The organism is Pseudomonas sp. 21LCFQ010 (assembly GCF_024129905.1).
Taxonomy (GTDB): Bacteria; Pseudomonadota; Gammaproteobacteria; order Pseudomonadales; family Pseudomonadaceae; genus Aquipseudomonas.
In genome coordinates, this window is the sequence record NZ_JAMYDZ010000009.1 from 1 (window position 1) to 57,671 (window position 57,671).

49 protein-coding genes and 2 pseudogenes (1 of these 51 running past the window's edge) are annotated in these 57,671 nt (G+C 59.8%); 30 read left to right on the forward strand and 21 right to left on the reverse strand.

Annotated features, from left to right (window positions below; translation table 11 throughout):
- Positions 1–1,338: 1,338 nt before the first annotated feature.
- The 7 genes and pseudogenes from NJC38_RS12405 to NJC38_RS29025 all read right to left on the reverse strand — a co-directional run.
- Positions 1,339–1,695, reverse strand: coding sequence for a hypothetical protein (locus NJC38_RS12405; protein ID WP_253115019.1), 357 nt, complete (start codon positions 1,693–1,695; stop codon positions 1,339–1,341).
- Positions 1,688–2,410, reverse strand: a complete 723-nt coding sequence (locus tag NJC38_RS12410; protein WP_253115020.1) for a DUF4225 domain-containing protein — start codon at positions 2,408–2,410, stop codon at positions 1,688–1,690. The genes NJC38_RS12405 and NJC38_RS12410 overlap by 8 nt, the downstream gene beginning before the upstream one ends.
- Positions 2,407–2,592, reverse strand: coding sequence for a hypothetical protein (locus tag NJC38_RS12415; RefSeq protein ID WP_253115021.1), 186 nt, complete (start codon positions 2,590–2,592; stop codon positions 2,407–2,409). The genes NJC38_RS12410 and NJC38_RS12415 overlap by 4 nt, the downstream gene beginning before the upstream one ends.
- Positions 2,593–2,836: 244 nt before the next feature.
- On the reverse strand, positions 2,837–3,352 hold the full coding sequence (locus NJC38_RS12420) for a Bro-N domain-containing protein (protein ID WP_253115022.1): 516 nt from the start codon (positions 3,350–3,352) through the stop codon (positions 2,837–2,839).
- A 252-nt stretch (positions 3,353–3,604) separates the two neighbouring features.
- Positions 3,605–4,501 (reverse strand): HNH endonuclease signature motif containing protein, encoded by an 897-nt coding sequence (locus NJC38_RS12425; protein WP_253115023.1) that lies wholly within the window; start codon positions 4,499–4,501, stop codon positions 3,605–3,607.
- 314 nt (positions 4,502–4,815) lie between these two features.
- Complete coding sequence (locus tag NJC38_RS12430; protein WP_253115024.1) at positions 4,816–6,282, reverse strand: DNA sulfur modification protein DndB; 1,467 nt, start codon at positions 6,280–6,282, stop codon at positions 4,816–4,818.
- A gap of 343 nt (positions 6,283–6,625) precedes the next feature.
- Positions 6,626–6,827 (reverse strand): annotated as a pseudogene (locus NJC38_RS29025) (ATP-binding protein); the annotation flags it as partial.
- On the opposite strand from NJC38_RS29025, the pseudogene NJC38_RS12440 reads away from it, so the two are divergent.
- The 3 genes and pseudogenes from NJC38_RS12440 to NJC38_RS12450 form a co-directional block, all read left to right on the forward strand.
- Positions 6,828–6,981, forward strand: a pseudogene (locus NJC38_RS12440) (IS5/IS1182 family transposase); the annotation flags it as partial. It abuts the pseudogene before it with no gap.
- Between the two features lie 227 nt (positions 6,982–7,208).
- Complete coding sequence (locus tag NJC38_RS12445; protein ID WP_253115025.1) at positions 7,209–7,694, forward strand: hypothetical protein; 486 nt, start codon at positions 7,209–7,211, stop codon at positions 7,692–7,694.
- Positions 7,694–7,930, forward strand: coding sequence for a hypothetical protein (locus NJC38_RS12450; protein ID WP_253115026.1), 237 nt, complete (start codon positions 7,694–7,696; stop codon positions 7,928–7,930). Before NJC38_RS12445 ends, NJC38_RS12450 begins: the two co-directional genes overlap by 1 nt.
- A 48-nt stretch (positions 7,931–7,978) precedes the next feature.
- Here the strand turns inward: NJC38_RS12450 and NJC38_RS12455 are convergent, their stop codons facing one another.
- The gene (locus NJC38_RS12455) at positions 7,979–8,869 is read right to left on the reverse strand and encodes a LysR family transcriptional regulator (protein WP_253115027.1); all 891 of its coding nucleotides are present in this window, start codon (positions 8,867–8,869) and stop codon (positions 7,979–7,981) included.
- A gap of 413 nt (positions 8,870–9,282) precedes the next feature.
- Between NJC38_RS12455 and speB the strand changes: the two genes are divergently transcribed.
- The 6 genes from speB (at position 9,283) to NJC38_RS12485 (ending at position 17,008) form a co-directional block, all read left to right on the forward strand.
- Positions 9,283–10,242, forward strand: a complete 960-nt coding sequence (gene speB, locus NJC38_RS12460) for an agmatinase (RefSeq protein ID WP_253115028.1) — start codon at positions 9,283–9,285, stop codon at positions 10,240–10,242.
- Positions 10,239–10,628 carry a nuclear transport factor 2 family protein gene (locus NJC38_RS12465; protein WP_253115029.1) on the forward strand — a complete coding sequence of 130 codons (390 nt, stop codon included), beginning with the start codon at positions 10,239–10,241 and terminating at the stop codon, positions 10,626–10,628. The genes speB and NJC38_RS12465 overlap by 4 nt, the downstream gene beginning before the upstream one ends.
- A 246-nt stretch (positions 10,629–10,874) precedes the next feature.
- Complete coding sequence (locus tag NJC38_RS12470) at positions 10,875–12,374, forward strand: cytosine permease (protein ID WP_253115030.1); 1,500 nt, start codon at positions 10,875–10,877, stop codon at positions 12,372–12,374.
- Positions 12,375–12,438: 64 nt separating this feature from the next.
- Positions 12,439–13,827 carry a sodium:solute symporter gene (locus NJC38_RS12475; protein ID WP_253115031.1) on the forward strand — a complete coding sequence of 463 codons (1,389 nt, stop codon included), beginning with the start codon at positions 12,439–12,441 and terminating at the stop codon, positions 13,825–13,827.
- A 38-nt stretch (positions 13,828–13,865) separates the two neighbouring features.
- Positions 13,866–15,467: a 5-guanidino-2-oxopentanoate decarboxylase gene (locus tag NJC38_RS12480; RefSeq protein ID WP_253115032.1), complete on the forward strand. Its 1,602-nt coding sequence runs from the start codon at positions 13,866–13,868 to the stop codon at positions 15,465–15,467.
- Between the two features lie 116 nt (positions 15,468–15,583).
- Positions 15,584–17,008: an aldehyde dehydrogenase family protein gene (locus tag NJC38_RS12485; protein WP_253115033.1), complete on the forward strand. Its 1,425-nt coding sequence runs from the start codon at positions 15,584–15,586 to the stop codon at positions 17,006–17,008.
- Positions 17,009–17,187: 179 nt separating this feature from the next.
- Here NJC38_RS12485 and NJC38_RS12490 read toward each other — a convergent pair whose 3' ends face one another.
- A complete protein-coding gene (locus tag NJC38_RS12490; RefSeq protein ID WP_253115034.1) occupies positions 17,188–18,174 on the reverse strand; it encodes an asparaginase in 987 nt (328 codons plus the stop codon).
- Between the two features lie 182 nt (positions 18,175–18,356).
- Complete coding sequence (locus NJC38_RS12495) at positions 18,357–19,805, reverse strand: alanine/glycine:cation symporter family protein (protein WP_253115035.1); 1,449 nt, start codon at positions 19,803–19,805, stop codon at positions 18,357–18,359.
- Between the two features lie 168 nt (positions 19,806–19,973).
- Between NJC38_RS12495 and NJC38_RS12500 the strand changes: the two genes are divergently transcribed.
- A complete protein-coding gene (locus NJC38_RS12500; protein ID WP_253115036.1) occupies positions 19,974–20,786 on the forward strand; it encodes a helix-turn-helix transcriptional regulator in 813 nt (270 codons plus the stop codon).
- A gap of 363 nt (positions 20,787–21,149) precedes the next feature.
- The gene (locus NJC38_RS12505) at positions 21,150–21,917 is read left to right on the forward strand and encodes a zeta toxin family protein (protein ID WP_253115037.1); all 768 of its coding nucleotides are present in this window, start codon (positions 21,150–21,152) and stop codon (positions 21,915–21,917) included.
- Positions 21,918–21,945: 28 nt separating this feature from the next.
- On the opposite strand, the gene NJC38_RS12510 is transcribed toward NJC38_RS12505, so the two are convergent.
- A complete protein-coding gene (locus NJC38_RS12510) occupies positions 21,946–24,324 on the reverse strand; it encodes a DEAD/DEAH box helicase (protein ID WP_253115038.1) in 2,379 nt (792 codons plus the stop codon).
- A 340-nt stretch (positions 24,325–24,664) separates the two neighbouring features.
- Between NJC38_RS12510 and NJC38_RS12515 the strand changes: the two genes are divergently transcribed.
- Positions 24,665–25,123, forward strand: coding sequence for a transposase (locus NJC38_RS12515; protein ID WP_045482277.1), 459 nt, complete (start codon positions 24,665–24,667; stop codon positions 25,121–25,123).
- 176 nt (positions 25,124–25,299) lie between these two features.
- Here NJC38_RS12515 and NJC38_RS12520 read toward each other — a convergent pair whose 3' ends face one another.
- A complete protein-coding gene (locus NJC38_RS12520) occupies positions 25,300–25,749 on the reverse strand; it encodes an Lrp/AsnC family transcriptional regulator (protein WP_045482269.1) in 450 nt (149 codons plus the stop codon).
- 196 nt (positions 25,750–25,945) lie between these two features.
- Between NJC38_RS12520 and NJC38_RS12525 the strand changes: the two genes are divergently transcribed.
- Complete coding sequence (locus NJC38_RS12525) at positions 25,946–27,076, forward strand: aminotransferase class V-fold PLP-dependent enzyme (protein WP_045482266.1); 1,131 nt, start codon at positions 25,946–25,948, stop codon at positions 27,074–27,076.
- An 11-nt stretch (positions 27,077–27,087) separates the two neighbouring features.
- On the opposite strand, the gene NJC38_RS12530 is transcribed toward NJC38_RS12525, so the two are convergent.
- A complete protein-coding gene (locus NJC38_RS12530) occupies positions 27,088–27,996 on the reverse strand; it encodes a MurR/RpiR family transcriptional regulator (protein ID WP_253115039.1) in 909 nt (302 codons plus the stop codon).
- Positions 27,997–28,241: 245 nt separating this feature from the next.
- On the opposite strand from NJC38_RS12530, the gene iolC reads away from it, so the two are divergent.
- The 7 genes from iolC to NJC38_RS12565 are packed head-to-tail and all read left to right on the forward strand — an operon-like array spanning position 28,242 to position 36,748.
- Positions 28,242–30,179, forward strand: a complete 1,938-nt coding sequence (gene iolC / locus NJC38_RS12535; RefSeq protein WP_253115040.1) for a 5-dehydro-2-deoxygluconokinase — start codon at positions 28,242–28,244, stop codon at positions 30,177–30,179.
- Between the two features lie 50 nt (positions 30,180–30,229).
- Entirely contained in the window at positions 30,230–31,126 is an 897-nt protein-coding gene (gene iolE / locus NJC38_RS12540) for a myo-inosose-2 dehydratase (protein WP_253115041.1), read from the forward strand.
- 11 nt (positions 31,127–31,137) lie between these two features.
- A complete protein-coding gene (gene iolB / locus NJC38_RS12545) occupies positions 31,138–31,947 on the forward strand; it encodes a 5-deoxy-glucuronate isomerase (RefSeq protein WP_253115042.1) in 810 nt (269 codons plus the stop codon).
- Positions 31,948–31,995: 48 nt separating this feature from the next.
- On the forward strand, positions 31,996–32,832 hold the full coding sequence (locus NJC38_RS12550; protein ID WP_253115043.1) for a TIM barrel protein: 837 nt from the start codon (positions 31,996–31,998) through the stop codon (positions 32,830–32,832).
- A 34-nt stretch (positions 32,833–32,866) separates the two neighbouring features.
- On the forward strand, positions 32,867–34,804 hold the full coding sequence (gene iolD / locus NJC38_RS12555) for a 3D-(3,5/4)-trihydroxycyclohexane-1,2-dione acylhydrolase (decyclizing) (RefSeq protein ID WP_253115044.1): 1,938 nt from the start codon (positions 32,867–32,869) through the stop codon (positions 34,802–34,804).
- A gap of 60 nt (positions 34,805–34,864) precedes the next feature.
- Positions 34,865–35,875, forward strand: a complete 1,011-nt coding sequence (locus NJC38_RS12560; protein WP_045482246.1) for a Gfo/Idh/MocA family oxidoreductase — start codon at positions 34,865–34,867, stop codon at positions 35,873–35,875.
- Positions 35,876–35,887: 12 nt separating this feature from the next.
- A complete protein-coding gene (locus tag NJC38_RS12565) occupies positions 35,888–36,748 on the forward strand; it encodes a sugar phosphate isomerase/epimerase family protein (protein WP_045482243.1) in 861 nt (286 codons plus the stop codon).
- Positions 36,749–36,969: 221 nt separating this feature from the next.
- On the opposite strand, the gene NJC38_RS12570 is transcribed toward NJC38_RS12565, so the two are convergent.
- Positions 36,970–38,139 carry a Gfo/Idh/MocA family oxidoreductase gene (locus NJC38_RS12570; RefSeq protein ID WP_253115045.1) on the reverse strand — a complete coding sequence of 390 codons (1,170 nt, stop codon included), beginning with the start codon at positions 38,137–38,139 and terminating at the stop codon, positions 36,970–36,972.
- A complete protein-coding gene (locus NJC38_RS12575) occupies positions 38,136–39,074 on the reverse strand; it encodes a TIM barrel protein (protein WP_253115046.1) in 939 nt (312 codons plus the stop codon). The genes NJC38_RS12570 and NJC38_RS12575 overlap by 4 nt, the downstream gene beginning before the upstream one ends.
- Before the next feature lie 138 nt (positions 39,075–39,212).
- Between NJC38_RS12575 and NJC38_RS12580 the strand changes: the two genes are divergently transcribed.
- Entirely contained in the window at positions 39,213–40,250 is a 1,038-nt protein-coding gene (locus tag NJC38_RS12580; protein ID WP_253115047.1) for a LacI family DNA-binding transcriptional regulator, read from the forward strand.
- A gap of 76 nt (positions 40,251–40,326) precedes the next feature.
- Here NJC38_RS12580 and NJC38_RS12585 read toward each other — a convergent pair whose 3' ends face one another.
- Positions 40,327–40,524, reverse strand: a complete 198-nt coding sequence (locus NJC38_RS12585) for a hypothetical protein (RefSeq protein WP_045482230.1) — start codon at positions 40,522–40,524, stop codon at positions 40,327–40,329.
- 118 nt (positions 40,525–40,642) lie between these two features.
- Here NJC38_RS12585 and NJC38_RS12590 point away from each other — a divergent pair, with 118 nt between their 5' ends.
- The 6 genes from NJC38_RS12590 to NJC38_RS12615 all read left to right on the forward strand — a co-directional run bounded on the left by NJC38_RS12590 (position 40,643) and on the right by NJC38_RS12615 (position 48,040).
- Positions 40,643–41,572 (forward strand): sugar ABC transporter substrate-binding protein, encoded by a 930-nt coding sequence (locus NJC38_RS12590; RefSeq protein ID WP_045482227.1) that lies wholly within the window; start codon positions 40,643–40,645, stop codon positions 41,570–41,572.
- Between the two features lie 204 nt (positions 41,573–41,776).
- On the forward strand, positions 41,777–43,006 hold the full coding sequence (locus tag NJC38_RS12595; protein ID WP_045482224.1) for a carbohydrate porin: 1,230 nt from the start codon (positions 41,777–41,779) through the stop codon (positions 43,004–43,006).
- A gap of 194 nt (positions 43,007–43,200) precedes the next feature.
- Complete coding sequence (locus tag NJC38_RS12600; RefSeq protein ID WP_253115048.1) at positions 43,201–44,148, forward strand: sugar ABC transporter substrate-binding protein; 948 nt, start codon at positions 43,201–43,203, stop codon at positions 44,146–44,148.
- A gap of 97 nt (positions 44,149–44,245) precedes the next feature.
- A complete protein-coding gene (locus NJC38_RS12605) occupies positions 44,246–45,757 on the forward strand; it encodes a sugar ABC transporter ATP-binding protein (protein WP_253115133.1) in 1,512 nt (503 codons plus the stop codon).
- Positions 45,758–45,828: 71 nt separating this feature from the next.
- A complete protein-coding gene (locus NJC38_RS12610; protein WP_045482216.1) occupies positions 45,829–46,854 on the forward strand; it encodes an ABC transporter permease in 1,026 nt (341 codons plus the stop codon).
- Positions 46,855–46,918: 64 nt separating this feature from the next.
- Entirely contained in the window at positions 46,919–48,040 is a 1,122-nt protein-coding gene (locus NJC38_RS12615) for a Gfo/Idh/MocA family oxidoreductase (protein WP_253115049.1), read from the forward strand.
- 159 nt (positions 48,041–48,199) lie between these two features.
- On the opposite strand, the gene NJC38_RS12620 is transcribed toward NJC38_RS12615, so the two are convergent.
- The 4 genes from NJC38_RS12620 to NJC38_RS12635 form a co-directional block, all read right to left on the reverse strand.
- Entirely contained in the window at positions 48,200–49,453 is a 1,254-nt protein-coding gene (locus tag NJC38_RS12620; protein WP_045482210.1) for a ribonucleotide-diphosphate reductase subunit beta, read from the reverse strand.
- Between the two features lie 629 nt (positions 49,454–50,082).
- Positions 50,083–50,679, reverse strand: a complete 597-nt coding sequence (locus NJC38_RS12625; protein WP_253115050.1) for a putative adenosine monophosphate-protein transferase Fic — start codon at positions 50,677–50,679, stop codon at positions 50,083–50,085.
- Positions 50,679–50,849 carry a YhfG family protein gene (locus NJC38_RS12630; RefSeq protein WP_253115134.1) on the reverse strand — a complete coding sequence of 57 codons (171 nt, stop codon included), beginning with the start codon at positions 50,847–50,849 and terminating at the stop codon, positions 50,679–50,681. The genes NJC38_RS12625 and NJC38_RS12630 overlap by 1 nt, the downstream gene beginning before the upstream one ends.
- A 187-nt stretch (positions 50,850–51,036) precedes the next feature.
- A complete protein-coding gene (locus tag NJC38_RS12635; RefSeq protein WP_253115051.1) occupies positions 51,037–53,952 on the reverse strand; it encodes a ribonucleoside-diphosphate reductase subunit alpha in 2,916 nt (971 codons plus the stop codon).
- A gap of 648 nt (positions 53,953–54,600) precedes the next feature.
- Between NJC38_RS12635 and NJC38_RS12640 the strand changes: the two genes are divergently transcribed.
- From NJC38_RS12640 to fhuF, 3 genes are read left to right on the forward strand one after another with little or no spacing between them, the layout of a single operon-like run.
- Positions 54,601–55,329, forward strand: coding sequence for a response regulator transcription factor (locus tag NJC38_RS12640; RefSeq protein ID WP_045482199.1), 729 nt, complete (start codon positions 54,601–54,603; stop codon positions 55,327–55,329).
- Positions 55,326–56,948 carry an ATP-binding protein gene (locus NJC38_RS12645; RefSeq protein ID WP_045482196.1) on the forward strand — a complete coding sequence of 541 codons (1,623 nt, stop codon included), beginning with the start codon at positions 55,326–55,328 and terminating at the stop codon, positions 56,946–56,948. Before NJC38_RS12640 ends, NJC38_RS12645 begins: the two co-directional genes overlap by 4 nt.
- Entirely contained in the window at positions 56,948–57,634 is a 687-nt protein-coding gene (gene fhuF, locus NJC38_RS12650; RefSeq protein WP_045482193.1) for a siderophore-iron reductase FhuF, read from the forward strand. Before NJC38_RS12645 ends, fhuF begins: the two co-directional genes overlap by 1 nt.
- An 11-nt stretch (positions 57,635–57,645) precedes the next feature.
- On the opposite strand, the gene NJC38_RS12655 is transcribed toward fhuF, so the two are convergent.
- On the reverse strand, positions 57,646–57,671 hold the 3' end of the coding sequence (locus NJC38_RS12655) for a 4'-phosphopantetheinyl transferase (RefSeq protein WP_253115052.1). 700 nt of this gene lie beyond the right edge of the window; 26 of the gene's 726 nt are visible here — the last part of the coding sequence; its start codon lies off the right edge, out of view; the stop codon is at positions 57,646–57,648.

Consider the following 57,671-nt stretch of genomic DNA (forward strand, 5'->3'; position numbering starts at 1 on the left):
TTACCGGCGTACTCGAAATCGGAAAAGCTCATCTGACTCATGGGATGGCGGGCTTGTAGAGGGCAGTTGGACGGAGGGCTATTTCAGCACAGGTCAGATGGCCTGTGGTGACTTGATCGGAGAATCCTTAGTGGTGTTCACTCCATCGCCACTTCAAAGCCGTGGATCAAAGTGGTTAAGGATCGACCACGACCTGCTGCGTATCTGCCTGAGGATTAACCGGCCATGAAGTATCGATAGAAGAAAGGCGAGCCAGCCTGCGACGGAGCTATCTGTTTCCAAAGAGAAAAATAGATAGCCGGTGATAAAGAACGTCAGATGGTGAATGAAGAGGAATGTGTTGTAGCCCAGTACCGACCAGAAGCGGAGGCGGCTATGTTTTTTCTCTTGGAAATTGCATTCCAGCCTCAGACCAATGAAGTACGCCATCATTGAGACGTAGGAGTACGTTAATAGTAAGTCTAAGTAGCTTTCTGTTGTCATTTTTCTAAAAGCGAGAGTCAAATTTTCTAGGTTTTGATCCAGGTCTTTTTACAGAGGAAGGTACTGTGAAAGCATGCAGTATTGACATCCCCATGGAGACCCAGCCCATCACAAAGTTTTCCATTGTGCCCAAGAAAAATATCTCTCCGTTTTTTACAAAATTTAGGTGTGAAATACACATGGCCATATTGTAGCTGAACGCGATGAGATATTTGATCTGGCTATAGTTTTCTTGCGACCAAGCGATCCTCATCCAAATAGATGGCAGATAAAGTAACGCTGTGATCACGATAAAAGTGACGTAGAAGTAGGCGCTATTCATCATCTTTTACAGCTTCATTGTAGATGTTGTTTATGTTCAAGCCGGTGCTTCCTGCCTCAAGCGTCCTCATCGTTCGGCCCCCCCAAACCGTACAGTCGCACAGTCTGGCCGTCACCTTGGAGCAGGTGAGGTCCTGGGTCTGGTTTTCATGGCCGGCCCGGTACGGGTTGCCGAGTGACGGCAGAGTCGAGCAGCCTGCGGACATCAGGCATTGGCGCTCGTCTCTGAGCGTGATGTAAGCGTAAGCAGCCATCCTGGGATCCTCCGTGAAATGGAGACGCAGTGTATTTTTTGACTTGCTCAGGATATGTAACAAACGTCCGAAACCTCTGTCGGTCGAGACAGCAAATGATGCCGGTTATATGCCGTGCTCGTGAGCGGGTGTGTTTTTTTCTCCTCGAATTTTTACTTCATCCTCAAGCCAGCGACGTAAGGTATTAGTGAAGCTTCTGCGTACATGAATAGCAGCTTGTGATGATATTCTGCTGTCATGTTTTCTTATTCATGATGGTGGAGATTCCCGGTTTGGTGTGTCATCTTCTCCAAAACAGGAATCTATTTTTCTTTCTCGTTTTTTTAAGCTGAGTGATGCTTCTTGATCTCAAGGTTTCTTTGGTCACTTCATAAGGTAAAGCGCCCGCGTGGAGAATGATCATGGCTAATGATATCCACCCAGGAAAGGCCTTGTTCATGTGCCCGTACAACGGAAGGGTCCCGTTTTGAAGAAAATCCATGTGTATGACTATGATGGAAAGATTATAAAATATTGCTAGAGTCAGCTTAAGTGACGTATAGTTTTCTTCAGAAAATTTAAGTTGCATCCTGCGTGCGAGCCAATAGGCTGCGAGTGAAATGAAACCAAAGCAAGAGAACTCTAAAAAATCACTCATCACCTTTCTTCCACTCGTTATACAGGCTGTCTAAGGTAATAACGTCTGCGGCACCCTCAAGCAAAAGCGCACTTTTGGAGAGGTTTTTGTAATTCATGAAGAAATCAGATTTAAAGTTGTACCAGAGTTTTATTGCTTCCGGGTTCGGTACCTTTCGTATCAGGCCATACCCGGAAAGCGCTAAGTCAACATGATAGTAAGTCATGTTGCCGTGCCGCGCTGTACTCCCAGCCCATACAAACAGGTCTTGGTAGGCTTTTTTCAACGGTCCCTCTACGTCAGAGCGGTTTTCGATCAGGTTTCGCGTATTTTCATAAATATTGTTAGATCCGTGGGCAATGAGTGGTACACCGAAGAATAGACATAGAGTCCCTACTGAGCTATAGCATATCTGCGCGCCTGTGGTGACTTGGGAAGTGCCGCCTGCTATGCCTACAACCTTCCGGCCGATATCCTCAGATGCGTCTAAAAGTTGAGACAGCTGGTCTTTTAGCTTTTCTAAACCACTCTTGGCCGAGCTCCTTCCGTTCTCGACTTCTTTGATGACACCTTGCGTAAAATAAGCCACCTTCCGATTGAACAGCAGCCGCGACATCCCATCGCTGATATTTCGGGCCGCGAAAGAACATGCCTGCCCCTTGAGAAGCGCCGCCGCTTGCCTCACGTCCTCAAGATTCTGCCCGCTCATTTGTGGAGCAGCCTCAAGCGTTCTCATCGTTCGGCCCCCCAAGACGCACAGTCGCACAGTCTGGCCGTTACCTTGGAGCAGGTGAGGTCCTGGGTCTGGTTTTCATGGCCGGCCCGGTACGGGTTGCCGAGTGACGGCAGAGTCGAGCAGCCTGCGGACATCAGGCATTGGCGCTCGTCTCTGAGCGTGATGTAAGCGTAAGCAGCCATCCTGGGATCCTCCATGAAGTGGAGGCGCAGTGTATTTTTTGACTTGCCCAAGATATGTAAGAAACGTCCGAAACCTCTGTCGGGCGAGACAGCAAATCATGCCGGTGACATGCCCTGCTCGTGAGCGACTGGACTCAGTCAACCAGCGGTCATAGCGGGTGCGTTCAGCACTGCGGTGCGATCTCTGTTGATCTGAATTGCAGCCACAGCCGGGGCGGTCTGCACCGTCCCGGCATCCAAGCGGTTACCGCCCGATACAAGCCCGCCACCACGACTCACCCGCCTTCAACGCCTCGGCCTCCGGCACCGGCAACACCTGCGGCACATCGCGCAAACGAATCCACGGCTCGTTCTGCCAATGCAGCATACTCATCGACAACCCAGGCCACTGCAACAGACTCAGCATCGGCGCCTGATCGCTCGCCGACGGCTGCGCATCCCGCACTGCCGCAACCACCTCATTGGTGATCCACTGCCGCAAGCTGCGCTGCTCGGGGTGATGGTGATGCACCAGCAGCACATAAACCCCGGACTCGCTGATCATCAGTTCTTCCTCACAACGGCCATGGCTTTCAAGCCAGAGGGTACGGCGCTGGTCCGGATCGAGTTTGCAGGTGCTGCGGGCATTAAGCGGCCAGGCAATCAAGCGACCAAGATCGCGGGCGCAGAACCAGACCTGGTTTTCCAGGAGGGTGACGCGGAGCTGGCGGCCGTAGCGGTGGAAGATGGTGGGGGTGAGCGGAGATAGATCGTTTTGCATAGGAAGCCTCTACGTTTTGGGTTCAAGGTGCTGGTGACCAACGTAGAGGGGCAGAAGAATCCCAACGACACTAACCAAAGCTCACATTCTTAAGGCAGAGGAATGGAGCCTTGGTAGCGATTTCTACGTTGGGTGTTCTTAAGCACCGAATGTGGAGGATACCGAATAGCTGAGCAGATACAAATGTCTGCTGGGCTGCTATTTATGTAGGAATCTTCATTAGTGTCTAGGAGCCGAATCAGCGAAAGCTAGTCAGCTCATCCTACGTCCGGTCCAATGAGCCGTTAGCGCTTTGTTGCTTGGGTGATTTTTTTTTGCCTCAGGTAGCAATGCCGGCTTGTTGTTCAATGACCAGTACTCGCTGTCTTTTAGTTCTTCAGTCATGCCAACTTTCAGCGTTGCAGGGTCTATCCACAAGAGGCTGAGATCAAAAAGCGTGTGAATGTCTGCTCGTAGTATCAGTCCGTTGCTGACCACATTTGTGTCGGCGCCGAGATAAGGGAAGATATGTGCAGCTTCAAGTAGCGCCTCAACTCTGCATCCTGTTACTGCACATTGAGATGAGTACGCCTCCAGGAGTTTTTTACGAAATGCACTCTGGCCTTTGCGTCGCACGATGTTCGCAAGGGTGCGTGTGCGGGCATCCTTTAGATCTGTAGGGTCGAATGCGCCTTGGGTTTCCAAGTCTACTTCGATGCTGGTAATCATGGGCTCTGCCGCGTCTTGGCGATGAAGCACGAATTTGGTCGGCGTGGAACCTTCATGTGAGTGGTATTTGAATTGACCTTCATAGATAAAGCCTGAGCCGGGATACTCGTTTCTGTCTTTTCGATAGAACACCAACAGCTCCAGATTACGAGCCACGTGTTCTACGAGGAGCTTGTCTGTCAGTCCTCTGGACTGGCCATCCATATGCAACACGTCACCTTCCAAAAGGTCATCGTACTGGGTGCGATCCGCGGTCTTGCGCTCTGTGACGAAAAGCCATACGGAATTGAGGCTTGTGGGCTTGAAGATCCCGTTTCTCAGGCTGGCAGCGGTGATGTCGAATAGATCTTTGAGATCTGCACGGGTATAGACTTTTCCGACATCCAGTTGCTGAGATGCGTACTGAGCCGTGAGATTGGTTTGTAGATTTTTTCCGTTCACCGTGTAGTCCTTTTCCGTCTGGCTTGTAGGAAAAGGATGTTGCAACAGTTAATGGTGCGATGCTACTGAGCTTTAGGCAAAAAGCCAGTTTTTACTACGTTCCGCGACCTTGCGCCCAGACAAATAGATCATGTCTCCCGCACGCAACAGTGTGATATAGGCGGGTTGCACCCCATAACGACGTTTCAACCCAGTTCTACGGACACCATGGACACCGAAGCTTTTGTCGTCCACAGCTCCCAGTAAGGGGGAAACCTTCAAGCTGGCGCAAATAAAAAACCGCCCCGAAGGGCGGTTTTCTTGTTACTGGAGTATCACTTGTCGGTCGACCGACGGCTCGGTAGGCCGGTGGCCCAGCGGAGCATGTCACCTAGCAGTGGGAATACGTCATTATGCTTGACGCTGAAGCGCATGAACTCGCCCTGCTTCACACCTACGTCACGGATGATGCCTGGAGCGTCCTCTGGTAGGTATTCAGCTAGATTGGTCAGCTCAAAATCTAGGCGCTCACCAGCGCTCAAACCGTAGTAGTTCCACATCGGGTTATCGTGAGAGAAGTCCACTGACGGCAGACGCTCCAAGAACTGCTGAAATAGCGCATCTGCGTTAGCCGGGCGGCGGTTGCTGAAGTTCAGGTCGTAGACGATTTTCGCCATGGCCTTTAACACGACTGGCTGCGCGGCGATTGTCTTCTCTCTCGCCTGCTCGCTGCCGAAGTGAGGAATCTCGCTGATCTTGCCCCATAGCTCCTGTACCATAGCCTCGCGAGGCTCAATGACCGCTGGAGTGGCACCGCTCACGTTGCCCTTATTGAGGAACGCGATGGCGTTGATGCCTACCATGTCTTTCAGCAGCACCGCGCCAGTGTCTTGCGACCAGTCTTTAGTCTCAACGCTCGTCACAGCGATGCCCAGATCACCCGACAGCTTGTTTTTGATAAAGAGCGTGATCGGGTTCGAACCGTCGAACTGGAAAGCCAGCGACGAATCAACCTTTTTGCCCAAACGGTTCAAATCGTGGAACAACTGACGTTCTTGGTCAATGTTCAGGCCGAGATGCGCCTCAACGGTCAGAGTTGCGAAGCCACGGGCTGCGGTCGCCGCCTCGTTCCATACAAACATCTCATCTTCGGACACCGACTCGCCTTTTTTCGAGGCCAGTACCAAGCCTTTACTTGGATATTTACGTAGCGACCGCAGCTCGTCCAAGAAGTTGAGGGCCAGTTTTGCGGCATGACGACGATGCTGGCCATCGACAACCCACAGGATATGACGCTGAGACAAAAAGATCTGGTGCGAAGCATATTCATTGGCAGAGGAAAGGACAGGGAACCCCCGAATCCCGTCGACACCAACATCCATCGGCAATGGCGCTACGTCCCGGATGTTGCACACAATAGGCTGCAGCGAGAAATATGGCTGTTCGCCGAGAGAGTTAAGCAGATTGTCGAATGCCGGTGGTACCTCGAGTTTCTTTGCGATGCGGGCCATCTTGGCAGCAGATACCAGCCCCTTGAGCATGTAAACGCCCAGCTTTTTCGCGTGGTTTTCGTCAAGGGCGCGCTGGGCTACCTCACCGGAAGCATCGTTAGCGACCTCTGATAGTTCGACGAACTTACGGAAGGGAATCGACATCAGGAAGACACGGAAACCTAGATTGTGGCCAATGAAGACTTTAAGCGGAGTTTCGTTTGCATCGCCCGCGCCGTGGCGGTTGTCATACTCTACAGCCATGTCCGATTCGACCATCGGACTTGGCAGACTGCCGTTAGTAGGGTACATAATAGTAGTTCCTAATAGTCATTTATGATTATTGAAGCGTCGCTCCAAAGATTTCGATTTCTCAGGTCTTTTTTCCTTGGAGCGCCGCTATATTTCACCATGGGATGTTTTTGGTCAATCCCATGGCGAGTTTTTTTCATCGTTTTTTGTTTGACGCCCGTTTTGTGGGCCTTTGGGATGTGGCGTTTCAGTCCTGCCCTGCCTTAAAAAGATCGAAAGCCCCACCATATCTATGTATACGGCAAAGGCATGTCCCTATTGGATCAAAGGGCTCGTCCTCTTCAACTGCATCGTTCTTCTTACGCTTTCGTTCACGTGTCTTGACCCTTATCTCGTCAATCAGGGTGCTGTGTTGCATATAGTAGGATTCATTACTCGTTTCTACGATGTGGCAGTGGTGTGCCAGTCGATCCCCTGCGCGATGGTCATTTTGGTATCGCCGAAAACACTCGACCATTTGAGCAACTGAGGTTGGTCGCGATGATCAAGCTGGTGTGCTCGCATAGCTTGGACAGGATATGAAACAGCAGCGCGCTACCGCTCCGGCGCTCAAGGAAGACGAGGGGCAGGATCGCAGGCTGTGCCTCAATCGGCATCTGGTGGAGAATGCTTTTGTTCGACTGAAGCATTACCGAGCCGTGGGATCTCGCTTTGACAAGTTTCAAGAGAAATTATGAAAACGGCATCGCTATGTCATGAGTCTTCCAGTGGCTATCGATGTGAAACTTCAGCAGCCCCTAGGTCCCGCGAACCAGCACAGTTACCAGATTTGTGCTCCAGATCACCGTCAAGCAGCTAAATTGTGGGACGTTTCCGTGGCTCCACTCTCCTGCCACCGTAGCCTATTTCCTTTTTTAACCCCCCGTGACCGCTGACCGCCCCCCACCCACCACACTCCGCCCAACCCCACTCGCGGAGCCGCTCCAGTGCAACCCGAAAGAACCCAGCATCAAGCCCATTTCGGCATCATCTTTACCCTCACCAAACTCACCGTCATGCCCGAAGACCGGCCAAATCTGCGTGCGCTGTACCTCTGCGATCTCGGCGCCGGTTGCTGGCAAGCCAGTGACTTGATCGTCGAGCTTTACGACCGCATGCAAGCCGGTCAGCGTCCTTGTGACATGTTGATTCGGGTCTCCAAGCCATTGCTGCGCGAGCAGGCCGATGCGCTCAACAGCCAACGGGCAACGATTGCCAAGGTCGTCGGTTCTATTGCCGGTACTGTGGCGGGCCCGTTGGGCAAGGCGGCGTCTATCGGGGCGGGTGGGGCAGCGGGTTACATGACGCAGCGTGAATTGCGCACTTACCACGCTGGAGACATCATGTTCTCGGTGCAGGCTTCGGTGAGTGGAGGCATCGGTCCGCAGCGCTCCATGCAGTCGATTTTGATCAAGTCCAAAGGTGGCGGCTAATGGACAACCTGATCTTTGGCGTTACGGCGACGTTGGCTTTTGTGCTGATGTTCTGTCTGAAACACCGAACCTGGCGCAAGTGGTTGGGCATTACGCTGATGACCACTGGTTTCGCGGGCACTTTCTGGAGCATCCCGCAGTTGGCCGATTTCGATCCGTTCAATGTCTTCCTGATCATGTGGCTGACCGGGTTGAGTCTGTTTTTTGAGCGCGACCGTTATATTGATTCGGATTGAATGCAGTTGGCTTCGCGGCTGAAGCCGCTCCTACGAGTCGAACCAAAGCTACCCCTCAAACCACCCCTTCAACCGATCCCGAAAACTCATAATCAACGGCTCCCGCGCCCGCCCTCTACGTATCGCCAGTTCAAACGGTGCCTGATACCCAAACACCGCTGGCAGCAACACCTTGAGCCGTTTCTGCTCCACCCAGGTCTGGGCATAGTGCTCCGGCAAATACCCGATATACGCCCCGGACAGCACCAATATCAGCTGCGCTTCCATCGACTCCACGGTCGCTGCGCTGTGTTTGAAGCCGTGGCGGGCCAGTTCGGCCTGGCTCCAGTAGCCGCGGCCGACCATGCGTTGTTGGGTGATGGTTTGCGCCGGGATGCGGCGCTGGTCGAACAGTTCGTGGCGGTCACTGCAGTACAGCCAGTGTTGTTCGCGGTACAGGGCCTGGTACATGAGGCCGTTCATGCGCACCGAGAAGGCGCCGATGGCGAGGTCCAGGCGGTTTTCCTGGACGCCCAGTTGCAGTTGCGCGGGGCTGAGCACGGACAGGTGCAGGTGCACGGCGGGGTGTTCTTTGCTGTAGGAGCCGATGACATCGGCCAGCGGCAAGGCCGGGTCGCTGACGGTGGAGTCGAGCACGCCCAAGTTGAGGGTGCCGCGCAGTTCGCCTTTGAGGGCGGCGCTGTAGCGTTCGAAGCCTTCGAGTTCGGCCAGCAGGCGCAGGGTTTCCTGGTGGAACAGTTCGCCCTTGCTGGTCAGGCTGAAGCCGCCACGGCCCCGGTGGCAGAGCACGATGCCGAGCTGGGTTTCGAGCTGGCTCATGTAGGTGCTGATGGCCGAGGTCGAGAGGTTGAGTTCCTGTTGTGCTGCTGCAAAGCCCTGATGGCGCACCACGCAGGCGAAGATGCGCAGCAGTTTGAGGTCGGGCAGGGCAGAGGACATGAGGGCACCGGGCTTTGGACTGGTGGCAGTTTAATGGGGGTTGGGGGTTGTGGGGTAGGTGGGTGGTTTTGGGTTGGGCTGATGGGCCGTTTCGCTAGCGAGCTGGGGCCCATCAGTTTTGTGTCGTGCTCAAGTTCAGATTTGACTCTGATCTGCGGGAGGAACCAGCCGGTCGCCCATGAAATAGCCAGTAAGCCGGCCCATCTGTAGTGGATGTGCCGCCGCATTCGTTGGCAAGCCAACTCCCACCGGGTGCGCGTCGGACGTAGATTTCGTGGCTGGCCGAGCGACCGCGAGCGCCTGGCCGATAGTTTAGAAATCTCTGAACTAAGTATTTGCCCGCAGCGATTCTTCTGCCTGCGGGGCGTCACCAGAATGGCCGCACACCAATTAGAACAATGTGAGGCCACCCCGTGGACAAGACCTTCCACCAGCCTTTGGGCGGCAACGAGATGCCCCGTTTCGGTGGTATCGCCACCATGCTGCGCCTGCCGCATGTGCAGAGCCCTGAAGAGCTGAACAAGCTCGACGCCGCGTTTGTCGGCATCCCGCTGGATATCGGTACGTCGCTGCGTTCCGGCACCCGTTTCGGGCCGCGGGAGATTCGTGCCGAGTCGGTGATGATCCGCCCTTACAACATGGCCACCGGTGCCGCGCCGTTCGATTCGCTGAACGTGGCGGACATTGGCGACGTTGCCATCAATACCTTCAACCTGCTGGATGCCGTGCGCATCATCGAGCAGGAATACGACCGCATTCTCGATCACGGCATCATCCCGCTGACGCTGGGCGGTGACCACACTCTGACCCTGCCGATCCTGCGCGCCATCAAGAAGAAGCACGGCAAGGTCGGGCTGGTGCATATCGATGCACATGCCGACGTCAACGATCACATGTTCGGCGAGAAGATCGCCCACGGCACCACCTTCCGCCGCGCGCAGGAAGAGGGCCTGTTGGACAGCGACCGGGTGGTGCAGATCGGCCTGCGTGCCCAGGGCTATACCGCCGAGGATTTCAACTGGAGCCGCAAGCAGGGCTTTCGGGTGGTGCAGGCCGAGGAGTGCTGGCACCAGTCGCTGACCCCGCTGATGGCTGAAGTGCGCGAGAAGGTCGGCGGCGGTCCGGTGTATCTGTCGTTCGATATCGACGGCATCGACCCGGCCTGGGCGCCGGGCACCGGTACGCCGGAAGTCGGTGGCCTGACCACCATTCAGGCGCTGGAGATTATTCGCGGTTGCCAGGGGCTGGACCTGATCGGCTGCGATCTGGTTGAGGTGTCGCCGCCGTATGACACCACCGGCAATACCTCGCTGTTGGGCGCCAACCTGCTTTACGAAATGCTCTGTGTGTTGCCGGGTGTGGTGCGCCGATGAGCCGCGAGCTTGAGGTGCATGAAGCGGCGGCGGCGCTGGTGCGGGCCTTTGCCAGTAACGACACGGCGGCGTATTTCGCCTTTTTCAGTGAAGACGCCAGCTTTGTTTTTCATACCGTGGGCAAGCGGCTGAACAGCCGGGCCGAGTATGAGGCGCTGTGGCGCGAGTGGCAGGCTGACGGCTTTGCCGTGCTGGGCTGTGAGTCGAGCAATGCCACGGTCAGCGTGCATGGGGAGGTGGCGATCTTTGTGCATGACGTCGCGACCCGGCTGCGGCTGGCGGGTGAGGACGTGGCAGTGCAAGAGCGCGAGACCATTGTGTTTCGCCGTGAGGGCGAGCGCTGGGTGGCGTGGCATGAGCATTTGTCGGCTGTGACGGCCGGATGACGGTGGCGCTGTTTGGGTCGCTGTAGGAGCGGCTTCAGCCGCGAATGGTAGCCAGCATTCCCGGCTGAAGCCGGTCCTACGGGACCGCACAGGACCGTCAGATCCAGCAGATCAGGCAGCGTCAGCAGAGCCGGCAACATTACAAGAATCAGATCCAACCTTCCGCCCGGGGTTAACGGGCGGCCATAAAGGGTCAGCGTGCCTGCGCTGGCCTTACAACAACCGTGACAGGCGCTGGAGTTACCCATGAGTCATTCGACTGGTATCGAAACCTTTGGTGTCGAGCAGATCCCCGACAACCAACGCGATGCATCCCCCATTGATCTGTTCCGGCTGATCTTCGGCGGGGCCAATACCTTTTCCACGGCGGTGCTGGGCAGTTTCCCGGTGTTGTTCGGGCTGTCGTTCCAGGCCGGGGTCTGGGCGATTGTGCTGGGGGTGGCAGTCGGTGCGCTGATCCTGGCGCCGATGGGGCTGTTTGGTGCGCTCAATGGCACCAACAATGCGGTGTCGTCCGGGGCACATTTCGGCGTGCACGGGCGGATCGTCGGTTCATTCCTGTCGTTGCTCACGGCGGTGGCGTTCTTCTCGCTGTCGGTGTGGAGTTCTGGCGATGCCTTGGTCGGCGGCGCGCAGCGCTTGGTCGGCCTGCCGGAAAACGACCTGAGTCTGGGCCTGGCCTACGGGTTGTTTGCGGTGCTGGTGCTGGTGGTGTGCATCTTTGGCTTTCGCTTCATGCTGTGGGTCAACAAGATTGCGGTGTGGGCATCGAGCCTGTTGTTCTTGCTGGGCATCGCAGCCTTTGCCGGGCCGTTCGATGCGGGCTATGCCGGTAGCGTGAATCTCGGCCAGGCCGGGTTCTGGGCGGCGTTCGTTGGTGCGGCGCTGTTGGCGATGAGCAACCCGGTGTCGTTCGGCGCGTTTCTCGGCGACTGGTCGCGCTATATCCCGCGTGAAACCTCCAAAATTCGCATCATGCTGGCCGTGCTGGCGGCCCAGGCCGGCACCTTGATTCCGTTCCTGTTCGGCCTGTGTACCGCCACGCTGGTGGCCAGCCAGGCGCCGCAGTACATCGAGGCCAATAACTATGTCGGTGGTCTGCTGGCGATTTCGCCGGGCTGGTTCTTCCTGCCGGTGTGCCTGATCGCGGTGATCGGTGGGCTGTCGACCGGCACCACGGCGCTGTACGGCACCGGCCTGGACATGTCGAGCATGTTCCCGCGGCTGCTCAGCCGCGCCGGCGCCACGCTGCTGATCGGCGTGGCGGCCATCGCCTTTATCTTCATCGGCCGGTTTGCCTTCAACCTGGTGCAGAGCGTGTCGACCTTTGCGGTGCTGATCATCACCTGCACCAGCCCGTGGATGGTGGTGATGATCCTCGGCCTGATCACCCGGCGCGGCTTTTACCACGCCGATGACTTGCAGGTGTTCACCCGTGGCGAGCGCGGCGGCCATTACTGGTTTCACCACGGCTGGAACTGGCGCGGCCTGGGGGCGTGGTTGCCCAGCGCGGCGCTGGGCCTGTGCTTCGTCAACCTGCCGGGGCAGTTTGTCGGGCCACTGGGCGAGCTGGCCGGCGGCATCGATATCAGCCTGCCGATCACCCTGGGTATGGCGGCGCTGCTGTATCTGACCCTGCTCAATACCTTTGCGGAACCGGCCGCTGTCTACGGCCCGGCCGGCCCGCGCTGGGTGCGCTGCAAACAGCCCGGTGCTGCCCCGCTGAACAACGCCTCACTGGTCTGATCGCCTTGCCAATTCCGGGCGCGTGCGGGCCCGGACCCTTTCCAGATAAAACGAGAAAAAGAGCATGATCCTGGATATCTCCGTTGTCCTTTTGTACGCCCTCGGCATGCTGTTGCTGGGCTGGTACGGCATGCGCCGGGCGCGTAACCCGGAAGAGTTTCTGGTCGCCGGGCGTAACCTCGGGCCGGCCTTCTATATGGGCACCATGGCGGCCACGGTGCTCGGCGGTGCGGCCACGGTCGGCACGGTGCGGCTGGGTTATGTGCATGGCCTGTCGGGTTTCTGGCTGTGTGCGGCGTTGGGGGTGGGCATCATCGTGCTCAACCTGTTCCTCGCCCGGCCGTTGCTGAAGCTGCGGATCTTTACCGTGACCCAGATTCTGGAGCGGCGCTACACGCCCATGGCCCGTCAGGCCAGTGCGGTGATCATGTTTGCCTATGCGCTGATGATCGGCGTGGTCTCGACCCTGGCCATCGGTACTGTGCTGCAGGTGCTGTTTGCGCTGCCGTTCTGGTCGGCGCTGCTGCTCGGTGGCGGCGTGGTGGTGGTGTATTCGAGCATCGGCGGCATGTGGTCGCTGACCCTGACCGATATCGTCCAGTTCGTGATCAAGACCGTCGGCCTGATGTTCGTCCTGCTGCCGATCTGCCTGTACCGCGTCGGCGGCTGGGATGAGTTGGTGGCGCGGCTGCCGTCCAGCGCGTTCAGCCTGACCACCATCGGCTACGACACCATCATCACCTACTTTTTGATCTACTTCTTCGGCATCCTGATTGGCCAGGACATCTGGCAACGGGTGTTCACCGCCCGCAGTGAGGGCGTGGCGCGGGTGGCGGGCAGCATGGCCGGGGTTTACTGCGTGATCTACGGCCTGGTCGGTGCGCTGATCTGCATGTGCGCCAAGGTGCTGTTGCCGGAGCTGGACTCGCCGAACAACGCGTTTGCCGCGATCGTGAAAAGCGCCTTGCCTGATGGCATTCGCGGTCTGGTGATCGCGGCGGCGCTGGCGGCGATGATGTCCACTGCCAGTGCCGGCCTGCTTGCCGCCTCGACCACCATCACCGAAGACCTGCTGCCGCGCCTGCGCGGTGGGCGTGAGTCGAGCCTGGGCATGGCGCGCTTGTTCACCCTGCTGACCGGCTTGCTGATGCTGGCCATCGCCTTGATCGTTAACGACGTGATCGGCGCCCTGACCCTGGCCTATAACCTGCTGGTCGGTGGCATCCTGATCCCGATGCTGGGCGCCATTTACTGGAAACGTGCGACCACCGCCGGTGCCATCGCCAGCATGAGCCTCGGCTGCCTGGCGGCGCTGGTGTTCATGTTCAAGGACGGTCTGGAAGCCAACACGCCGATCTATTACAGCCTGAGCCTGGGGCTGGTGAGTTTTGTGCTGGTCAGTTTGCTGACCCGCCCCCGCCCTGCGGCTGAACACACTGTGCAAGCGGGCTGAGCGCGTTATCCATGTCTAATTTCAATCAGGAACCGGCCATGACCACCTGTGGAGAATTCCTCGTCAAACAACTGCAGGCCTGGGGCGTCGATACGGTATTCGGCATCCCCGGTGTGCACACCGTTGAGCTGTATCGCGGCCTGCCGGGCAGCGGCATTCGTCACATCACCCCGCGTCATGAACAGGGTGCGGGCTTTATGGCTGACGGTTATGCGCGGGTCAGCGGCCAGCCGGGTGTGTGCTTCATCATCACCGGGCCGGGCATGACCAACATCCTTACCGCGATGGGCCAGGCCTACGCCGACTCGATCCCAATGCTGGTGATCAGCAGTGTCAACGAACGTTCGCGGCTCGGGCTGGGCAAGGGTTACCTGCACGAACTGCCCAACCAGCGGGCGATGGTCGCCGGGGTCAGTGCCTTCAGCCATACCCTGACGAGCGTTGAGGAACTGCCCGCCGTGCTGGCCCGCGCCTTTGCGGTGTTCGACAGCCAGCGGCCACGGCCGGTGCATATCGAGTTGCCGTTGGACATCATTACTGCGTCGGCCGATCACCTGGTGCTTGCGCCGCGCTGCCGGGTACCGCGCCCGACAGCGGAGGCGGGGGCCATCGCTGAAGCTGCCCGGCGGCTGAGCCAGGCCCAACGTCCCTTGCTGTTGCTGGGCGGCGGGTGTGTCGAAGCGGTGCAGGAGGCGGCTGAGCTGGCCACCCGGCTCGACGCACCGACCGCGCTGACCATCAATGCCAAGGGCTTGCTGCCGGGCGATCATCCGCTGCTGCTGGGCAGCAACCAGTCGTTGGTGCCGGTGCGGCAACAGGCGCTGCACGCCGATGTAGTTTTGGCGATTGGCACCGAACTGGGCGAGACCGATTACGACGTGGTGTTCGATGGCAATTTCCGGATTGGCGGCGAGCTGATCCGCATCGACATCGACGCCGAACAACTGACCCGCAACCATGCGCCGGCTCTGGCGATTGTCAGTGACGCACGCCAGGCCATGCAGGCGCTGTTGGCGCAATTGCCGGACCGGACGTTGAGCGCCGACAGCCCCGGCGCCCAACGTGCCGCCGAGGTGCGCGGGCAATTGGCCGAGGGCTTTAGTGGCTGGGCGCATTACCTGCGGTTGTTCGACGCTGTGCTGGAGGTGTTACCCGAAGCGCGTTTTGTCGGCGACTCGACCCAGACCGTGTACAGCGGCAACCACCTGATGGAACTGCCCGGCCCGCGCCGCTGGTTCAACTCGTCCACCGGCTACGGCACTTTGGGTTACGGCCTGCCGGCCGCCATAGGCGCCAAACTGGCCGAGCCGGGGCGACCGGTGATCAGCCTGATGGGCGACGGCGGCATGCAGTTCAGCCTGTCGGAACTGGCCAGCGCCGTGGAGGCGCAGGTCGCGATCATCGTGCTGCTGTGGAATAACCAGGGCTATGGCGAGATCAAAAGCTACATGCAGCGCCGCGACATCACCCCGTTGGGCGTGGATATCTATACCCCTGATTTTCTGACCATCGCCCGCGGCTTCGGCTGCGCCGCCGAACGCGCCCGCGACCATGCGCATTTACAAGCGCTGCTGCGCGAAGCGCCGAGTGATCGGCCGTTGATTATCGAAATCAACCAGGCACCGCCGTTTGCGCCTTGATATCGGCCTGACCCTGCAGGAGCGACCGGGCGGTGATCTGCGTTAGCGGCGAAGCCTTCGCGGCTGAAGCCGCTCCTACAACGCGCAATCCATTTCACACTCTGGAAAGACTGACCATGCACACCCCTCATTACATCAACGGCCAGTGGCTGACCGGCGAGGGCGATGACGTCCTTGTGGTAAGCGACCCGGCGCTCGGCCAGCCCATCGCCGAGCTGATCTCGGCCAGCGCCGCCCAGGTCGATCAGGCGGTCGCGGCTGCCCATTTGGCCTTGCCGGGCTGGAAAGCCACGCCGGTTGCCGAGCGTGCCGCTATCCTGCGCCAGTTTGCCGGGCAACTGACTCAGCGCCGTGAAGCCTTGATCACCCTGCAAATGCGCAACAACGGCAAACCCCGGCATGAGGCCGAGGTGGATCTCGACGATGCCGTGGCGACCTTCAACTACTACGCCAAGCTGATCGAAACCCAGCCCGCCGACCGCCAGGTCGAGTTGGCGGTACCGGGCTTCACTGCGCGCACCCGCCTGGAGCCGGTGGGTGTGGTGGGCCTGATCGTGCCGTGGAATTTCCCGCTGGTCACCAGCGCCTGGAAGCTCGCCCCGGCCTTGGTAGCGGGCTGCACCGTGGTGCTCAAACCGTCGGAAATCACCCCGTTGATCGAGCAGACCTACGGCCAGATCGCCGAGCAACTTGGCTTGCCCGTCGGCGTTTTGAACATCGTTACCGGCAAGGCCGCCACCGGCGCGGCGCTCAGCGAGCACCGCGGCCTCGACAAGCTGTCGTTCACCGGCAGCAACGGCGTCGGCAGCCAGGTGATGCGCAGCGCTGCTGCTTATTGCCGACCGGTGACCCTGGAACTGGGTGGCAAGTCGGCGTTTATCGTGTTCGATGATTGCGACCCGGACCAGGCCGTCGACTGGATCGTTGCAGGGATCTGCTGGAACGCCGGGCAAATGTGTTCGGCCACCTCGCGCTTGTTGATTCAGGACGGCATTGCCGAAGCGTTGATTCCGCGCTTGCAGGCGGCATTTGCTGCGTTGCGTGTGGGTAACCCGCTGACCGAAGACATCGACATGGGCCCGCTGACCAGCGAGGCGCAATGGCAAAAGGTGACTGAGTATCTGGCGATTGCCCGTAACGAGGGGTTGCAGTGCCTGGCCGGTGGTTCAGTGCTGCAGCGCGCCGGCTGGTTCGTCAGCCCGACGCTGTATGTCGACGTGCCAGACAGCAGCCGCCTGTGGCAGGAAGAAATCTTCGGCCCGGTGTTGTGCACCCGGCGTTTCAGCACCGAACAACAGGCCATTGCCCTGGCCAATGACAGCCGCTTCGGCCTGGTTGCCACGGTGGCCAGCGCAGACCTCGAACGTGCCGAGCGGGTCGCCGATGCGCTGGAAGTGGGGCATGTGTGGATCAACTCGGTCCAGGCGGTGTTTGTCGAAACCTCCTGGGGCGGCACCAAGGCCAGCGGCATCGGCCGCGAGCTTGGGCCGTGGGGGCTGGCAGCGTATCAGTCGGTCAAGCACGTGACCCGTTGCCTGTAGGAGATCGCCCGCCGCCTCGGCGCCGCGCTGTCGCGCAGCATGCCTTTGTGGGAGCGACCTTGGTCGCGAAGACTGCCGCACATTCGCAGTAGATGCTGTGACTTTACTGGCCTCTTCACGAGCAACCGGAGCGCCGGCCGGCTGCTCCCACCGGGGCATCGATGTAAATCAATGACCCCTCACTCGCTACGCTCGCCACACAAGTCCAGCACAAACAACTGCTCAACCTCTTTCTGCGCCAACCCCGCGCCAATCAGCGCAAACAGTTTGCCCAGCGCTGCTTCGCGGGTCATGCCGCCGGCTGACACCAGACCGGCCGATGCCAGCAGGCTGCCCGCCGCGTACACGCCAAAGTCGACGTGCCCTTGCGGACACTGGCTGATAGCGGCCAGCACCACGCCTTGGGCATGCGCCTGACGCAGTACCTCGAGCAGTTCGGCGTTGTCCGAAGGCCCGGTGCCGCTGCCGTAGCATTCCAGCAGCAGGCCCTGTACGCCGCTGCCCAGCAGGGCGCGCAGGTGTTCGGCGCGCAGGCCGGGAACCAGTGGCAGGCTGAGCAGATTGACCGCTTCGCGCGGCTGGCGGTAGTCGATGCTCGCTGGCAACTCGGCCAGGTGCTCGCCCTGACGCAGACGCGGCATCACCTGGAAGGCATCGAAGGCATCGCTGCGCAGCTTGCTGACCCGGGCGCCGTGCATCAGCGCACCATTGAAATACAAGTGCACGCCCGCTGGCACACCGTCGTGCAGGGCTTGCAGGGCACCGAACAGGTTGGGCCAGGCATCGCTGTTGTCAGCGCCGGCCGGCAGCATCGAGCCGGTCAGTACCACTGGCACTGGCAGGCCCAGCAGCAGGAAACTCAGCGCCGCTGCGCTGTAGGCCAGGGTATCGGTGCCATGCAGCACCAGCACGCCGTCGCACCCTTGTTCTACGCCCTGCTGGATCGCCGCGACCATCGCCAGCCAGTTGCTCTGACTCATGTTGGCGCTGTCGATCAGCGGTAGCAGCTCGCGGAAGGTCCACGCGGGCACCTGTTGCGGTTGCTCAGCCTGCTGGGCACGCAGGCGTGCTTCAAAACCGGAAGCCGGGGCCAGGCCGTCGGCGCTCATCTGCATGCCAATCGTGCCACCGGTATAGAGCACGAGAAGGTTTTGCACGGCGGGCATAACGATTTCCTTATTAGAGTTAGGGATTTGGAAACGGGCAGGATAGCGCCGATTGCCTTGTGAGGCAGGCGGCAAATCCGGTTTCCTGAAAATTAGCGTGCCGCTTTGCTCAGGCAGAGCAGAAGCGGCAGCAAGAAGGGGGCCAGCGAACGGCAGCGAATGTGCCGTTCGCTCAGCGAGACTCAGCGTTGAGTCTGCAGGCCTTCAGCGGGGGCGGTAGCTTGCACGCTGTCGGCGGCCTTGACCGCTGGCCACGAAGCGCGGTCCAGGTCCAGGTCGGTGAACTTCGAACCGTCGAACACGGGTTGCTCGATACCGGCCTTGCGCTGCTCGTCGTAGTCTTTCATCACCCGCAGGCCGATTTTGATCAGCATGGCCAGGGCGGTCAGGTTGACGAATGCCAGGCAGGTCATGGTGATGTCGGCGAAGGCGAACACGGTGCCCAGGTTCTGCATCGAACCCCAGCAGATCAGCGCCAGTACCATGCCACGGTAGGTCAGCAGGGCGACCTTGCTGCGGCCGAACATGAACTGCAGGGCGTTTTCACCGAGGTAGTAGTTGTAGAGGATGCAGGTGAACACGAACAGGCTCAGCGCGACGCTGATGAACGTGCGACCCCAGTCACCCACCACCGCGGCCAGCGAGTTTTGCGCCAGGACGATGCCGTCGCCGCTATAGCCCACGTCGTAGATGCCCGACAGCAGAATCAGCAGCGCGGTGCAGGTGCAGATCACGAAGGTGTCGAGGAACACGCTGAACGCTTGAACCACACCCTGTGCAGCCGGGTGCTTGACCGAGGCTACGGCCGCCACGTTCGGGGCGCTGCCCAGACCGGCTTCGTTGGCGAACACGCCGCGCTTGACGCCCATTACGATGGCGCTGCCGATCAGGCCGCCGAACACCGGGTCCAGACCGAAGGCGCTCTTGACGATGGTCATCAGCATGGCCGGTACGTGTTCGATCTGGATGGCGATGACGTAGATGGTCACCGCGATGTAGATCAGGGTTTTGACTGGCACCAACAGGTCAGAGACCGCAGCAATACGCTTGATGCCGCCGAGGAATACCAGCGCCAGCAGCACGGCCAGGGCGATACCGCTGTACTGGACCGGGATGTCGAAGGCGTTTTGCAGCGAGTGGGTCACGGTGTACGACTGCAGGCCGTTGAACGCCAGGCCGTAGGTGACCAGCAGCAGGACCGCAAAGGTCATGGCCATCCAGCGCAGCTTCAGGCCGTGCTGAATGTAGTAGGCCGGGCCGCCACGGTACAGGCCGTCACCGTCGCTGCGCTTGTAGACCTGGGCCAGGGTACATTCGAAGTAACTGCTCGACATGCCGACCAGTGCGGTGACCCACATCCAGAACACGGCGCCTGGGCCACCGAGGGTGACCGCGATGCCGACACCGGCGATGTTACCGGCGCCAACGCGGCCGGCGAGGCTGAGCATCAATGCTTGAAACGAGCTGAGTTGCCCGCCGCTGCTGCGCAGCGATTCCTTGAACACGCTGAACATGTGGATGAAGTGGCGGAACTGGACGAAGCGCGAGCGCAGGGTGAAGTAGCTACCCAGGCCGACGATAAGCACGATCAACACCTTCCCGGACAGGAAGTCGTTCAGTACTTCGAGCATGATGAGAATCCTCGATTCTTCTTGTGATTGTTGGCACGCCAAGGCGACGCGTTATGCGGTGGCTGATTTTTGAGCAAGACATTTGCCGAAACAATTTCGCGGGTCGATCCGATATGGCGCTACTTGATGCTATATTGGCGCCAGTCGCGTCATCTGAGCCGTCTATCCATGTCCAGTCATCTTGGTGAAAACCTGCGCCTGTTGTGCAGCCACTACCGCTCTATTGCGCAGGTCTGCCGCAAGCTCGGCCTCAACCGTGCGCAGTTCAACCGCTACCTGTCTGGCGAAAGCCAGCCGACGGCCTACAACCTGAAAAAGATCGGTGATTTTTTCGGCGTCGAAACCTATGAACTCGGCCTGCCGGGCGAGCAGTTCGCCCGCCTGATCGGCGCACGCGGCAACCACGTGGGGGCGCCGGCGCAGCAAGATGCGCTACAGACCTTGCTCCAGCCCCTGCGCGATCACTCCGGCGACCTGACCCGCTACTGCGGTTACTACTTCGAATACGCCAACTGCATGTCAGTGCCAGGCACCATCCTGCTGTCACTGGTGCACATGCGCGAAGAGGGCGGGGTGTTCATGTTCGAACGCCAGGAGCGCCAGGTGCTGTCCAATGGCGGGCAAGTCGAAGAGTCGGCGCGCTGCCGCTATCTGGGCGCGGCCTTCCAGTTGCAAGACCGGTTGTTTTTGATCGACTACGAGTCTCTGACCTTCAACGAAGTCAGCCAGACCATCCTGATCCCCAGCTTCAAAAGCCGCATCACCCGCCTCAACGGCCTGAAAACCGGCGTCTCCAGCGGCGACCGCCGCACCCCGGCCTGCACCCGCGTGGTCTGGGAGTTTCTCGGCACCGAGATCAACCGCATCAGCGCCTACCGGCAAGTTATGCTGTATGCGCCTGATGACCCACGCATAGATCCAGAGATCCGCCAGATACTGGCGCATGCGCCGGTGAGGGATGGGTTGTTTGAGGTGGAGTGAGGTTACGTTTTGTAATGAGGTAAATATCTGGAAGAGTAATTAAAGGTTTCCCCCTTCTGGAGTGGCGCGATCAGCGCTAGAATCCAGACGTGTTGTGTAAAACGACATGGAGTGCGAGTGGAGGCAATATGATTGCAGATTCGAACAATCCTCTTTCCGAACAGGCTATTTCAAACCTGGAAGAGCAGATACCTGATGTGGCGCAAAGCGCTACACGGACGGCACATCTACGTGCTCTCGCAGCGGGCTATACCGTACTTAAGGTCGAAGGGGCATTTATCGTTGCGTCTCAGGCCGACGGATCACGTCAAGTGCTAGGTGAAACGAAGCCACGGCGCAGGGTCAAACTTGGTGAGGTCGTGAATGTCAGGCGGGTTGACTCGAGTACCGGTGCCTAGGTTACGGGTATTCGCCGGGCCCAACGGGTCAGGCAAAAGCACTATCAAGGATCAGATTCCACCGAACCTCATCGGCATTTATGTGAATGCCGATGAGATCGAGAAAACGGTCAGATCATCAGGGCTACTCGATCTCGAGCTTTTTGGTATCACTACCAGTTCTCATGATCTGAAAGCATTCTTCACAGGTCACGCGCTGGTTGCCAAAGCCGGTTTACAGACTCAATCGTTGAGAGTGGGTCTGAATGGCCATTGCATCGATTTCAGCGCTGTGGACATGAACTCCTACATAGCCTCGGTGACGGCTGATTTTATCCGCCATCAGCTTCTGACGACCAAAATTAGTTTTACGTTTGAGACCGTCATGTCCTCGCGGGACAAAGTTGAGTTTATTAAGCACGCACAATGTAGTGGTTATCGAACCTATCTTTATTTTGTGGCTACTGAATCGCCGGATATCAACATCAACCGAGTAGCCAACCGCGTAGGAGAAGGGGGGCATGACGTTCCTCTGGACAAGATTGTCCAGCGCTACTACCGCTCGCTTGAGCTCCTGCCTTCAGCAATTGCTGTTTCCAACAGAGCCTTCATTTTTGATAACTCTGGAGATGAGTCTGTCTTCATGGCTGAGGTCACTGATGGGACGGTTTTGCAGTTTTATCGTGAAGATGTTCCGGACTGGTTCATCGGGGCCTATTTGGATAAGGTCTCGGATGCTGATGCTATTGAATGAGATGCTTGCGCATCTCTTCGTTAAATGATCAAAGCAACGTCAACGTCTGCCCCGCATCCTCCAGCCTATAACCCATCGCCCTGTATCCTGCCTTGCGCTTTTCCCACATACGCATCAAAGCCGCATGACCTTCGTCAACGAAGTCGATGACATACACGTCTGCCTTGCTGGCGTGGCTCCGGTGCAGTCGGCCGGCATATTGCTGAAGCATTCCCCGCCAGGAAATGGGCATGGCCAACACCAGCGTATCCAGTGGTGGATGATCAAAGCCTTCGCCGATAAGCGTACCGGTGGCCAGTAGCACTCGCGGTGTTTCTGGGGGGAGGGCTTCCAGCTCAATGATTAACGAGGCCCGCTGTTTTTTTGGGATCCGCCCGTGAAGGGTAAAAAGATTCGCCACCTGTTGCCTGAGCGCGCTATCCAGAATCGCGACGTGTTCGGTACGTTGTGTCAGCACCAGTATTTTTCTGCCTTGCCGGTAGGCGTTCACCACCTCTGAGACAATTGCTGCCGTTCGCTGCGAGTCTTCGGCCAGCCGCTTGAAAATATCCTGAATACCCGCCCCTTCGGGCACCACAATCGGTGCGGCTAATGATCGGGGCACCACTGACAGATCATGCGGTGCCGTGGCTGGGCGAGCAGCCGTATGCCTTATCGGGCCGCATTGCATGAAGATGATCGGTTGCTGACCGTCGCGGCGCGTCGGTGTTGCAGTGAGCCCCAGCACATAGCGCGCAGGAGCGCTGCGTAGCAAGGCTTCGAACGACACAGCCGAAAGGTGATGGCATTCATCAACGATGATCTGCCCGTAGTCCTTCACCAAATCGCTGATCACTCCCTTGCGCGACAGTGACTGCATTACGGCGATGTCGATCCGCCCGGTTGTCTTGGACTTTCCGCCGCCGAGGATGCCGACCATTTCTTTGCCGACGCCTAGAAAGGTCTGCAAGCGCTCCTGCCACTGTCTGAGCAACTCGGTGCGATGGACGAGGATCAAGGTATTTACACCTCGTCTGGCGATTATCGCAGCGGCCGTTACGGTCTTGCCGAATGCCGTTGGCGCGCAAAGGATGCCGGTATCGTGGGGCAGCATCGAGTTGATGGCAGCCTGCTGGTCATCACGAAGATTTCCCAGAAAACTCACATCGAGCGCGCGACCCGCAAAGCGCTCATCCTGAATCACCGCAGTGATCTTGTGTTCATCCAGGATCTCCTGCACGGCATCCCGGCAACCACGGGGCAGGGCGATATGTTGCGGGTAATTCTGTGCACACCCGATGACTCTGGGTTTGTTCCAGACCGACAGGCGCATGGCTTGGGCTTTATAGAATTCCGGGTTCTGGAAGGCCGCCAGGCGTATCAACTGATTGGCCAGCGGTTGAGGTAACTGCGATTTCTCGAAATAGATCATGTTGGCCAGCGTGATATCGAGTTGCTTCGGCAATGGGCAATCGAGGGCGTGTGAGGCTGTCCGCTCAGCCTTCCAGGGTTGAGTGTTGGTCTCGTCATCAAGATAAGCGACTGTCACCGGATCACGATGGCCGATGGCTTGGGTAATGGCGGCTTGAATACGTTCTGGTGCCAGGCGTTCAATCGAGGCGAGAAAAGCCCACTGATCAGACCATGGTTGCAGTGAGTCGTCGACGAACACACTGCGGTTATCGGCTCTGGCGCGTTTTTGCAGAGGCAGCGCGATCAGGTTTCCGAAGCCACCTTTAGGCATGTAGTCCTGATTGGGAAACAGGCGGTCATAGGAGCTGAGTGCAAGTTGGCGGGTACGCTCGCATGCATGACTGATGATTGCTGCACCAAGGCGACGAGCATCGCTGGCGGGCACAGGCTGCTGAAAAAAGATCCAGGCATGCGCACCGTTGCCTGAGCGTGATATTTCGAGTGCAACCGGAACGTCCAGTGCACGACATGACTGCACGAAGGCAATTGCATCATCGCGCCATTCGGCCTCGTCGAAGTCGGCGGCCAGAAAGTAGCAGGTGTCGTCTGTCAGCAGCGGGTAGACGCCGGCTACTAAAGCACCGGCGAGATGCTTATAGATCAGTTCATCGGTAACGGGCAGCAATTGGCGCTGCGTGCAGTCGCCGCATTTGATTCGGGGCTTTTCGCATACACCAGGCCGCCATTCATTTGCACAGGCGGGTGCGTATCCGCAGTTGCCGTTCTTGCTTTCCCAGCGCAGTGGGTAGATATCCGTGCGCCCTCTGAACAGGCTACGGAACAGCGCAAGTTTGGCGTCTGTGTCGAGTGCAGGTGAAGCGTCTGTGTGAATTGGTTCAGGCGATGTTTGTACGGGCACTACGGGTAGCTGCCAATCGATGCCGTGCTTTTCCAGCAATGCGATCAGCCTTGCGTTTTCAGCCTGTAGTTCTGCCAGCAGACTGGTATTACTCACCACGTCGGCCTTTTTCGTTATGCGCGGAGTGTCAGGCTATCAGCCTGCGGTCGGGTGTTGAATACCTGAAAGGCCCAGGGGCAATAATGCTGCGTTACATCCGCAGCAGATGTGTTTTCTTCACTGGCCCTTTCGGCGGCAAGCCACCTCCCACCGGGTTTGTGTCGTACCTGCTACTTGAGTAAGACACAAATCCGGTGGGAGTGGCCGGCCGGCGCTCCGGGCAGCCGACGACAGCGTCACTGGCCTCGGTAAGGCAACATTCTGGAAAAATCCAGGCCGCCGAAGATCCTGCGCGCCACTTACCTTCTGCTGTTTACCCAAAAGCAAGGAGCAGGGGATGTCTGGCAGGTTTTGTTCGGGCTCGCTACGCAGGGGGCGTGTATCCATCAGCGGCCAGGTTTACCTGGTGACAACCGTGACATTGGGCCGGTCCCGGTTGTTCAATGACTGGCGACTGGGCCGATTGGTGGTTGCAGAACTGCGTCATGCGCAGGATCTGGGGTTGGTCCGTTCGTTGGCCTGGGTGGTGATGCCGGATCATTTGCACTGGATGTTTGAATTACGTAGCGGGACGCTCACGCAAGTGATGCGCCGGGTCAAATCCAGAAGCGCGATTGCCCTTAACAGGGCCATAGGTGGACAGGGGTGTTTGTGGCAGGAGGGTTTTCATGACAAGGCATTACGCAGAGAAGAGGAACTGCTTGATACCGCCCGCTACATCATTGCCAATCCGCTGCGAGCCGGGCTGGTGCGCACTGTCAGTGATTATCCGTTGTGGGATGCAGTGTGGTTGTAAGCCGATGAATCACATCAGTAGGCCCGCCCTCTTCGGCGGCAACCGGAGCGCCGGCCGGCCACTCCCACCGGTCCGGCGTGATGCCTGCTACTTGAGTTCGCCGCGAGCTCGGTGGGAGTTGGCTCAGCCGACGAATGCAGCGCATCGCGCTGCCAGCCAGTCTGACCACCGGAGCGCTACAACGGCAACGACGTCGTCGATTTGATCTGCTCCATCGCGAAGCTGGAGCTGATGTCGGTAATGCCCGGTATCTGGATCAGCTGTTTGTACACCACGTCGTACCCCGCGATATCCGGCACCACCAGCCGCAGCAGGTAATCCGTCACGCCGGCCATGCGGTACAGCTCGACCACTTCCCTGATTTCGCTGACCCGCCGGTGGAAGGTCTCCAGCCATTCCAGATCGTGGCGGCTGGTGCGCACGAAGGCGAATACCGTGACCGGCACGCCAACTTGCTTGGGGCTCAGCAGCGCCACGCGCTTGAGGATCACGCCGGTTTCTTCCAGCTTCTGGATGCGTCGCCAGCAGGCGGTGTTGCTCAGCCCGACCCGCTCGGCGATGTTGGCCAGGGCGATGGTGCAGTCCTGTTGCAGCAGTTCCAGAATCGCTTTATCGAATTTATCCACTCAGTCACCTTCAGGTGTCGCTTGGCCTGGATTTACCCATTAAGCCCGGTTGTGGAATTCTATTTCTTTTTATTGTATTTAACCGGAATAAGTTTCTATAAAAGGTCAATTCCGTTCTTTATTTATCAATCGGTTTTCCTGGGTTCGGCTCTATCATTTTTCCATCCTTCACCGACCCGGTTATCCGTGAACGCCCATGTCTGAACTCTATTTCGATTACGCCGCTACCACCCCCATCGATGATCGTGTCGTCACTGACATGCTGGCCTACATGGGCCAGCGCGCGGTTTTTGGTAACCCCGCTTCCAGTTCTCATCAACATGGCCTGCAGGCGCGCCTGGCCGTGGAGCAGGCACGTCAACAGGTGGCGGCGCTGATCGGCGCCAAGCCTGAGCAGATGGTCTGGACTTCCGGCGCGACCGAATCCAACAACCTGGCGCTCAAAGGTGTCTGCGCGATGGCGCCCGAAGGGCGGCGTCATCTGATCAGCAGTTGCATCGAGCACAAGGCGGTGATCGACAGCGTCAGGCAGCTGGAGCAGCAGGGCCATGAAGTGACCTGGCTCAAGCCCGGCAGCGATGGTCTGATTCACCCGCAGATGGTCGCTGATGCGTTGCGTGAAGACACGCTGTTGGTGTCACTGATGCTGGTCAACAACGAGCTGGGCACCCTGACTGATGTTCAGCGCATCGGCCAGATCGTGCGTGCGCATGGCGCGCTGTTGCATGTCGATGCGGCGCAGGCGACTGGCAAGGTGGCCATCGACCTGGCCAGCCTGGCGGTGGACCTGATGTCCATTTCGGCGCACAAGACCTATGGCCCCAAGGGCATTGGTGCTCTATATGTCGGCGAGCGTGCCCGTGGTGTGTTGGAGGCGCAGATTCATGGCGGCGGGCATGAGCAGGGGCTGCGCTCCGGCACCCTGGCCACCCACCAGATCGTCGGTATGGGCCGTGCCTATGCCTTGGCGGCTGAAGAAATGCATTCGGAGTTCGAGCGTATTGAGCGGCTGTCAGCGCGGCTGAGCGAAGTGCTGCTGACCCTGCCAGGGGTGCGTCTGAACGGTGACCCGGTGCAGCGTATCCCGCATACCCTGAACGTCAGCATCGAGCGCTTTGCCTTCAGCCCTGCGGCCTTTACCGGCCAGATCGCCCTGTCTTCGACCTCGGCGTGCAACTCGGCCAGCAATGCGCCTTCGCATGTGCTGCTGGCGCTGGGCCTCAACCCCATGCAGGCCGGTCAGTCGATGCGCATCAGCCTGGGACGCTTTACCACCGATGAGGATGTGGATCAGGCCATTGAGGTGGTGCTTCAGCGTTTGGGCTGACGAACACCCCCTCAGTCATCCTCATCCAGATTCAGCTGGATCTCGTCCAGCTTCAACTCCAGGCGATAACCCACGGCCAGGAACAGCGCCTGGCACAGGCACAGGGTGGCGCTGAGTGAGCGAAAGGCGAAGGCGCTGCCTTCACTGACCAGCAGCAACGAGCTGGCCCGTTTGGCCAGCGGTGACAGGGTGCTGTCGGTGATGATCAGCGTGTCGGCCTGGTTGTGCTGGGCGATGCGCACGCACTGCTGGCTTTCCTTGCCGTAGGGGCTGAAGCTGATGGCGACCAGCAGGTCGCCGGCGCGGATGCTGCGCATTTGCTCGCGGTAGCCGCCGCCGATACCGCTGACCAGATGGATGCGTTTGTTGGTGTGCTGCAGGTTGTACACCAGATAGTCGGCCACGGCGAAAGAGCGGCGCACACCCACCACATAGATATTGTCAGCATTGACCAGCAGGTCTACGGCTTTCTCAAAGGCCTTGTCGTCCAGATCCTCACTCAGCCGGTCCAGGCCTGAGCGGGTCGCGTTGATGCACTCGCGAGCCAGATCGGCGCTGGCTGCGCGCTGGCTCTTGTTGGCGATCATGCTGCGGATGCGCTGCTGGTAGTTCTGCACCGGCGTGGTCTTGTGCGTATAGGCTTCGCGAAACAGCGCCTGCATCTCGCTGAAGCCCTTGAAACCGAAGCGCTGAGAAAACCGCACGATGGCCGAAGGGTGGACTTCGCATTGCTGGGCGATATCGCTGATGCGATCGACCATCACCCGGTCGCTCTGCTGGCTGATATAACCGGCCACGCGCTTGAGTTGGCGCGGCAACGCTTCGTAGTCCTCGGTAATCAGCTGCAGCAACTGCTCGACGGTGGAAGGGGCTTCCGGCGTCTGGCCGCTGGTGGGCGATTCGGACGAAGCGATTGGCATACGGGACCTCAATCATCTTGTTTTGACATCGCACGTTACAGCATTCATGGGCTGACGTCGAAAGCTTGCACGTTGGCTGGCAGGGTAACGGATGTTGAGCTTTTATGGAAATTAAATTCCATATTGAGTTTTGTGGAAAATTTATTGATTATTTGTTGGCGGCGTTCTAGCCTGAACGCAACTGGAGCCAGACCCCCTGACGGGTGCGCGTTCCATGGCTGAATAACAATAAACAGGAGCCATCGATGGGTGACATTTCCTTTTCATCAGGCCGCCAGCTGGATGTGATCTGTCTGGGTCGATTGGGTGTGGATCTCTACGCGCAGCAAGTCGGTGCGCGCCTTGAAGATGTCAGTAGCTTTGCCAAGTACCTGGGCGGGTCCTCCGCCAACATTGCGTTCGGTACGGCGCGTCTGGGATTGAAGTCAGCGATGCTGACCCGCGTGGGTGATGACCATATGGGCCGCTTCCTGACCGAGTCACTGCGCAGCGAGGGCTGTGATACCCGTGGTATCAAGGTCGATTCCCAGCGGCTGACCGCCATGGTGCTGCTGGGCATCAAAGATCGTGAAACCTTTCCTCTGGTGTTCTACCGCGAGAACTGCGCCGATATGGCACTGGTCGAGGAAGATGTCGACGAAGCCTTTATAGCCAGCAGTAAATCGTTGCTGATCACCGGCACCCATTTCTCGACCCCAGGCGTGTTCAAGGCCAGCAGCAAAGCGCTGGACTACGCCGAGAAACACAACGTCAAGCGCGTCCTCGATATCGACTACCGGCCGGTGCTCTGGGGCCTGACCGGTAAGGCCGACGGCGAAACACGCTTTATCGCCAGCGCCGAGGTCAGCGCCCATGTGCAGAAGATCCTGCCGCGCTTCGATTTGATCGTGGGTACTGAAGAAGAATTCCAGATCGCCGGAGGCAGCGAAGACCTGCTCGACGCACTGCGTCGGGTACGTGAAATCACCGCCGCGACCCTGGTGGTCAAGCTCGGTGCGCAAGGCTGTACGGTGATCCACGGGGCGATTCCGGCGTGCCTTGAGGATGGCGAGATTCACCGGGGCGTGCGCGTCGAAGTGCTCAATGTGCTGGGTGCCGGCGATGCCTTTATGTCTGGCTTCCTGCGCGGCTGGCTCAGCGGCGACGACGATGCGCGCTGCTGCCAGCTGGCCAACGCTTGCGGCGCCCTGGTGGTCTCGCGCCATGCCTGTGCGCCGGCGATGCCGAGCCTTGCCGAACTGGACTATCTGTTCAACAGCCCGGTGCCGATTGTCCGCCCTGACCTGGACCCTGTGCTCAACCGCCTGCACCGGGTGAGCGTGCCGCGTCGCAGCTGGAATCCGCTGTTTATCTTTGCCTTCGACCACCGTTTCCAGTTGGTCGAAAGTGCCCAGCAGGCCGGCGCCGATCCGGCCCGGATACCACAGCTCAAGCAGTTGTTCGTGCAGGCCATAGAGCAGGTCGAACGCAGCCTGGCCGCCCAGGGTGTGGTGGCAGATGTCGGTCTGTTGGCCGATGAACGTTTCGGCCAGGATGCGCTCAATGCCGCCACCGGTCGCGGCTGGTGGCTGGCCCGTCCGGTCGAGCTGCAGAACTCGCGGCCGCTGGCGTTTGAGTATGGCCGCTCGATTGGCAGCAACCTGGTCAAGTGGCCAGGTGAGCAGATCATCAAGTGCCTGGTGCAATTTCACCCGGACGATGAGCCGCTGCTGCGGCTGGAGCAGGAAGCCCAGCTCAAGGGGCTTTATGACGCCGCGCAGATCAGCGGCCACGAACTGCTGCTGGAAGTGATCCCGGCGAAGAACCATGCTTCGACCCGCCCCGACGTGTTGTATCGGGCGATCAAGCGGCTGTACAACATCGGCATCTACCCGGACTGGTGGAAGATCGAAACGCAGCCCGGATCGGTATGGCGTCAGCTCGACGAGCTGATCACCGCGCGTGATCCGTATTGCCGTGGCGTCGTATTGCTCGGGCTCAATGCACCGGTTGAAGCGCTCGCCGAAGGCTTTCGCCAGGCGGCGAACAGCCAGGTCTGCCGCGGATTTGCGGTGGGCCGGACGATCTTCCAGCAGCCTGCCCGGGCCTGGCTGGCCGGTGAGATCGATGACGCCGAGGTGGTGTCCAGGGTGCGTGAGACCTTCGAATTTCTGATCCGCTCCTGGCGCGACGCACGCGCCTGAGATGTGCCTGCATTGCACCGTCGATAACTCAACAATAAACAGGTGTGGACATGACTCAAACCAAAGTGAAGATCGGCATCAACCCGATCTCCTGGGCCAACGACGACCTGCCTTCGCTGGGCGGCGATACCCCGCTGGACACCATCTTGCGTGAAGGCAAAGAGATCGGTTTTCAGGGCTTCGAACTCGGTGGCAAGTTTCCCAGCGAGCCCGATGCCCTGCGCGATGTGCTGGGCCAATACGACCTGCAACTGGTGTCCGGCTGGTACTCCAGCGGCCTGGCCCATCGTGACGTCGAAAGCGAAATCGCGGCCATCGAGCCGCACCTGCGACTGCTGGCCGAGAACGGCGCCAAGGTGATGGTCTATGGCGAAGTCGCAGGTTCCATCCAGGGCCAGCGCGTGCCGTTGATCGAGCGGCCGAAATTTCATAGCGATGCCGCCTGGCAAACCTACGCTGACAAGATTTCCCGGCTCGCCGAATTCACCCTGTCACGCGGCGTGCGTCTGGCGTACCACCACCACATGGGCGCCTATGTCGAAGCGCCTGAGGACATCGACCGGCTGATGTCGCTGACCGACCCGCAAGTGGGGCTGTTGTTCGACTCGGGGCATTGCTACATGGGCGGCGGTGATCCGCTGAGCGTGCTCAAGAAACACATTGGCCGTGTCTGTCACGTGCATTTCAAGGATGTGCGCAAGGACGTGGTGCAGTTGGCGCGCAATAACCAGTGGAGTTTTCCCGATTGCATCATCAATGGCACCTTCACCGTACCGGGTGATGGCGACATCGACTTCGCCGCGCTGCTGGGCGAGCTGGTCAAGGCTGATTACCACGGCTGGCTGGTGGTCGAGGCCGAGCAGGACCCGGCCGTGGCGCCGGCCTACGAATACGCCCAGAAGGGCTATCAAACCCTGCGCGATCTGGTGGCGCGTCTCTACGCCTGAGGAGGACTGTGATGAACCTGCTGGTCAAAGCCAACAAACAGACACCAACCCTCGTCGAGGTCCCCGTCGATGCACTGGAGTATGTCGATTTCAGTGCCCATCAACTGGCTGATGGCGAGTCACTGAACATCACCGGCGATGATCGCGAGCTGTGCGTGGTGTTGTTGCTGGGCAAGGTCACCGCCGCCTGCGAGCATGCCCGTCATGGCCATCAGACCTGGGAGCACATCGGCGAGCGGCAGAGCGTGTTCGAGGACAAATCGCCTTATGCCCTCTACCTGCCGCCGCACACTTCGATCAGCATCCAGGCCCATGGTCGCGCCGAGGTTGCCCTGTGCCGCGCACCGGGCAACCCCGAAGAAACCCGCGCGCCACGGCTGATCGAGCCGGCGGACATGAAGCGTTCGGTGCGTGGCAAGGGCGCCAACACCCGCTATGTGTGCGACATCCTGCCGGACACCGCCCAAGCCCATTCGCTGCTGGTGGTGGAAGTGATTACCCCGTCCGGGCATTCCTCCAGCTACCCGCCGCACAAGCACGACACCGATGACCTGCCGGCGCAGAGCTTTCTTGAGGAAAGCTATTACCACCGCCTTGATCCGGCTCAGGGGTTTGTCTTTCAGCGGGTCTACACCGACGACCGCTCGATTGATCAGGCGCTGGCCGTGGAAGACAGCGACGTGGTGCTGGTGCCCAAGGGCTACCACCCGGTGTGTGTGCCGTATGGCTACACCTCCTACTACCTGAATGTCATGGCCGGGCCCAAGCGGGTCTGGAAATTCCACAACGATCCGCAGCACGAGTGGCTGCTTGATCTATAAAAACTTTGCATCTTTCACCCACACCCTGCGTACCGGAGCCCAATAACAATGAATCAGCCGCTGCGTTTTGCCCTTAATCGGATGGTTGCCCCTAATCTGACCCTGGCCGATTTCATCGCCTTGGCCAAGACCCTTGGCAGCGATGCCATTGAGCTGCGCAACGACCTCAAGGGCATCGAGATCGAAGACGGCACCCCGACCAGCCAGGTGCGCGAGCAATGCCAGGCCGCCGGCCTGCGGGTGCTGTCGATCAATGCCCTGTACCCGTTCGATGTATGGAACGACGAGCGTCGCGAGCAAACCCTGAAACTTGCCGCCTATGCCCAGGCGTGCGGCGCCGAGGCGTTGGTGATGTGCCCGCTGAACGACACCGGCGATACCCGCTCCACGGCCGAACGTGCCCGTGACCTGCGCACCGCGCTCACTGCGCTGGCGCCGATCCTGCGCGATCACGGTCTGCTCGGTTTCGTTGAGCCGCTGGGGTTTGTCGAGTGTTCGCTGCGCACCAAGCGTCAGGCCGTGGACGCGATCAAGGCGGTCGGCGGGCTGGATGTGTTCCGTCTGGTGCACGACACCTTTCACCACCATCTGGCCGGTGAGGAGGAGTTCTTCCCCGAACTGACCGGGCTGGTGCATATCTCCGGCGTGGAAGACGGCGCGCTGCCGCTTAACACCATCCGTGACGCCCACCGGGTACTGGTCAGCGATGCAGACATTCTCGGCAATGCCGCGCAGATCGAGCGCCTGCTGAGCAGCGGTTACAACGGGCATCTGTCGTTCGAGCCCTTTGCCGCGAGTGTGCACGGTCTGGACGATGTGCAGCCGGCTTTGCAGGCGAGCATCAAGCATCTGTGCGAGCGTGTGGCCGCTGGCAAGGCGGCGTGAGTTTCTGCTCTCAAGACGAACATAAGGTGAGTACATGAGCACGATCCGACTGACCATGGCCCAGGCGCTGGTCAAGTTTCTCGACAACCAGTACGTCAGCGTCGACGGTGTCGAAAGCAAATTCGTCGAGGGCATTTTTACGATCTTTGGCCACGGCAACGTGCTGGGTCTGGGTCAGGCCCTGGAGCAGGACGCCGGTTCGCTGGTAGTTCACCAAGGCCGTAATGAACAGGGCATGGCCCATGCCGCGATCGGCTTTGCCAAGCAGAACCTGCGGCGCAAGATCTACGCCTGCACCTCGTCGGTAGGGCCGGGGGCGGCGAACATGCTGACGGCGGCGGCCACCGCCACGGCCAATCGCATTCCATTGCTGTTGCTGCCCGGCGATGTCTACGCCAGCCGCCAGCCAGACCCGGTGCTGCAGCAGATCGAGCAGTTCCATGACCTGTCGATCAGCACCAACGATGCGTTCCGGGCGGTGAGCAAATACTGGGACCGGATCAACCGTCCCGAGCAGTTGATGAGCGCCGCAATCAGTGCCATGCGGGTGCTCACGGATCCGGCCGAAACCGGTGCGGTGACCTTGTCGTTGCCGCAGGACGTACAGGGTGAGGCTTACGATTACCCGACGTACTTCTTCGCCAAAAGGGTTCACCGTATCGAGCGGCCCCGGCCGAGCGAAGCGGTGCTGGAAGAGGCCGTGGCCCTGCTCAAAGGCAAGCGCAAGCCGCTGCTGATCTGCGGTGGCGGGGTCAAGTATTCCGGCGCCGGGCAGGCACTGCAGCGCTTCGCCGAGAAGTTCGGGATTCCCGTCGCGGAAACCCAGGCGGGCAAGAGCGCGATCGTTTCTGCCCATGAGCTGAACGTCGGTGGCATCGGCGAGACCGGCTGCCTGGCGGCGAACACGCTGGCCAAAGAGGCCGACCTGATCATTGGCGTCGGCACCCGTTACACCGATTTCACCACCTCATCGAAGTGGCTGTACCAGAACCCCGAGGTGCAGTTTCTCAACCTCAATATCGGCCGCTTCGACGCGGGCAAGCTGGACGCACTCGCGGTGCTCGCTGATGCCCGTGAGGCGCTGGGCGAACTGACCACGCGATTGGCCAGCAGTGGCTACAGCGCCAGTTGGGGCAATGCCGTCTCCGAGGCGCGCGAGGCCTATCGGGTGGAGATCGACCGGGTCTACGGTGTCGAATATGCCGCGCAGGATTTCGTCCCGGAAATCGCCGATGCCATGCCGCGTGCGGTGCTCGAAGAGTTCATAGAACTGACCGGCTCCTGCCTGACCCAGAGCCGTGTGCTCGGCGTTCTGAATGCCAGCCTTGGCGCCAGGGACATTATTGTCGGCGCCGCTGGCAGCCTTCCGGGCGACTTGCAACGTGCCTGGCGCACCCTGGGCGAGAACACCTACCACATGGAGTATGGCTATTCCTGCATGGGCTACGAGGTCAATGCCGCGTTGGGGGTCAAGCTCGCCGAGCCGGACAAGGAGGTCTACGCACTGGTCGGTGACGGCTCTTACCTGATGCTGCATTCGGAGCTGGCCACCTCGATTCAGGAGCGGCGCAAGATCAACGTGGTGCTGCTCGACAACATGACCTTCGGCTGCATCAACAACCTGCAGATGGAACACGGCATGGACAGCTTCGGCACCGAGTTCCGCTACCGCAACCCCGAAACCGGCAAGCTTGATGGCGGTTTCGTACCGGTGGATTTCGCCATGAGTGCGGCGGCCTATGGTTGCAAGACCTACCGGGTCAAGACCCTCGATGAGCTGCATGCAGCGTTGCAGGACGCCCGCCAGCAGACAGTCTCGACCCTGATCGACATCAAGGTCCTGCCCAAGACCATGATCCACAAGTACCTGTCGTGGTGGCGGGTCGGCGGTGCCGAAGTCTCGACCAGTGAGCGTGTGCAGGCGGTCTCGCGGATGCTCAAAGAGAACACCGCCAAGGCCCGGCAATATTGATCATCGGCTGCAAATGAAGTGTGCGTTCGAATACAACAATTCCAACTGGAGAACACAAACGTGGCGCTAAATATCGGTGTAATCGGAACAGGCATGATCGGTCAGGACCACATCCGTCGTTGCCACTTCGCGCTGTCCGGCGCGCAGATCGTCGCGGTCAACGACATTAACCCGGAGCAGGCACGCAAGGTGGTACAGGATCTGGGTATCGAGGCTGAGGTCTACGCCAGTGGTCACGAGTTGATCGCCGCGCCCAACGTCGATGCCATTCTCGTCACCTCCTGGGGGCCGAGCCATGAAGAGTTCGTGCTCTCGGCGATTCGTGCCGGCAAGCCGGTGTTCTGCGAGAAGCCGCTGGCGGTCACCGCTGAGGGCTGCAAGAACATCGTCGAGGCCGAGATGGCGCATGGCAAACGCCTGGTTCAGGTGGGCTTCATGCGCCCGTACGACCAAGGCTATCGGGCGCTCAAGGCGGCCATCGACGAGGGCCGCATCGGCGAGCCGCTGATGCTGCACTGCGCGCACCGCAACCCGACCGTGGGTGAGTCCTACACCACAGACATGGCCGTCGTCGACACGCTGATTCATGAAATCAACGCCCTGGCTTGGTTGCTCGACGACCAGTATGTCTCGGCCCAGGTCATCTATCCGCGCAAGACCTCCCAGGCCTTTGCCCACCTCAAGGATCCGCAGATCGTCCTGCTCGAAACCGCCAAGGGGGTGCGCATCGACGTCGAGGTGTTCGTCAACTGTCAGTACGGCTACGACATCCAGTGCGAAGTGGTCGGCGAGAAAGGCATCGCCAAGTTGCCCGAGCCGTCCTCGGTACAGATGCGCAGCGGCGCCAAGCTGTCGACCGACATCCTCGTCGACTGGAAGCAGCGCTTCATTGCCGCCTATGACGTCGAGTTGCAGGACTTCATCAACAGTGTTGCCCGTGGTCAGCTTCAAGGCCCAAGTGCCTGGGATGGCTACACCGCGGCGGTCACCGCCGATGCCTGCGTCGCCGCCCAGCGCAGCGGTGCAATTGAGCCGGTCAAGCTACCGCAGCGCCCGACGTTCTACGCGTGAAGGAGATAAGCCATGCGTATCGCTCTTGACCCCAATATGTATCGCTTCCTGTCCATTCGAGAAACCATCGACAAGGCCGCGGAGCTTGGTTACGAATGGATCGAACTGTCGCCGCGCGACGACATCCTGCCGTTCTACAAATACCCGCGCGTAGACAAGGCCAAAATCAAGGAGATCAAGACCGCACTGCGCGATGCCGGGGTCGGTCTGTCTTCGCTGTTGCCGGTGTACCACTGGGCCGGGCCTGATGAAGAACTGCGCAAGGCGGCCGTGCGCAACTGGAAGCGTGTGGTACAGATTGCCGTGGAGCTGGACTGCCCGTTGATCAACACCGAGTTCGCGGGCAAGGCCGACGAAGCACTGGTGTGCGAAAACCAGTTCATGAAGTCCATGGAAGAACTGTTGCCGATATTCGAGCGTGAGGGCATCAAGGTCGACATCCAGGCGCATCCGTACGATTTTTGCGAGCGTAATAACGAATCGGTTGATCTGATTCGTGGTCTCGACACGGACATCGTCAATTATCTCTACGCTGCGCCGCACACCTTCTTCTATGACGACGGCAAGGGCGATATCGCCTCTATGCTCAAGTACGCGGGTGACAAGCTGACCCACGTGATCATCGCCGACACCTGGAACCACCGGGCTTCGTCGGGGCTGCGCTATATCGTCAACCCGCCCGGTGTGGTCGCCACCGTGCACCAGCACTTCGACATCGGCCAGGGCGAGGTCAACTGGGATGCCTTCTTCGGTACCTTGCGTGAGATGAAGTTCGACGGCATTGCCACGGTGGCGGTGTTCGGCCAGGAAGAACGGGCCGACGAGTCGAGCCGCTTCATGCTTGAGCGGGTGCGCAGCGAGTTGATGCGCTGAGCCTCTGCTCGTGAGCCGTGAAGCCGTTGGCAGGTACTGCAACGGCTTCGCGTCGTTTCTGCTGTGAATGTGCGGCAGTCTTCGCTAGCAAGCTGGCCCACCTCGATTCTGACCTGAAATACGGTGGGAACTAGCTCGTGAAGACGGCATTACCTTCACAGCAGATGTGCCGGTTTTATGCGCCCTTTCACGAGCGAGACGGATCGCCGTTCGCTCGCTCCTTAATAGTCGACCCAGATCGCACCCTGGTCTGCTGACGCCACACAGCGTTCAACCCAACGCACTCCTTTAACACCAGCCTCGATATCCGGATAGCGCAGGGTGCTTAGCGTTTGCTGGTCATCACGGTCGCTGGCGTCCATGGCCAGGGCGAAGCGGTAGTAGAGGTTCGACCAGGCCTCAAACAGGCCTTCCGGGTGACCACCGCCGATGCGGTCATCGAGCAACGCGTCGGGATGCAGATAGCCCATACCCCGCTCCAGGATCTGCGCCGGCTGCCCCTGGATTTCAAACGACAACTGGTTGGGCCGCTCGTCCCACCATTCAAGGCTGGCCCGCGAGCCGATGACGCGAATCTTCTGGCCGTGCATGGAGCCGGCATTGACCGCGCTGGACCAGACCATGCCCATGGCACCGCCTTCGTATTCCATCAAGGTGTAGGCGTTGTCTTCCAGCGGTGCGCGGCTTTTCACGAAGCTCTGCCGCGAGCACATCAAGCGCTTGATCTTCAACTGCGGCAGCATCACCTCAGAGAGGTACAGCGGGTGGGTGCCGACATCGCCGAGCACATAGCTGGGGCCGGCCAGACGCGGGTCGACGCGCCATTGGGTGGCCGCGTTCCGGGCTTCCACCGGGGCGCTGTGAAAACCATGGGCGAACTGCATGTGCACCAGGCGTATCTCGCCCAACTCGTCGGCGGCAATCATGGCGCGGGCCTGCTCGATCAACTGGTGCCCGGCATAGCCGTAGGTGACCCCGACGATCCGGTTACGGGCTTTGGCGAGGCGCCGCAGAATCTCGGCTTGCTCCAGGGTAAAACACAGCGGCTTCTCGCAAACCACATGCAACCCGGCTTCCAGCGCGGCCTGGGTAATCGCGAAGTGAGTGCCATTGGGCGTGGCCACCGAGACTGCCTGAATGCCATCGGGGCGCTGCGCTTCCTGTTCGAACAGGCTCAGGTAGTCGGGGTAGCAGCGTTCGGCGCTGACGCCCAGTTGTACGCCGAAGCTGCGACCCCGTTCGGCGTCGATGTCGAACGCACCGGCGACCAGTTCAAAGTTCTGGTCGCGCAGGGCGGCGCTGCGGTGGATGTAGCCGATCTGGCTGGCTGATCCGCCGCCGACCATGGCCCAGCGGATGGGTTGGGCGATACGTTTGCTTCCATTGATCATGCGGCGACTCCTGTGAATCCGGCGGTGATGAGAAACTGGCGGCTGGCGGCGACGTCTTGCAGGCTGCCAGCGGCGTTACGCGGATCGCGCTCCTGTTCGACGGTGATATGGCCGTGGTAATCGAGCTCGGCAAGCAACCGGCGAATCGCCGGGTAGTCGATCACGCCCCGACCGATCGGACACATCACGCCCTTGGCGCAGGCATCGAAGAAGCGGATGCGTTCGCCCAATACCTGCTCGAACACCGCCTGATCAATGTCTTTGAAGTGCAGGTAGTCGATGTGGGCGGCGTACTGGCGCAGGGTGGCGACCGGGTCCATGCCGGCGTAGTAAAGGTGACCGGTGTCCAGGCACAGCCCGGCCGTCTGGTAGGGGATGTCCTGTGTCAACCGGGCAAGCTCATCGGCGAATTCGATGTAGCCGCCCGCGTGCGGGTGAATGACCGCACGCACGCGATATTCCTGCCAGGCCAGTTCGGCGATCTGGCGGATGTGATCCATCATCGCCTGCCACTGCGCAGGAGCCAGACGCGGGGCGCGGTCGCTGTGTCCGGCGGCGTAGTCGCGCTCTTCGTGGCCCCAGTCCATGACCACCAGATAAGGCGCGCCATAACGCTGCCCCGGCTCCATGGCAATGGCTGGCAACTGGCGCAGCAGGGCGCAGATCTGGTGAGTCTGGTCGAGCAGGTTGGCGAGGTTGGTCGGCGCCACCAGGTTATCGAAAATGGTGCCCGCGACGATACGCAACTGCCGCTCGCCCAGCGCCTCAGCCAATGGCCCGGCGTCGAGCGGCATGTAGCCGATGGGGCCGAGTTCCAGGCCGTGGTAACCGGCCTGGGAGGCTTCGTCCAGCACCCGTGTCCAGGGCGGCAGGTAGGGATTGTTGATGTCGTCGATGCCCCAGCAGCAAGGGGCGGTGCAGATGTGCATGGCCATTGGAGGGCTCCCTATGTTTGTTGTTGTCGGAGGATATTGCCTCGCTTCTGGATGCTAGGGCCGCGTCGAAATGACCGCTATAGTGCGCCTTCACTATCTTTCAAAACCTGTCATAAACCCTTCATAGGCTGTCAAAACATGTCAGAGAATCCCCCCTTGGTTCGCCGCCGACCCACCATGCAGGATGTAGCCGACAGGGCCGGTGTGAGCGTCTCGACGGTGGATCGGGTGCTGAGCTTGCGCGCCAAGGTGCGCGGTGACACCGCACAGCGGATCGCCGAGGCGGCGGCCCAGCTCGGTTTTCACGCCAGCGGGGTACTTGAGCGGCGGGTGGCCAATGCGCGGCCGGTTATGCGCGTAGGCTTTGTTCTGCAAAAGCGCGGCACGGCGTTCTATCAAGGTCTTGCTCAAGCGCTCAATACCGCGGCCACGGTCTGTGAACACGCTCAGGTGCGGGTCGTGATCAGCTATCTGGACAACCTGGATCCGCTCGCCACTGCCCAGCGCTTGCTGGCATTGCAAGGCGAGATCGATGCGCTGGGGGTGGTGGTGCCCGATCATCCGGCGATCCGCACGGCGGTAAGCAGCTTGCGTGAATCGGGCATGGCAGTGCTGTCGCTGGTGTCCGAGCTGGGCGGTGTGGGCTATGTCGGCCTGGATAACCGCAAGGTCGGGCGCACTGCTGCCTGGTTCATCCGACAACTGGCGGCACAGCCCGGACCGGTCGCTGTGTTGCTGGGCACTCAGCGTTTTCAATGCCAAGAGTTGGGCGAAATGAGCTTTCGTTCGTTCTGGGCCGAGCAGGGCGATGACTGGGAATTGCTATCGCCGCGCCTGACCCTGGAGGACGAGGCGTATGCCTATGAGAACACGCTTGATCTGTTCAGTGCCCGGCCCGACCTGGCCGGGCTCTACGTCGGCGGCGGCGGAATAGAGGGGGTATTACCGGCATTACGCGAGTTGCGTGCGGCACGCGGCGTATTGCCGCCGGTGATCTGTCATGACCTCACTGCCATTACCCGCAGCGCTCTGGCTGAGGGGCTGGTGCAGGCGGTGTTGTCCCACCCGTTGCCGGCACTGGCCGAGCAGGCGCTGGCAGCGCTGACTCAGCCAGGCGATGCGCACGCCGAGAAACACTGGCTGGCATTGCAACTGAGCGTGGCAGAGAGCATCTAGGGGGACGGTAAAACCCAGAGGAAAAATATTTTCTAATTAATATTGATCTGGAATTAATATTCCAATAGATTGGCCTTCACGTTGCCGCAATACCTGTTTGCCAGTGAGCGCTGGCAAGCGGACCTTCGAAAAAAAACAAGATAGGTGCCGGCCCATGAAACTGTCTTTTCGCTTCGCTGCTGCACGCCTGCGTAACAGGCTCCGCGCTATTGCTCCGCAGATCACAGCTGTCCTTGCCGAGCGCTGTGAGCATCTGCTTCTGCTGATTCACCATCCCTACGTTCCTTGCTTGCCGCCCAGTGTCGGCGAGTCGTCACGTCCATAGTCCAAGGCGTCTACGGACCCACGCCCAGCCCCCGTTCCGCAACAACAATAACGATCGGAGTCATTCCATGCGCCTCAAGCCACGTTTTGCCGCTATCGCTCTTTCGCTGTTGATGACAAGTACTGCCGCGCTTGCGGACATCAGAATCGGGGTCAGCATGTCGACCTTCGATGACAACTGGCTCACCTACCTGCGTGAATACCTGAGCACCAAGGCCAAGACCGAGGGGGTAACGCTGCAGTTCGAAGATGCCCGCAACGATGTGGTCAAACAGCTCAACCAGGTGCAAAGCTTCACCAGTCAGGGAGTCGACGCGATCATCGTCAACCCGGTGGACACGGCTGCGACCAAGGGCATCAACGAGGCGGCCATCAAGGCCGGCATTCCGTTGGTCTATATCAATCGCAAACCGGACGATCCAAAGCTGCCTGAGCGTGCGGTCACGGTGACGTCGGACGACAAGGAAGCCGGACGTCTGCAGGCCGAGTACATTGCCGACAAGCTCGGCGGCAAAGGCCAGGTCGCCATTCTGCTCGGTGATCTGACCAACAACTCGACGCAAAACCGCACCGCTGGATTCAAGGAAGTACTGGCCAAACACCCCAACATCAAGATTGTTGAAGAACAGACCGGCCTGTGGCAGCGCGACAAGGGCATGGACCTGACCAGCAACTGGTTGCTGGCGGGCAAGCAGATTGACGCAGTGCTGTCGAATAATGACGAGATGGGCATCGGCGCGGCCATGGCCCTGCGCCAGGCCGGGAAAAAAGATGTATTGGTTGGCGGTGTCGACGGTACGCCTGATGGTCTCGCGTCGATCAAGCGTGGTTTGCTGACGGTATCGGTATTCCAGGACGCCCGGGGCCAGGCCGAGGGCTCGCTGGAGGCTGCCGTCAAGTTGATCAACAAGCAGCCGGTCGAGAAGAACATTCTGATTCCGTTTCGTCTGATCACCGTCGACAACCTGGCCCAATTCCAGGCGCTGACCAAGCAATAGTCATCGTGTCCGCAGCCCTGGCTCCGGATTGCTGAACCTGCCATGCCTGGCGCGGGCGACAGCTGTTCGCTCGCGCCGTACTCCCTGAATGCTCCCGACACTTGCCGGCATCGCTGGCGGGGCGTTCGTGTGCGTACGCAAAACGGCCTGGCAAGAGTGATTGACCCACACGCTTCGAACAACAACAAGACACGGAGTGATGCAATGAGCAGGACAACAATCAAGACCGGGCTAGCTTTCTGCGCACTGGTGGCTGCACAACCGCCGGCGCAGGCACTGGAGTTCACCGGCTATTTGCGCGGCGGCCTCGGGACGTCTTCGGGGTCCGATTCCCAGCGCTGTTTCAAGCTGCAGGGCGCACAGTCGAAATATCGCCTTGGTAACGAGTGTGAGCAGTACGCCGAGCTGTCGCTGGAGCAGGAGATCACCAAGCTCGATGACGGCTCCACCGTGGGCGTGTTTGGCATGGGCAGCCTGTACAACCAGTACGACCGCACGCCGACGTTCAATGGTGAGCGCGGTGAAATCCGCCTGCCTCAGGCCTACGGCTACTGGAAGAATGTGGCGGCTCTTAACGGCGGCTCTTTGTGGGCGGGGCGGCGTTACTACAAACGTAATGACATCGCCATTTCTGACTTCTTCTACTGGAACCAGAGTGCCACCGGGGGCGGCATCGAGAACGTCGAGATCGGCGGACTGAAGTACAGTCTGGCGTTCTCGCGCAAGGACAACTTCAACCAGAAGGACTACGTCAATCGTTACGACTTCAACGTCGCAGGCTTTGACACCAACCCCAATGGCAGCCTGGAAGTCGGGGTGAGCTATCTGGACAAACCCTCCAACCGGCCCAATGCCAACAGCGGCTGGGCAGTGACCTTGCAGCATAAACAGCAGAACTTCATGGGCTGGAACGGCGTGAACACCGTCGCGCTGCAACGCGGGCAGGGTCCGGGCACCGGGCTGGGCAGTACCGGCGACAACAACCTGAGCAGTGCGGATGTGTCTTACCGGGTGCTCGATTTCTTCGACTGGCAGATCACACCACGCTGGGGTGGCCAGGTCGCTGCCGTGTACCAGAAAGACCGGCGACCCAACGGTGATGACCTGCGCTGGACCTCGCTCGGTGCGCGTCTGGTCTACGGCATCAGCGAGCAGTTCAAGTTCTCCACTGAAATCGGCCATGACCGCGTACAGGCTCCGGCTGGCACCCGGCAACTGAGCAAGATCACCCTGGCGCCGACCTGGTCACCCAAAGGGCCACAATTCAAATCGCCCACCGAGGTGCGTCTGTTCTACACCTACGCCGCCTGGAACCGCGCCGCTCAGCAAGCTGCGGACCTCTATGACCCTGACTCGGCGTTATCCAGCACCGGCAGCTTCGGCTCGGACCTGCATGGCTCTAACATCGGCGTGCACATCGATCACAGCTGGTAAGCGCGACGTTTAAAAAAAGGCACCTCGCCTGGTGGGAGGTGCCTTTTTGCGTCTAAAATTCCCGAACAAACAAAAATTCCAAAAACATATTTACTGGAAAATATTTTCCAATAAAGTCGTCTTCAAGGTAGACGAATAACTGCACGGACCACCTTGGTGCCGTAGCGACCAACAAAAATAAATAAGGTGTCGTCATGCAAATCTCTCGTTCCCTGCGAACGCTTTTCCGTCCCCGTGGCCTGCTGTTGGCGGCTGTATTAACGCTGGGCAGTACGCCCGTTCTCGCCGAGCTGAAAGTCGGTGTCACGGTCGGCAACCTCGATAACTACATCGCCTACCTGGTGCGTGCCATGCAGGACCGCGCCAAGACCGTAGAGGGCGGTGCCAGCCTGCAGGTCGAGGATTCGGCCAGCGATGTGGTGCGCCAGCTCGGCCACGTCGAGAACTTCATTTCGCAGAAAGTCGACGTAATCATCGTCAACCCGGCCGACACCGCCGCCACCGCGAAGATCACCGAGCGTGCGACCAAGGCTGGTATACCTCTGGTGTATCTCAACAGTCGCCCTGAAGTCGCAGCGTTTCCCGCCAAGGTGGTGTTCGTCGGTACCGACGAGCGTGCCATCGGCCGTCTGCAGATGGAGTATCTGGCCAGGAAAATGGACGGCAAGGGCAATCTGGTGATCATCCTTGGCCGTCTGGCCCACGACGACACACGCAAGCGCACCCAAGGGGTCAAGGATGTACTGGCCGATTACCCCGCTATCAAGGTGGTTGAGGAGCAGTCCGGCGACTGGCAGCGCGACAAGGGCCTGGACCTGATGAACAACTGGATTCTGGGTGGCCGTGCAATTGATGCAGTCGCCGCGAACAACGACGAAATGGGCATTGGCGCGGCAATGGCGCTGCAACGTGCCGGTGCTTCCACGGTGCTGGTCGGTGGCATTGATGGCACACCTGATGGCCTCGAAGCGATCAAACGCAAGCAACTGGCGGTGACCGTGCTGCGTGACCCGGTGGCGATGGGCGAGGGCGCTGTCGATGCCGCCGTCAAGCTGGCTCACGGCGAGGCGCTGCAGGGCGACATCTGGATTCCCGTGCACCTGGTCACCCCGGACAACTACGCGCAATTCAAACAAAAATGATCCGACGCCCGTGGGCGCCCGTCGCCCTGGGCCCTTTGAGGAGATCGTGAACATGCTCAGTGCTGCCCCTTCGACCGCCACACTTGCCGCCAGCCGCATGGCCGCTGTGAACGGCGAGTTCCTGCTCGAAATCACTCACCTGACCAAAGGTTTCCCCGGCGTGGTTGCCCTGTCCGATGTGCAACTGCGGGTACGGCCCGGCAGTGTGCTGGCGTTGATGGGCGAAAACGGTGCGGGCAAGTCGACGCTGATGAAGATCATCGCCGGTATCTATCAGCCTGATGCCGGCGAACTGCGCCTGCGTGGAGAGCCGATCAGCTTCGAGACGCCTTTGCAGGCCTTGCAGGCAGGCATCGCTATGATTCATCAGGAGCTTAACCTGATGCCCTACATGACCATCGCCGAGAATATCTGGCTGGGTCGCGAGCCCCTCAATGCGCTGCACATGGTTGATCACGGGGTCATGCATCGAAACACACAAGAGTTACTCGACCGCCTGCGCATGGACCTGGACCCTGAAGAGCTGGTCGGCAGCCTGAGCATCGCCGGTCGGCAGATGGTCGAGATCGCCAAGGCGGTGTCTTACGACAGCGACGTACTGATCATGGATGAGCCGACCTCGGCCATCACCGAGAAGGAGGTAGCCCATCTGTTTTCGATCATCAGCGACCTCAAGAGCCAGGGTAAGGGCATTATCTACATCACCCACAAAATGGATGAAGTCTTTGCCATTGCTGATGAAGTGGCAGTGTTTCGTGATGGCGCTTACATCGGTCTGCAAAGTGCCGAGAGCATGGATGGCGACAGCCTGATTTCGATGATGGTTGGCCGGCCGCTGACTCAGCTGTTTCCCGAGCGCAGTGCACCCACCGACAAGTTACTGCTGTCGGTGCGCGACCTGAGCCTGCAAGGGGTATTCGAGAACGTCTCGTTCGACCTGCATGCCGGCGAGATTCTGGGTATCGCCGGGCTGATGGGCTCCGGGCGCACCAATGTTGCCGAGACCCTGTTCGGCGTGACCCCGGCCACTTCCGGCGAGATCATCATCGACGGTGAGGTGGTGAATATGAGTGACCCCTGCCTGGCGATTCGCAAGGGCCTGGCGTTGCTCACCGAAGATCGCAAGGACACCGGCATCTTTGCCTGCCTGAGCGTGCAGGAAAACATGGAGGTGGCGGTGCTCTCCAGCCATACCAGCAGCGGTTTCGTGCAGCAGCAGCGGCTGCACGAACTGTGTGAAGAGATGCGGACGCAGTTGCGCGTCAAGACCCCCTCACTGGACCAATGCATCGCCAACCTGTCTGGCGGCAACCAACAAAAGGCACTGCTGGCGCGCTGGCTGATGACCCACCCGCGGATTCTGATTCTTGATGAACCCACCCGTGGTATCGATGTGGGGGCCAAGGCCGAGATCTACCGGTTGATCGCCGCGCTGGCCGGTGAAGGCCTGGCGGTGATCATGATTTCTTCCGAATTGCCCGAAGTGCTCGGCATGAGCGATCGGGTCATGGTCATGCACGAGGGGCAGGTCACCGGTGTCCTGGATCGTGAGGAGGCGACCCAGGAGCGGGTCATGCACCTGGCGTCGGGCAACACCGTGATCCATTGACTTGCGCCTGACGGGCGCAGCAGCGGCGCCCGTTCATTCGTCGAAAATTCCAAGAACAAGAGGACCTTCCCATGACTGCCGTCTCCGACAAGAAGACCCTGGAAACATCCGCTCCACGCCGCCGGCGGCGCATGCCCACCGAATTGGGTATTTTGCTTGTACTGTTCGGTATTGGCCTGGCCTTTGAAGCGTTCGGCTGGGTGATTCGCGACCAGAGCTTTTTGATGAACTCTCAGCGCCTGGTGCTGATGATCCTGCAAGTCTCGGTGATCGGCCTGCTGGCCATTGGGGTTACCCAAGTGATTATCACCACCGGTATCGACCTGTCCTCCGGCTCGGTGCTGGCGTTGTCAGCGATGGTCGCTGCCAGTCTGGCGCAAACCTCTGATTTTGGCCGGGCGGTGTTTCCTTCGCTGACCGACATGCCGGTCTGGGTGCCGGTCATGGCGGGCCTGTTCGTCGGGCTGCTCGCCGGTGCGGTGAACGGCAGCCTGATTGCCATTACCGGCATCCCGCCTTTTATCGTCACCCTCGGCATGATGGTCTCGGCCCGTGGCCTGGCCCGTTACTACACCGAAGGTCAGCCGGTCAGCATGCTTTCAGACAGCTATACCGCGATCGGCAACGGCGCGATGCCGGTGATTATCTTCCTGGTGGTGGCAGTGATTTTCCATGTCGCCCTGCGCTATACCAAATACGGCAAGTACACCTACGCGATTGGCGGCAACATGCAGGCCGCCCGGATTTCCGGGATCAACGTCAAACGCCATCTGGTCATCGTTTACAGCATCGCCGGTCTGCTGGCGGGGCTGGCCGGGGTGGTGGCTTCGGCACGTGCCGCCACCGGCCAGGCCGGCATGGGCATGTCCTACGAGCTGGACGCGATCGCCGCTGCGGTGATCGGCGGGACCAGTTTGGCGGGCGGCGTGGGCCGTATCACCGGTACGGTAATCGGCGCGTTGATCCTTGGCGTGATGGCCAGCGGCTTCACCTTCCTCGGCGTGGACGCTTACATTCAGGACATCATCAAGGGCGTGATCATCGTCGTTGCCGTGATCGTCGATCAGTACCGCAACAAACGCAAAGCCAAGCGCTGAACAAGCATCTTCCTTGCCCGGCGGCTGGCCTGCCGGGTCTTTTCTTCTGTCTTAGAGGTCTCTCATGCAAAGACTCGGTCTTGGCCTGATCGGCACCGGATTCATGGGGCGCGCCCACGCCCTGGCGTTTCAACATGCAGGTTCGGTGTTCGACCTGCCCCTGCAGGTCGATTGTGTGGCGCTGGCCGACGCTGACCCGGCACGGGCCGCCGACTGCGCGCGGGCCTGGGGCTTCCAGCAGGCGATGGGCTGGGAGGCGTTGATCAATGATCCGAATGTCGATCTGGTGGCGATCACCACGCCAAACCTGCTGCATCATCCGATGGCCATGGCGGCGCTGGCCGCAGGCAAGGCGGTGTACTGCGAAAAACCGCTGGCCGCGACCCTGGCAGAGGCCACCCAGATGCGCGATGCCGCCCGCGCTGCCGGTGTGGTCACCCGTGTCGGTTACAACTACCTGCAAAACCCCATGCTCGGCCTGGCCCGTGAACTGATTGCCAGTGGTGAGCTGGGCGAAATCGTCGGCTACAGCGGCGAATTCAGCGAAGACTTCATGGCCGATCCGCAGGCCCTATTTGGCTGGCGCTGTGAAGCCCGCCAGGCCGGCGGTGCACTGGCTGACCTCGGCAGCCATATTCTTTCCTTGTCGCGCTTTCTGCTCGGTGAGGTCGACAGCCTTTGCGCCGACCTGCACACCGTGCATGCCCAGCGGCCTTCGGCCAATGGGCCGCGCCAGGTTGAGGTCGATGATCAGGCACATATCCTGATGCGTTTTGCCAACGGCGCACGTGGCACGCTGACGACCAGTTGGCTGCGCCATGGGCGCAAGAACCGGCTGTGTTTTGAGATCAGCGGCACACGCGGCACACTGGTCTACGACCAGGAGCGGCTCAACGAACTGCGCCTCTACCAACCCGGCTCCCGCGCCGAAACCAGCGGATTCCGTACTCTGCTGGCCGGGCCACACCTGCCAGGGTATGCGGCCTTTTGCCCGGCGCCAGGGCATCAGCTCGGCTACAACGAACTCAAGACTCTGGAGGTACGTGGCGTGTTGCAGGCGTTGGCGGGCCAGCCCGATAGCACTGGGGTGGACTTTCAGGAAGCCTGGGAGGTCGAGCGACTGGCAGAAGCGGCGCGCCGATCAGCCCAAGAGCAGCGTTGGGTGAAGGTGGGGGCGGTGGGTTGATGCTGTAGGAGTGCAAGCCTGGATTGCAATCGTTGCGATCCAGGCTTTAAGTAGGAGCTAGCTTGCTAGCGAAGAAGGCGGCACATTCGAAGCATATACAGTGCCTTTACTGGCCTCTTCGTCGGAGTGCCGCCCAGACCAAGGTCGCTCCCACAGCGATCAATCCCAGCTCAACGCGCCGCCGGTCTGGTACTCGATCACGCGGGTCTCGAAGAAGTTCTTCTCCTTCTTGAGGTCCATGATCTCGCTCATCCACGGGAACGGGTTGGTGGTGCCTGGGTATTCTTCTTTCAGGCCGATTTGGGTCAGGCGACGGTTGGCGATGAACTTGAGGTAGTCCTCCATCATCGCCGCGTTCATGCCCAGTACGCCGCGTGGCATGGTGTCACGGGCGTATTCGATTTCCAGCTGGGTGCCTTGCAGGATCATCTGCGTGGCTTCTTCTTTCATCTCGGCATCCCACAGGTGCGGGTTTTCGATCTTGATCTGGTTGATCACGTCGATGCCGAAGTTCAGGTGCATGGATTCGTCGCGCAGGATGTACTGGAACTGCTCGGCGACGCCGGTCATCTTGTTGCGGCGGCCCATGGACAGGATCTGGGTGAAACCGCAGTAGAAGAAGATGCCTTCCAGAACGCAGTAGTAGGCGATCAGGTTGCGCAGCAGTTCTTTGTCGGTTTCCGGGGTGCCGGTCTTGAATTCCGGGTCGGAGATCGAACGGGTGTACTTCAGGCCCCAGGCGGCTTTTTTCGCGACCGACGGGATCTCGTGGTACATGTTGAAGATCTCGCCTTCATCCATGCCCAGCGACTCGATGCAGTACTGGTAGGCGTGGGTGTGGATCGCCTCTTCGAAGGCCTGGCGCAGAATGTACTGGCGGCACTCCGGGTTGGTGATCAGGCGGTACACGGCCAGCACCAGGTTGTTGGCAACCAGCGAGTCGGCGGTGGAGAAGAAGCCCAGGTTGCGCAGCACGATGCGGCGCTCGTCGTCGGTCAGGCCTTCAGGGTTTTTCCACAGGGCGATGTCGGCGGTCATGTTGACCTCTTGCGGCATCCAGTGGTTGGCGCAGCCGTCGAGGTACTTCTGCCAGGCCCAGTCGTACTTGAATGGCACCAGCTGGTTGAGGTCGGCGCGGCAGTTGATCATGCGCTTTTCGTCGACCGCCACGCGAGCGGAGGAACCTTCGAGTTCAGCCAGACCTTCGGCGATGTCCAGGTCGTTCAGCGCCTGTTTGGCGCGAGCCACGGCAGCCGAGTCGCTGGAGGTGACGGCGCGCGCTTCAACGGCGGCGGCACCGCCGTCGGTGTCGAGGCGATCCAGCGCGCCTTCATTGCCTTTGGCAGCCTGGGCAGCGGGTTTGGCAGCGGCGACTTCGCCGTCTTCGTTATCGAACTCGTCCCAGCTCAGCATGGGTACATCTCCTGCTTGAGGGTCGCGTCGGGCATCTCTAAAAACTACCTGCGTTGCCATCGCTCAGGTTTCTAGAGGTGCCCTGTGTGACCGGTGAATTTCAAAGTATGGGCTGCCAGCGTTGCGAAGGGTGCGCTGGCAACGGAATTTTTCTCGATCTGTCGAGGCGTCTACGGTGTCGGGTGCTTGAGGCTGCGTTTTTTGCTTGGGCCACCGCGACGTGGGCAGTGGCAGGCGAGCCTGCGATACGAATCTCGGTTGTAGTCAGGTGAGCCGACATTGCGTGTGCAATTGGTCATGTGAGTACCCTGGATCAAGGGCGCGAAGTATACAGAATATTGCTGTGCACTGCTTCACCCGTTGAGAAAATCAGTTTGTGAAATCACTGCTTTGCGTATCGCTGCCTAGGGCTTTTTTCCTGCCGGGAAAACGCGCTCGGGTCACACTTAAAACGCCTATATTGTGTTTCTTTTTGAGTGTAGGCACAAGATATAGTTTCATTGGCCGTCGATAATTATTCTCGACTTAGGTGATTCTGGGACTGGTAACGGTGAAGAAAGCTGACGGGTGTCAGGGGGGGCATGAGGTCAGGATTACTTGAGAGCTGAATGGACGGGTGACCAGCGGATCTATTCGATTGCGTCACCTACGCATTGTTCAAATACGGCTTGCATTGCACGGTAATCGCACACCACGGAATTGATGTTGGCTTGTGCCCATTGATCAATACCGACGCCCCACCAGTCGATCTGGAAACCTGCATTGATGATGAGATGTTCGAACAGGATGCGTTGCGCTCTGCCGTTACCATCACGGAAGGGATGAATCATATTAAGGTCGCCGAACATCTCGGCACCGGCAATGATCAGGCTTGCTCGGTCCAGACCTTGAAACCAGTTGGCATTGGCCAGGCTTTTGAAAAGCCGTTCAGCTTCTGGTTCTATGCGTGAGACCGTGCAGAAAAGCGTATTTCCTTTGGAAATATCGATGGTGCGTAGCTGCCCAGCCCAGTCATAAATATCTGAAAACAGCTGGCGATGGATATTGCTCAAGTACTGAAGATCGTAAGGCGGTTGCCCGAACTCTATGCTGTCGGCAGCCAGTTCAGACAATTCAAGCTCTGCATGTTCCAGTATCTGCTCATCCTTCAAACCAAGTCGGTTACGCAGCAGGCTGGTACCTGGGTAGCAGTAAGGGTCTTGCCCTGTGCCATATTTATCCCGCATCACGCCGGATCAGCACGATAGATTTTCAGCAATTCTTCACGAGTTGGTCGTGCACTGTGCAAGTCGGCAGGCTTGCTATCGAAGCCTTCAAGCCGGAGGCTGGCAGCATAGTTGGAGCGACGCATCTTGGCGTAGTAAGCCTTTTTGGCTTGTAGTGAGGGAGCAGGCATGAGGGCGTTCTCGGACACTTCAAAGGCCTCAGTGTAGCGAAAAAAAGTGTATTGAGCGTCGGACAAACGCCGTTCCTGCGTGTATGAAAAAGCCGATACGACCAACGATTATCCGTTGAGCGTACCGGCTTTTTTCAGCACCTGAGGAGGCAGCCAACACAATGTATCGGCTGCACTCTATCGGTGCTTATTGACAAGCCTCGCAATCAGGCTCGTCGATGGCGCAGGCCTTCGGCACGGGGGCCGGACCTGCCGGTGCTGCTTCGCTTGGGCGCGGCGCAGCAATGGCCGAGTCGTCCGGGCCGTGGCCACCGCTCGATACCGCGTTGAGCTTGCCGGTGGTGATGGTCGACTTCTCGGTGCTGGTCGCGGCCAGGGCACGGAGGTAGTAAGTGGTTTTCAGACCACGGTACCAGGCCATGCGGTAGGTCACGTCCAGCTTCTTGCCCGAAGCGCCGGCGATGTACAGGTTCAGCGACTGCGCCTGGTCGATCCACTTCTGGCGACGGCTGGCGGCGTCGACGATCCACTTGGTTTCGACTTCGAACGCGGTGGCGTACAGGTCTTTGAGCTCTTGCGGGATACGCTCGATCTGCTGCACGGAACCGTCGTAGTACTTCAGGTCGTTGATCATCACCGAGTCCCACAGGTCGCGGGCCTTGAGGTCGCGGACCAGGTACGGGTTGATCACGGTGAATTCGCCCGACAGGTTCGATTTCACGTACAGGTTCTGATAGGTCGGCTCGATGGACTGCGACACGCCGGTGATGTTGGCGATGGTCGCGGTCGGCGCGATGGCCATGATGTTCGAGTTACGGATACCTTTCTTGACGCGCTCGCGAACTGGCGCCCAGTCGAGGGTTTCTTTCAGATCGACATCGATGTACTTCTGGCCACGGGCTTCGATCAGGATCTGCTGCGAGTCCAGTGGCAGGATGCCCTTGCTCCACAGCGAGCCGTTGAAGGTCTCGTAGGCGCCGCGCTCGTCGGCCAGGTCGCAGGAAGCCTGGATGGCGAAGTAGCTGACCGCTTCCATCGAGGTGTCGGCGAACTGCACGGCAGCATCGGAACCGTAAGCAATGTGTTGCAGGTACAGCGCGTCCTGGAAGCCCATGATGCCCAGGCCGACCGGGCGGTGGCGCAGGTTGGAGTTACGCGCCTGCGGCACGGAGTAGTAGTTGATGTCGATCACGTTGTCGAGCATGCGCACGGCAACGTCTACGGTGCGCTTGAGCTTGGCGGTGTCGAGCTGGCCGTTAACGATGTGGTTCGGCAGGTTGATCGAGCCCAGGTTGCAGACCGCGATCTCGTCCTTGTTGGTGTTCAGGGTGATCTCGGTGCACAGGTTCGAGCTGTGGACCACGCCCACGTGCTGCTGCGGGCTGCGCAGGTTGCACGGGTCTTTGAAGGTCAGCCACGGGTGGCCGGTCTCGAACAGCATCGACAGCATTTTGCGCCACAGGTCTTTGGCCTGGATGGTCTTGAACAGCTTGATCTTGCCAGGGTATTCGGTCAGGGCTTCGTAGTACTCGTAGCGCTCTTCGAAGGCTTTGCCGGTCAGGTCGTGCAGGTCCGGCACTTCCGATGGCGAGAACAGGGTCCACTTGCCGTCGTCGAAGACGCGCTTCATGAACAGGTCAGGGATCCAGTTGGCGGTGTTCATGTCGTGGGTACGACGACGGTCATCACCGGTGTTCTTGCGCAGCTCGATGAACTCTTCGATGTCCATGTGCCAGGTTTCCAGGTAGGCACAGACAGCGCCTTTGCGCTTGCCGCCCTGGTTGACCGCCACGGCGGTGTCGTTGACCACTTTCAGGAACGGCACGACGCCTTGTGACTTGCCGTTGGTGCCCTTGATGTAGGAGCCCAGTGCGCGTACCGGTGTCCAGTCGTTGCCCAGACCACCGGCAAACTTGGACAGCATGGCGTTGTCGTGGATCGCGTGGTAGATGCCCGACAGGTCATCCGGCACGGTGGTCAGGTAGCAGCTCGACAGCTGCGGACGCAGGGTGCCGGCGTTGAACAGGGTCGGGGTCGACGACATGTAGTCGAACGACGACAGCAGGTTGTAGAACTCGATGGCGCGGTCTTCACGCTGCTTCTCTTCGATGGCCAGGCCCATGGCCACGCGCATGAAGAACACCTGCGGCAGTTCGAAACGGATACCGTCCTTGTGGATGAAGTAGCGGTCGTACAGGGTCTGCAGGCCCAGGTAGGTGAACTGCTGGTCACGCTCGTGGTTGATCGCCTTGCCGAGTTTTTCCAGGTCGAAGCCGGCCAGTACCGGGTCGAGCAGCTCGAACTTGATACCGGCGGCAACATAGGCCGGCAGGGCCTTGGCGTACAGGTCGGCCATTTCGTGGTGGGTGGCGCTCTCGGCCACGTCCAGGAAGCTCAGGGCTTCGGCGCGCAGGGTGTCGAGCAGCAGGCGGGCGGTCACGTACGAGTAGTTCGGCTCGCGCTCGACCAGGGTCCGGGCGGTCATTACCAGGGCGGTGTTGACGTCCTTGATGGCCACGCCGTCGTACAGGTTTTTCAGGGTGTCGTTCTGGATCAGGTTGGCGTCGACTTCGGCCAGCCCTTCACAGGCTTCGCTGACGATGGTGTGCAGGCGCGCCATGTCCAGCGGCTCAAGACTGCCATCGGCACGGGTGATGCGGATGCTTGGGTGCGGCTTGACGGCGGTGTCGGCAGCGGCGCGGCCGGCACGTTCCTTGGCGCGCGAATCACGGTAGATCACGTAGTCACGGGCAACTTTCTGCTCGCCGGCACGCATCAGCGCCAGTTCGACCTGATCCTGGATTTCTTCGATGTGGATAGTGCCGCCCGATGGCATGCGACGCTTGAAGGTGGTGGTGACCTGTTCGGTCAGGCGCGCCACGGTGTCGTGGATGCGCGACGACGCGGCGGCGGTGCCGCCTTCAACTGCAAGAAACGCCTTGGTGATGGCCACGGTGATCTTGTCGTCGGTGTAAGGAACGACAGTACCGTTACGCTTGATGACACGCAATTGACCGGGGGCAGTAGCGCTCAGGTCCTGTTGGGCCTGGGCGGGTTGCGGCGCAGCGGTCGGCTGGTTCTCGCGAGTTGTGTCTGTCTGCATGGGGGGCTCCACATTTTTAAGTATGTTCGGGCATTGCTGCCCACCGTGGCCGGCTTTTGGCCGGTTTGAGGAAGGCTGTGCGCGTTCCCCGGCTTTAAATCAAAAAGGCAGCGGGTTGGCACGCTGCCTGGAAATCTCTGGATAGTGCATATTCGATGTTGCAGGACGTGCAGTGCAGCGTGCCGATTACATCGGGCCATTCGCGCGAGCGGTTTGGCTACGGATCCTGCGTTTAGTTCAACTCCACAAATTCAAGTTAAAGGGCTTGAAAACCTGCCTCGAATTGTGTTCACGGTTTTTTGGTCCAAACCCTACATCTAGGGTCTGTCCAGGAAAGGACATACAAGATAATGCGTTTCTAGCCTCAGTTCAACGCACTGCCTGTGGATAAACTTGTGCACAGTTTGTGCATTGCAGGGTGTATAACGCGGTCCAGCCCGCAGCCTCTGTACGTTGAACCGTTGGTCGCTGTTTTTTTTCTGGCTGCGCTGGCGATGGGTGCAATTTTGCGGGCGCGAACCCTATCACAAAAAAACAACTCGGCAAGTCCTCTGGCGCCTCGTCTGCTATCGCCGCCACCGGGCAACTGACGCTGGGGCAAAGCCTGCGGCATTGCTACACTCGCGGCAGTGCTGAGGGAGGTTGCGCATGGCTGATGAATCCTGGCGGGTGCTGATCGTCGAAGACGACCAGCGGCTGGCCGAACTGACCCGTGATTACCTGCAAGCCAATGGCCTTGAGGTCAGCCTTGAGGGCGATGGCGCGCGGGCTGTAGCGCGGATCATCGAGATGCAGCCGGACCTGCTGATTCTCGATCTGATGCTGCCCGGCGAAGACGGCCTGAGCATTTGCGCCAGGGTCCGCCCGTACTATGCCGGGCCGATTCTGATGCTCACCGCACGGACCGATGACAGTGACCAGGTACAAGGGCTGGACACCGGGGCCGATGACTTTGTCTGCAAACCGGTGCACCCGCGGGTGCTGCTGGCGCGGGTCCATGCGCTGTTACGTCGCAGCGAGCCGACGCCGCCAAGTGCCCAGCAGCGGGTGAGTTTCGGCCCGTTGCAGGTCGACAGCGGGTTGCGCGAGGCATCGCTGCATGGCCAGCTCATCGAGTTGACTGCCGCCGAGTTCGACCTGTTGTGGCTGTTGGTCAGCAATGCCGGGCGCATTTTGTCTCGGGAAGAGATTTTCACCGCCCTGCGCGGGGTCGGCTACGACGGCCAGGACCGCTCTATCGATGTACGCATTTCCCGTATCCGCCCGCGGATCGGCGACGATCCTGAACACCCGCGGCTGATCAAGACGGTGCGCAACAAGGGATATCTGTTCGTGGCCGAAGCGGCCCGTCAACTGACCCTGCTGAACCCCGCATGAACGCCATTTTCCTGCGTATCTATGGCGGCATGCTGGGGGTGCTGATTCTGGTGGCGCTGCTTGGCACGTTGTCGCTGCATGTGCTTAACCAGCAGCGCGGCGAGCAATACCGTGAACGCATGGCCCATGGCACCTTCGCTCTGATGGGTGACAATCTGGCGACCATGAACGATCTCCAGCGCCAGCGGGCCCTGGCGATCTGGGAGCGTCTGTTAGGTATTCCGCTGAGCCTGCAGACGCCTGACCAGGCACAACTGGACAGCAGCGCGCGCAGCCGTTTGCTGCGAGGCCAGGTGGTGGTCGAACAGACCGGGCCGCACGCGGCCAAGGTCTATCGCCAACTCAGTGTCAATGAGCCTTTATTGCTGACTGGCGAGGTGCAGCAGATCACCGAGCAGTTGGCGCGAGCCACCCTGTATTTGCTGAGCGATGAACTGGTGCGCGCGCCGGCCGCAGAGCAGCCAGCGCGTTTGCAGGCCTTGAAAGCCGACAAGGGCTTCGGTTTCGATTTGCAACTGTTGCCTCTGGACCTGGCTGACCTGGACGACGATCAGCGCCGGCGCATCTATGAAGGCGATACGGTGATGGCGCTGGGCAAGGGCGGTGATTCGATCCGGGTGCTGTCTGGCATCGTTGACACCCAATGGGTGCTGGAGCTGGGGCCGCTGTACCAGATGCGGCCATACCCGACCGACGTGCTGGTGGGCATTGCACTGTTGGGTTTGTGCTTTATCGGCTTGGTGGTTTATTGGCTGGTGCGCCGCCTGGAGCGCCGGGTGCAGGCGCTGGAGGCTGCCGCCACGCTGATCGCCCAAGGCAGTTTGCAGACCCGCGTGCCCAGCAGCGGCAACGACTCGGTCGGCAGGCTGGCCACGGCGTTCAACAGCATGGCCGAGCATTTGCAGCGCTCCCTGACCATCCAGCGGGAACTGGTGCGTGCCGTGTCGCACGAATTGCGCACACCGGTGGCGCGCCTGCGCTTTGGCCTGGAGATGGTCCAGGATGCCGAAAGCCCCGAAGCGCGACACAAATACATGATCGGCATGGACAACGACATTCAGGACCTCGACAAGCTGGTCGACGAGATGCTGACCTACGCGCGTCTGGAGCAGGGCGCGCCGACCCTGGATTTCCAGCGGGTCGATCTTGAAAGCCTGATCGATCAGGTGATTGCCGAGCTGGCGCCGCTGCGCGCCCAAGTGCGGGTCGCCCGTGGTGTCTGTCGGATCGACCCCGAGGACAGCAATGCCTGGGTCGAGGCCGAACCGCGTTATCTGCGCCGTGCCGTGCAGAACCTGGTGAGCAATGCCATGCGCCATGCCGAGTCGCGGGTCAGCATCAGTTTCCGGGTCGAGGATGGCCGCTGCCGGCTTGACGTCGAGGATGATGGCCCGGGTGTGCCGGAAAGTGCCTGGGAGCGGATCTTTACCCCCTTCATGCGTCTGGACGACAGCCGCACCCGCACCTCAGGCGGTCATGGCCTGGGGTTGTCCATCGTGCGGCGCATTATCAATTGGCATCAGGGGCGGGCCTTGATCGGCCGTAGCGAGCGGTTGGGCGGTGCCTGTTTCAGCCTGGCCTGGCCGCGCGTGCAGACCGCAGAAAAGGTCGAGCCGTGATGCTGCACGTTGCCGCTCAGCTACAGCCGTTCATGCAGCATATCGTGGCCGAGGATGACCAGCGTCCGCTGTTGACGCTGGCTGAACTGCTGCAGCCGCAGCGTCTGGAGGCTCTGCTGTTGAATCTCTATGGCGCGCACTTGATGCCGCAGCAGCGAGATGTGCTGGTCTCGCAGTGGGCCAAGTACGGCTTCATGCTGGTGATCCCGCCGCTGCTGGTGGCCTCGATAACCCAGGACTGGCATTGGCCATTGGGGCTTGAGCGCGTGGCGGTGGCACTTGATGAGCGGGGTATCCCGACCGGGGTGAAGTTTCTTGCCGCAGGTGCTGTGTTAGCAGCGCCGGGTGGTGATCCTTTACAGTGCTTTGCCGACCTGCTGGATGACTTGCTGACCCCGTTGGTCAATGCCCTGAGCGCTTATGGCGGTGTGCCGCGGACGGTGTTGTGGAGCAGCGCCGGGGAAGCTCTGGAACACTGCCTGATTCGTCTTGACGCGCCGCTCGCGGAAAAAGGCTGGCCGCTACTGAGCCAGCGGCTGAAGGCTGACGGGCGTCGCAACCCGTTATACCAGACCATTGTTTATACCCCCCGCCGCCAGCGCCGCAGCTGTTGCCTGAGTCATCGGGTCGAGTGGGTCGGGCGCTGTGAGTATTGCCCGTTGCCGACGGGCTCAAAGCCGCCGTAAACCTTCGTCCTTCACGCCGCCACGGCCACCAGACTCA

Bases quoted from the DNA above. Each gene is read 5' to 3' on its own strand.
- NJC38_RS12610 (WP_045482216.1), top strand. From the start codon at position 45,829: ATGACTGCCGTCTCCGACAAGAAGACCCTGGAAACATCCGCTCCACGC.
- NJC38_RS12500 (WP_253115036.1), top strand. From the start codon at position 19,974: ATGTCCAGTCATCTTGGTGAAAACCTGCGCCTGTTGTGCAGCCACTAC.
- NJC38_RS12630 (WP_253115134.1), bottom strand. From the start codon at position 50,849: ATGCCTGCTCCCTCACTACAAGCCAAAAAGGCTTACTACGCCAAGATG.
- NJC38_RS12490 (WP_253115034.1), bottom strand. From the start codon at position 18,174: ATGCCCGCCGTGCAAAACCTTCTCGTGCTCTATACCGGTGGCACGATT.
- NJC38_RS12495 (WP_253115035.1), bottom strand. From the start codon at position 19,805: ATGCTCGAAGTACTGAACGACTTCCTGTCCGGGAAGGTGTTGATCGTG.
- NJC38_RS12620 (WP_045482210.1), bottom strand. From the start codon at position 49,453: ATGCTGAGCTGGGACGAGTTCGATAACGAAGACGGCGAAGTCGCCGCT.
- NJC38_RS12450 (WP_253115026.1), top strand. From the start codon at position 7,694: ATGGACAACCTGATCTTTGGCGTTACGGCGACGTTGGCTTTTGTGCTG.
- NJC38_RS12505 (WP_253115037.1), top strand. From the start codon at position 21,150: ATGTCAGGCGGGTTGACTCGAGTACCGGTGCCTAGGTTACGGGTATTC.
- NJC38_RS12530 (WP_253115039.1), bottom strand. From the start codon at position 27,996: ATGCCAATCGCTTCGTCCGAATCGCCCACCAGCGGCCAGACGCCGGAA.
- NJC38_RS12465 (WP_253115029.1), top strand. From the start codon at position 10,239: ATGAGCCGCGAGCTTGAGGTGCATGAAGCGGCGGCGGCGCTGGTGCGG.
- NJC38_RS12475 (WP_253115031.1), top strand. From the start codon at position 12,439: ATGATCCTGGATATCTCCGTTGTCCTTTTGTACGCCCTCGGCATGCTG.
- NJC38_RS12575 (WP_253115046.1), bottom strand. From the start codon at position 39,074: ATGGCCATGCACATCTGCACCGCCCCTTGCTGCTGGGGCATCGACGAC.
- NJC38_RS12585 (WP_045482230.1), bottom strand. From the start codon at position 40,524: ATGGTGAATCAGCAGAAGCAGATGCTCACAGCGCTCGGCAAGGACAGC.
- iolD (WP_253115044.1), top strand. From the start codon at position 32,867: ATGAGCACGATCCGACTGACCATGGCCCAGGCGCTGGTCAAGTTTCTC.
- NJC38_RS12470 (WP_253115030.1), top strand. From the start codon at position 10,875: ATGAGTCATTCGACTGGTATCGAAACCTTTGGTGTCGAGCAGATCCCC.
- NJC38_RS12570 (WP_253115045.1), bottom strand. From the start codon at position 38,139: ATGATCAATGGAAGCAAACGTATCGCCCAACCCATCCGCTGGGCCATG.
- NJC38_RS12525 (WP_045482266.1), top strand. From the start codon at position 25,946: ATGTCTGAACTCTATTTCGATTACGCCGCTACCACCCCCATCGATGAT.
- NJC38_RS12640 (WP_045482199.1), top strand. From the start codon at position 54,601: ATGGCTGATGAATCCTGGCGGGTGCTGATCGTCGAAGACGACCAGCGG.
- NJC38_RS12645 (WP_045482196.1), top strand. From the start codon at position 55,326: ATGAACGCCATTTTCCTGCGTATCTATGGCGGCATGCTGGGGGTGCTG.
- fhuF (WP_045482193.1), top strand. From the start codon at position 56,948: ATGCTGCACGTTGCCGCTCAGCTACAGCCGTTCATGCAGCATATCGTG.
- NJC38_RS12580 (WP_253115047.1), top strand. From the start codon at position 39,213: ATGTCAGAGAATCCCCCCTTGGTTCGCCGCCGACCCACCATGCAGGAT.
- NJC38_RS12595 (WP_045482224.1), top strand. From the start codon at position 41,777: ATGAGCAGGACAACAATCAAGACCGGGCTAGCTTTCTGCGCACTGGTG.
- NJC38_RS12565 (WP_045482243.1), top strand. From the start codon at position 35,888: ATGCGTATCGCTCTTGACCCCAATATGTATCGCTTCCTGTCCATTCGA.
- NJC38_RS12625 (WP_253115050.1), bottom strand. From the start codon at position 50,679: ATGCGGGATAAATATGGCACAGGGCAAGACCCTTACTGCTACCCAGGT.
- NJC38_RS12635 (WP_253115051.1), bottom strand. From the start codon at position 53,952: ATGCAGACAGACACAACTCGCGAGAACCAGCCGACCGCTGCGCCGCAA.
- NJC38_RS12430 (WP_253115024.1), bottom strand. From the start codon at position 6,282: ATGTACCCTACTAACGGCAGTCTGCCAAGTCCGATGGTCGAATCGGAC.
- NJC38_RS12420 (WP_253115022.1), bottom strand. From the start codon at position 3,352: ATGCAAAACGATCTATCTCCGCTCACCCCCACCATCTTCCACCGCTAC.
- NJC38_RS12415 (WP_253115021.1), bottom strand. From the start codon at position 2,592: ATGGCTGCTTACGCTTACATCACGCTCAGAGACGAGCGCCAATGCCTG.
- NJC38_RS12455 (WP_253115027.1), bottom strand. From the start codon at position 8,869: ATGTCCTCTGCCCTGCCCGACCTCAAACTGCTGCGCATCTTCGCCTGC.
- NJC38_RS12480 (WP_253115032.1), top strand. From the start codon at position 13,866: ATGACCACCTGTGGAGAATTCCTCGTCAAACAACTGCAGGCCTGGGGC.
- NJC38_RS12515 (WP_045482277.1), top strand. From the start codon at position 24,665: ATGTCTGGCAGGTTTTGTTCGGGCTCGCTACGCAGGGGGCGTGTATCC.
- NJC38_RS12410 (WP_253115020.1), bottom strand. From the start codon at position 2,410: ATGAGAACGCTTGAGGCTGCTCCACAAATGAGCGGGCAGAATCTTGAG.
- NJC38_RS12550 (WP_253115043.1), top strand. From the start codon at position 31,996: ATGAATCAGCCGCTGCGTTTTGCCCTTAATCGGATGGTTGCCCCTAAT.
- NJC38_RS12615 (WP_253115049.1), top strand. From the start codon at position 46,919: ATGCAAAGACTCGGTCTTGGCCTGATCGGCACCGGATTCATGGGGCGC.
- iolB (WP_253115042.1), top strand. From the start codon at position 31,138: ATGAACCTGCTGGTCAAAGCCAACAAACAGACACCAACCCTCGTCGAG.
- NJC38_RS12590 (WP_045482227.1), top strand. From the start codon at position 40,643: ATGCGCCTCAAGCCACGTTTTGCCGCTATCGCTCTTTCGCTGTTGATG.
- iolC (WP_253115040.1), top strand. From the start codon at position 28,242: ATGGGTGACATTTCCTTTTCATCAGGCCGCCAGCTGGATGTGATCTGT.
- iolE (WP_253115041.1), top strand. From the start codon at position 30,230: ATGACTCAAACCAAAGTGAAGATCGGCATCAACCCGATCTCCTGGGCC.
- NJC38_RS12485 (WP_253115033.1), top strand. From the start codon at position 15,584: ATGCACACCCCTCATTACATCAACGGCCAGTGGCTGACCGGCGAGGGC.
- NJC38_RS12600 (WP_253115048.1), top strand. From the start codon at position 43,201: ATGCAAATCTCTCGTTCCCTGCGAACGCTTTTCCGTCCCCGTGGCCTG.
- NJC38_RS12605 (WP_253115133.1), top strand. From the start codon at position 44,246: ATGGCCGCTGTGAACGGCGAGTTCCTGCTCGAAATCACTCACCTGACC.
- NJC38_RS12405 (WP_253115019.1), bottom strand. From the start codon at position 1,695: ATGAGTGATTTTTTAGAGTTCTCTTGCTTTGGTTTCATTTCACTCGCA.